The organism is Rubidibacter lacunae KORDI 51-2, assembly GCF_000473895.1.
Lineage (GTDB): Bacteria > Cyanobacteriota > Cyanobacteriia > Cyanobacteriales > Rubidibacteraceae > Rubidibacter > Rubidibacter lacunae.
The window spans coordinates 171,212-228,882 of the sequence record NZ_ASSJ01000049.1 but is presented as its reverse complement, the minus strand read 5'-3'; the positions used below and the strand labels follow the sequence as shown (position 1 = coordinate 228,882).

The 57,671-nt window shown below is 57.7% G+C and carries 21 protein-coding genes (2 of these 21 running past the window's edge); 11 read left to right on the top strand and 10 right to left on the bottom strand.

The features are described 5' to 3' along the window. From KR51_RS19620 to KR51_RS09300, 6 genes are all read left to right on the top strand, one after another. On the top strand, positions 1 to 39,317 hold the 3' portion of the coding sequence (locus tag KR51_RS19620; protein ID WP_022607089.1) for a CARDB domain-containing protein. It extends 871 nt beyond the left edge of the window; the window shows 39,317 of its 40,188 coding nt (coding positions 872-40,188); its start codon lies beyond the left edge, outside the window; its stop codon occupies positions 39,315 to 39,317. Positions 39,318 to 39,330: 13 nt separating this feature from the next. Beyond that, complete coding sequence (locus KR51_RS09320; protein WP_022607088.1) at positions 39,331 to 39,774, top strand: hypothetical protein; 444 nt, start codon at positions 39,331 to 39,333, stop codon at positions 39,772 to 39,774. Positions 39,775 to 39,791: 17 nt separating this feature from the next. Continuing rightward, positions 39,792 to 40,343: an RNA 2'-phosphotransferase gene (locus KR51_RS09315; protein WP_022607087.1), complete on the top strand. Its 552-nt coding sequence runs from the start codon at positions 39,792 to 39,794 to the stop codon at positions 40,341 to 40,343. 115 nt (positions 40,344 to 40,458) lie between these two features. Then, positions 40,459 to 41,361, top strand: coding sequence for an RHS repeat domain-containing protein (locus KR51_RS09310; RefSeq protein ID WP_040655713.1), 903 nt, complete (start codon positions 40,459 to 40,461; stop codon positions 41,359 to 41,361). 200 nt (positions 41,362 to 41,561) lie between these two features. Continuing rightward, the gene (locus KR51_RS09305; RefSeq protein WP_022607085.1) at positions 41,562 to 41,891 is read left to right on the top strand and encodes a DUF433 domain-containing protein; all 330 of its coding nucleotides are present in this window, start codon (positions 41,562 to 41,564) and stop codon (positions 41,889 to 41,891) included. Further along, a complete protein-coding gene (locus tag KR51_RS09300; protein WP_022607083.1) occupies positions 41,888 to 42,169 on the top strand; it encodes a DUF5615 family PIN-like protein in 282 nt (93 codons plus the stop codon). Before KR51_RS09305 ends, KR51_RS09300 begins: the two co-directional genes overlap by 4 nt. 206 nt (positions 42,170 to 42,375) lie before the next feature. Here the strand turns inward: KR51_RS09300 and KR51_RS19615 are convergent, their stop codons facing one another. Together KR51_RS19615 and KR51_RS09290 are read right to left on the bottom strand one after the other, a co-directional pair. After that, positions 42,376 to 42,606, bottom strand: coding sequence for a hypothetical protein (locus KR51_RS19615; RefSeq protein ID WP_156915056.1), 231 nt, complete (start codon positions 42,604 to 42,606; stop codon positions 42,376 to 42,378). A gap of 928 nt (positions 42,607 to 43,534) precedes the next feature. Continuing rightward, positions 43,535 to 44,059: a GNAT family N-acetyltransferase gene (locus tag KR51_RS09290; protein ID WP_022607079.1), complete on the bottom strand. Its 525-nt coding sequence runs from the start codon at positions 44,057 to 44,059 to the stop codon at positions 43,535 to 43,537. Between the two features lie 418 nt (positions 44,060 to 44,477). Between KR51_RS09290 and KR51_RS09285 the strand changes: the two genes are divergently transcribed. The 3 genes from KR51_RS09285 (at position 44,478) to KR51_RS09275 (ending at position 46,572) form a co-directional block, all read left to right on the top strand. Beyond that, a complete protein-coding gene (locus KR51_RS09285; protein WP_022607077.1) occupies positions 44,478 to 45,203 on the top strand; it encodes a hypothetical protein in 726 nt (241 codons plus the stop codon). Between the two features lie 36 nt (positions 45,204 to 45,239). Then, complete coding sequence (locus tag KR51_RS09280; RefSeq protein WP_022607075.1) at positions 45,240 to 46,100, top strand: alpha/beta fold hydrolase; 861 nt, start codon at positions 45,240 to 45,242, stop codon at positions 46,098 to 46,100. Positions 46,101 to 46,257: 157 nt separating this feature from the next. Further along, positions 46,258 to 46,572 (top strand): DUF6679 family protein, encoded by a 315-nt coding sequence (locus KR51_RS09275; protein WP_022607073.1) that lies wholly within the window; start codon positions 46,258 to 46,260, stop codon positions 46,570 to 46,572. A gap of 89 nt (positions 46,573 to 46,661) precedes the next feature. Here KR51_RS09275 and KR51_RS09270 read toward each other — a convergent pair whose 3' ends face one another. The 3 genes from KR51_RS09270 to KR51_RS09260 form a co-directional block, all read right to left on the bottom strand. Beyond that, a complete protein-coding gene (locus tag KR51_RS09270) occupies positions 46,662 to 48,278 on the bottom strand; it encodes an MBL fold metallo-hydrolase (RefSeq protein WP_022607072.1) in 1,617 nt (538 codons plus the stop codon). A 125-nt stretch (positions 48,279 to 48,403) separates the two neighbouring features. Beyond that, entirely contained in the window at positions 48,404 to 48,526 is a 123-nt protein-coding gene (locus tag KR51_RS20970) for a hypothetical protein (protein ID WP_022607070.1), read from the bottom strand. Between the two features lie 274 nt (positions 48,527 to 48,800). After that, positions 48,801 to 50,504 (bottom strand): protein kinase domain-containing protein, encoded by a 1,704-nt coding sequence (locus KR51_RS09260; RefSeq protein ID WP_022607068.1) that lies wholly within the window; start codon positions 50,502 to 50,504, stop codon positions 48,801 to 48,803. Between the two features lie 978 nt (positions 50,505 to 51,482). Here KR51_RS09260 and KR51_RS09250 point away from each other — a divergent pair. Together KR51_RS09250 and KR51_RS09245 are read left to right on the top strand one after the other, a co-directional pair. Next, entirely contained in the window at positions 51,483 to 52,334 is an 852-nt protein-coding gene (locus tag KR51_RS09250; RefSeq protein ID WP_084202429.1) for an alpha/beta fold hydrolase, read from the top strand. A gap of 403 nt (positions 52,335 to 52,737) precedes the next feature. After that, positions 52,738 to 53,676, top strand: coding sequence for an NAD-dependent epimerase/dehydratase family protein (locus tag KR51_RS09245; RefSeq protein ID WP_022607065.1), 939 nt, complete (start codon positions 52,738 to 52,740; stop codon positions 53,674 to 53,676). Between the two features lie 346 nt (positions 53,677 to 54,022). Here KR51_RS09245 and KR51_RS09240 read toward each other — a convergent pair whose 3' ends face one another. The 5 genes from KR51_RS09240 to KR51_RS20965 form a co-directional block, all read right to left on the bottom strand. Further along, on the bottom strand, positions 54,023 to 54,364 hold the full coding sequence (locus tag KR51_RS09240) for a hypothetical protein (RefSeq protein ID WP_040655709.1): 342 nt from the start codon (positions 54,362 to 54,364) through the stop codon (positions 54,023 to 54,025). Between the two features lie 194 nt (positions 54,365 to 54,558). Continuing rightward, positions 54,559 to 54,885 carry a hypothetical protein gene (locus KR51_RS09235; RefSeq protein ID WP_022607062.1) on the bottom strand — a complete coding sequence of 109 codons (327 nt, stop codon included), beginning with the start codon at positions 54,883 to 54,885 and terminating at the stop codon, positions 54,559 to 54,561. A gap of 366 nt (positions 54,886 to 55,251) precedes the next feature. Further along, a complete protein-coding gene (locus tag KR51_RS09230) occupies positions 55,252 to 56,214 on the bottom strand; it encodes an orange carotenoid-binding protein (RefSeq protein WP_022607061.1) in 963 nt (320 codons plus the stop codon). Between the two features lie 816 nt (positions 56,215 to 57,030). Further along, a complete protein-coding gene (locus KR51_RS09225) occupies positions 57,031 to 57,630 on the bottom strand; it encodes a hypothetical protein (protein WP_156915055.1) in 600 nt (199 codons plus the stop codon). Between the two features lie 27 nt (positions 57,631 to 57,657). Then, positions 57,658 to 57,671 carry the 3' portion of a hypothetical protein gene (locus KR51_RS20965; RefSeq protein WP_269634905.1) on the bottom strand. 109 nt of this gene lie beyond the right edge of the window, so 14 of the gene's 123 nt are visible here — the last part of the coding sequence; the start codon falls outside the window, past its right edge; its stop codon occupies positions 57,658 to 57,660.

Sequence of the window (57,671 nt, the reverse complement as noted above, 5' to 3'; positions counted from 1 at the left end):
CACAAGCCGGCATCAACTACTTAGTGCGGGCAACAAGCAACTTAAGCGGTTCCACCGGTGCGTATACCCTTCAGACTGGTGCAGGTAATGCCAACTTGCGGGTTGAGTCGGCAACAGTAGTTCCAGAAACGGTAGTCCGTGGCGAGAGATTTGAGCTCTCCTGGACGGTCGTGAATGACGGGACGGACCCGACCTTGTCAAGGGGCTTAGAGGGATGGGTTGTGCCGTGGAGGAGGGATAGCGTTTATCTCTCCGACGACAAATTCCTCGACACCTCTGTCGATACATACGTTGGCAATGACGGAGGTTGGTCTTACCTTCTGGCACCGGGGGAGAGTACCACCCTAAGCCAAACATTCGAGCTGCCTAACACTCCCACGGGCGATCGTTACCTGCTAGTCGTGGCAGATGCCGGCAACAGCGTTGTCGAGACCGACGAGACCGATAACGTTTTAGCGGTGCCCATATCGATTATCGCTCCAAACCTGACGGTGACTTCAGCAAACGCACCGACTCAGGCGGCTGTAAAAGAGCGCATCGAGGTGTCGTGGACTGTCGAGAACGCGACCGCGGTCGATACTTTTAGCGATTATTGGAGCGACTACCTTTACTTATCGGCAGACTCCACGTTCGATCGCTCCGATGTCTTTGTTGACCGTTTAGCCGGAAATTGGCTGGCAGCTGGTGAGAGCTACACCATTACCGAAAGAGTCAGGCTTCCGAATGTCACGGCTGGGAGCTACTTTTTGCTCTTCGTTGCCGATCCTAATAACAGCCTAGGCGAAACCGACGAGTCGGACAACGTTTTAGACCTGCCAATAGAGATTACCGTCCCCGATCTGACGTTTGTGTCGGCGACCGCGCCCGAGGGCGCTGCCTTGGGCGAATCGATTGAGGTATCGTGGACGGTCGAAAACCCGAGTGCGATCGATGCCTTCGGCTCTTGGGAAGACCGCGTCTTCCTATCGGACAATTCGGTATACGACAGTGCAGATGCCTCCGTCGCAACATTCAGAAAGAGTTCGCTGGTGGCTGGCGAGAGCTACACGCGAACTGAAACCGTCACGCTGCCGAGTTTCGACGGGCCCGGCGACTACTTCCTGCTGTTCGTCACGGATTCCTACGATTCCCAGGGCGAGACTGACGAGCGCAACAACGTCTTCGCCCGGCGCATCGAACTTACGGCTCCCGACCTAGTCGTAACGCAAGTCCAGACTTCTGCCTCGGTTACCGTGCGCGACAGAGTGTCGGTGAGTTGGACTGTGGAGAATCAAGCCGACGTGACGGCTAGTGGCAATTGGTACGACTCCCTCTATCTGTCCGACGACTCAGTCTACGACGACTCTGACACCCACCTTGCTGACGCCAAGACAAATCCGAGGTATTCGGAGTCACTGACGCCCCTGGCAGCTGGCGAGAGCTACACCAACACCCTAACCCTCGAAATCCCCAATCGTCGCCTCGGAGAACACTACCTGCTCGTCTACAGCGATCGCCGCAAAAACCTAGGTGAGATCGACGAGACAAACAACATTGCGGCCGTAGCTCTTTCGCTGACGGCTCCCGACTTAACGATTGCATCGGTCTCGTCACCAGCAACGGCTGCAGTGGGCGAATCACTTACCCTCTCTTGGAAAGTCGAGAACCAAGGCTACGCGATCGCCCCCGGCAACTGGTACGACCGCGTCTTCCTCTCCCACGACCCAGTCCCTGGCAACGATCGCTGGCTCGGCAGCTGGTACCCCTCCGATGGTGACTCGCCGCTCGCGGCAGGCGAGAGCTACGAGCGGACCGAAACCGTCACGCTCCCGGCTGACGAGGAGGGCGAACGGTACTTAATTTTCTACACCAATCACAACGGCTATCAAGGTGAAACGGACGCGACCAACAACACCGTCATCGTGCCGATTCGCATCGAGGGTCCCGACCTGACGGTGACCGACTTGACCGCCAGCGCTTCTGAGGTCAGCTCCAAGCAGGCGATCGACGTGAGCTGGACCGTCACCAATAACAGCACAGTTACGGCATCTGCTTACTGGTACGACCGCATCTATCTCTCGGGCGACGCGGTCTACGACACCTCCGACGTGCAGCTGGCTTATTCCGACATCAACACCGAAACGCCCCTGAACGGCGGCGATAGCTACACGCAGACCACAACCGTCAGGCTGCCTGATGCTGCTGGCTTGCGCTATTTACTGGTTTTCACAGACCGCTTCGTCGACCAAGTCGAAGCTGATGAAACTAACAATGTCGCCGCCATTCCGCTGAACTTCGACGGCACCGGTCCGGACCTAATTGTCACTGATGTTACGGGCGTGGGGTCAACGGTCGTCCCTGGCGAGTTCCTAAACTTGAGCTGGGCGGGGACTAACCAGGGCATTACCGCAGCCGCCAACTACGGAATTTACGACGACATTTACCTCTCAACGGATGCGGTCCTCGACAGCAGCGATCGGCGCTTGGGCAGGAAGTACATCGGTCAGGATTTGAACTCCACTCCGCTCGCTGTAGGCGCGACTTATAGCACCACCGAGGGCTTTACCCTGCCAATCGACATCGAGCCCGGAGACTACTACCTGCTGGTGGTGGCAGACGGGCGTGCTGATGAAGTGGAAACTGACGAAGCTAACAATGCTTTCTCCCTGCCGGTCCAAGTGCGCGTCCCCGATCTAGTCGTCACAGATGTTTCAGTAGCGCCCGCCGCCGCCACCCGCGAGCACATCTTGGTGTCCTGGACGGTCGAAAACCAGGGCGACATCGCTGCACCCTTCAACTGGAGCGACTCCCTCTATCTCTCCAGGGATGAGATCTACGACCCCACCGACACTTACATAACCGACTTCTCTGGGGGCTCACTGACATCGCTGGCTGCCGGAGCGAGCTACAGTCAGGTCCAAACCGTTGTCCTGCCGAATGTCGAGCCGGGGGCCTATTACCTGCTGGTCTACAGCGATCGCAACAATAAACTGGGCGAGCTAGACAAAACCAATAACACACTCGCGCGACCGATCGCGATATCGGTACCGGACCTGACGGCAACGGACCTTAAAGCACCTGCTACGGTTTCCCTGCACGAGCGCTTCGAGGTCACCTGGACGGTCTCCAACCCTAGCAACACGCTAGCAGCGAGTGGTTGGAGCGATTACTTCTACTTGTCCGAAGACGAGGTCTTCGACGCTTCCGACCTGTACATCACCTCCTTCACGACGACGGGTGAAGAGGTCCCACTGGCGGACGGCAGCAGCTACACGCGCACCGAGAGGTTAACGATTCCCAACGTCAAACTCGGCAATCGCTACCTGCTCTTGGTAACGGATGGAGCCGCAGAGCTGCTCGAACGCGACGAGACCAACAACAACCGCGCGATCGCGCTGACATTGACGGCTCCAAACGTCGCTCCCGACTTGACGATCGCGGCCGAGGTGACGGCAGGCGACTTGTTGACGGGCGGACCGCTGACGGTGAACTTGACGACGACGAATCAAGGGACGGTCTCCGCCAACTCAGATTGGTACGACCGGATTTACCTCTCGGACGACCCGATCTTCAACCAAAACATCGACCGGTATCTGTGGGAGGGATTCCGAGATACGCCCTTGGCAGCAGGGGACAGTTTCTCGCGCACGATCGACTTTCTGATCGACGGCTACGTTGACAGCACGGGGAACGACTCAGTCGAACTGCCGAGCCACCTCGTCGGGCAGCGCTACCTAGTATTTGTCACTGACGTCTATGACGATCGAGGCGAGATCCTAGAGACTAACAATACCTTTGCACTGTTGGTGGACTTCGGCGGGCAAGGTGCGGATGCGGTTATTACTGAGGTATCGGCACCAACCTCAGCCGCACTCGGCGAACGCATCTACGTTAGCTGGACGGGACAAAATCAAGGTTCCGCACCTACGAGCCGCTCTGGATTGAAGGACTACGTGTACCTGTCCGACGATGCGGTCCTCGATGACGGCGATCGCCTTCTAGACGACCCCTACACTTATTTCCCCGACAGCAGTCTGGCTGTTGGGGAAACCTATCGGGGCGAGCTGATTCTGAGGATCCCAAGCGATGCCGGGACGGGCGATCGCTACTTGCTGTTCCTAGCCGATGCTTTCGACAGTTTAACCGAGGTTGATGAGGGCAACAACGTCTTCGCGCATCCGATCGCGATCGCCGCGCCAGATCTGGTTGTGTCGGAGGTGACGGTCCCTAGTTCGGCCTTCAGAAAGCAGCAAATAGAGGTCTCTTGGACGACGAGAAATGTCGGTGAAGTTATAGCCATAGATACATGGTACGACCGGGTGTATCTCTCGACCAATGCAAGCTACGACAGCAGCGACACTCAACTTGCCTCGCTTTATACCAACTATTTATCGCCGCTCGCCACCGGCGAAAGCTACAGGGTCGATCAACTATTACGGGTTCCGGCGGTCGATTACGGCACCTATTACTTGTTGATCTTCACCGACCAAGGCAAGAACCAAGGCGAAAGCAACGAAACCAACAATCTCGTTGCCGTTCCGATCGCGATCGGCGCAGCCCAAGCCGACCTGACGGTGACAGCAGCAACGGCCCCCGCAGCAACCACGATCGGTGAGACGCTGGAGGTGTCTTGGACGGGAATCAATCAGGGCAACACGACCGCCGCCGCCACCTGGTTCGATGCCGTGTATCTGTCAGCAGACGCGACCTTCGATGCGGGGGACACGTCGCTGTTGAGCCAGTCGCTGGCCGGACTGACGCCGCTGGCAGCTGCTGCCGAGTACGACTTCACGCGCTCGCTGACCCTGCCGCAAAACCAGACTGGCGATCGCTACTTATTATTCGTCGCCGATGCGGGTGGCGATCTAGCTGAGGGCAGCGAAACCAACAACGTGCTGGCCCTGCCGATCGCAATTGACGCCCCAGACCTGACCCTCAGCGCTGCCAGCAGCTCCACCGCAAGTGCCGCCTGGGGCGAGACGATCCAGGTATCGTGGACGGTCGACAACCTCGGCACGCCGGGCGCATTCGCGAACTGGAACGACCAGATTTTCCTCTCCGACGACGCGGTATTGGACGACACGGACCGCTTCCTGCTGTCCCTGGCTGCCGGCCGCACGCCGCTGGCCGGCGGGACGAGCTACGCCCGCACCGATATCGACGTGGCGCTGCCGGAGTACCTCGGGGCGGGAGACAAGTACCTGCTGTTCGTCGCCGACGCCAACAACTTGCAGGGCGAAACCGATGAGAGCAACAACTGGTTCGCCGTACCGCTGGCGTTGAGGGCCCCGAACCTGCAGGTCGGCGCCCTCAACGCACCAGCTACTGCTGCCTGGCAGGAGGCGATCGTGGTGTCTTGGACGGTCGATAATGTCGGCGACGGGGACGCGGTTGCTAACTGGCAAGACTATTTCTATTTATCGACCGATACGACCTTCGACAGCGGCGATATCTACTTGGGCAGCACCTCGACCTCAGCGCAGACCCCGCTGGTAGCCAACACGAGCTACACGCGCGATCGCATGCTGACGATTCCGAGCTCGACTGCACCCGGCAACTACTATCTACTCGCGCGCACCGACGGCAACGCCCGCCAAGCCGAAACCGACGAATCCGATAATGTGAGAGCAACGCCGATCGCGATCGGCGCACCGGATTTAGTGGTGTCCGCGCTGAATGCTACGGCGACGGGCATCCTCGGCGAGACGATCGGCATCGAGTGGACCACAGACAACATTGGGTCGGGAGCGGCCGTCCGCAGCTGGACCGATACGCTTTACCTATCCTCCGACGAGATCTTCGACGACGACGATATTTTCCTAGCCAACACGTACGTCACCGACCCGACCCCGCTGGCGGCTGGCGATCGCTACACGCTGACGCGCGACGTTACTCTCCCCAACGTAGCGTCCGGCGACTGGTTCGTGTTGGTTGTCACCGATCGCCTTCAAAAACAAACCGAATTAGACTACGGCAACAACACGCGGGCGACCGCGATCGAGTTGGGCGCGCCGAACCTGACCGTCAGCGCGGCGACGGCACCCACCAACATCGCCAGCGGAGCGACGGTTGACGTCGCCTGGACCGTCACCAACCAAGGCACCGATCCCGCGCCCGCCAACTGGCAAGATGCGGTCTACTTCTCCAACGACCCGGTCCTCGACAGCAGCGATTTGCGCTTGGCAACCATCACCGTCGACGCGCAGACGCCGCTGGCGGCGGGAGCAACCTACGACCTCGAGGCGGCGGTGACTGTGCCAGCCTTGACGGAGGCAGGCACCTACTATTTCTTATTCCAGAGCGATCGCGCCAACGCTCAGGGCGAGAGCGACGAGAGCGATAACTTGCTAGCCATCGCCACCACCATCGTCGTGCCGCCTCACGCCGACCTGGTCGTCGAAGCCATTTCTGCCCCGAGCGTCGCCCTCAGCGGTGATGCCATCGACCTCAGCTGGCGAGTTCGCAACCAAGGTCCTGACGCAACCGATACGGCTAGCTGGCACGATCGCGTCTACCTCTCCACCGATCTGAGTCTCGATGACGGCGATACACTCCTCGACACGGAGGTGCATACTGGCGCGATCGCGCCCGACAGCACCTACACCGCCACGACGACCGCCACGCTGCCAAACGGTATCGAAGGCACCTACTACGTGCTGATCGCCGCCGATGATAGCACCCAAGTCTTCGAGTACCGCTTCGACAGCAACAACGTCGGTGTCTCCGAGGCGATCGCCGTCACGCGCAAGCCCGACCCCGACTTGCAGGTGACGATCGCGACCGCACCCGCGATCGCGCAGCCCGGGCAGAGCCGCGTTGTCGACTGGACCGTCAGAAACGTCGGGGTGGGCGTTGCTGTCTCTGACTGGGTCGATCGCGTCTACATTTCTGCCGACGGCACGCCGTCCAATGCCACGCTGCTGGCAACCTTCCCGCGCGTCCTCGACCTCGCCCCCGGCGAGAGCTACAACGGCACTGCCGATGTTGTTATCCCCGAGTACGCTGACGGCAGCTACACGATTTTCGTCGTTACCGACGCGGACGCAGAGGTGTTCGAAGGCGAGGATGAGGACAACAACCGCACCGCTGCCGCTCCGACGCAGCTGGTCCACGCCGACCTAACCCCGACGATTTCGATCGCTCCGAGTACCGCCATGTCCGGCACGACGATCGCGCTCGACGTCCTGGTGGCCAATCAAGGCACTGCCGAGGCGTTGGGCAACTGGAGCGATCGCGTCTACCTCTCCACCGACGAGCGCTTCGACAGCAGCGATCGCCTGCTGCTCGAAACCACTCACATCGGTCCGCTGGCTGCGGGCAGCAACTACACGCAATCGCTCGACGTGGACCTACCCATCCACGCGCGCGGTCCTCTGTACTTACTCGTCGTCACCGATGCTGCTGACGACGTGGTGGAAGTTGCCGATGAGAGCAACAACGTAGTAGCAACGGCGATCGCGATCGAACTCGCGCCTTTTGCCGACCTCGCCGTCGCAAACGTTACCGCTCCTGAGGTGACGATCGGCGATCCCGCTCGCGTCACCGTCACTTGGTCAGTTACGAATGAAGGAACGGGAACCAGCAATGTCGATACCTGGATCGACCGCATCATTGCCTCCCGCGACAGCATTTTTGGCAACAGCGACGATCGCGTCTTAGCAGAATTCGAGCGCGCTGGCCCGCTGGCACCTGATGAGAGCTATAGCCGCAGCGAAACCTTCTACCTGCCGCCCGCTTTCGAGGGACGCTACCAGCTGTTCGTCCAGACCAATGCCGATGGTGCGGTCTTCGAAGACGGGCTGCTCGACAACAACGCTGCTGCCGCACCCAATACCTTCGACGTCGCGCCGAGTCTTTACGCCGACCTCATCGTCCCCAACATCAGCATCGCGTCGGATGCACAAAGCGGCAACACCTTGGCCGTGTCCTGGACCGTTGCCAACCAAGGTATCGGGGTGACGAGCACGAACCTGTGGAACGATATTGTCCGACTGGCAACCGACCCGCTCGGCGAGAATGTCATCGCGACGCTGACGGCCAACGGCGACACCGCCTTCGAGCACTTTGGCGCCCTCGCCCCGGGCGCGAGCTACAGTCGCTCGGCGAACGTGACGCTGCCCTTCGGACTGAACGGGACCTACTACATCGTCGTCTCCACGGGCGGTGGTCCCTACGAGTTCATCTACACCGACAACAACAAAGCCGTCTCCGAGGCGGTGAACGTGGCCTTCACGCCCGCACCGGACTTGGTCGTTGCCGACATCGACGCACCATCACTGGCGATCGACTCCGGGCAGCGCATTGACGTGAGCTGGACCGTGGAAAACCAGGGCGGTGGCGACGCGATCGGCACCTGGCGCGACCAAATCTACCTGCAGCCAGCAGGAAACCCTAACGGCAGTCGCATTTATCTCGGCGGCTTCACCTACAGCAACGGGCTCGACGCCGGCACGTCTTACGATCGCTCCGAACAATTCCTGGTGCCCTCAACGGTGCAGGGGCTGTTCCAGGTGGTCGTCGAAACCAATACGACGCGATCGCTCTACGAAGGCGGAGCGACGGGCAACAACAGCGCGACCGACGACAGTGCGATTACGGTGACGCTGCCGCCGGCGCCCGACCTGCAAGTCCAATCGCTGAGCGTGTCGCCAGACGTTGATGCGGGCGGGACGGTTTACGTCGAATTCGTCATCATCAACCAAGGTATCGTCGGCACGGCAACACCACGCTGGAAAGATCGCGTCTACCTGTCGCTGGATAATGCCATCAGCGACGACGACTTACTGATCGGCAGCCTCAACAACCAAGCCGCGCTCGGTTCCGGGGAAAGCTACCGTGCAGAAGTAGAGGTGTCTCAGGTTCCACTTCGCTTCCGCGGACCGATCTTCGTTATCGTCCACACCGATGTCTACAACCAAGTAGACGAGAGCGATAACGAAGGCAATAACATCTTCGCTCAAGAGATCTTTGTCGATCCCCTGCCGCCGGCCGACTTGGTGGTGAGCGACGTGGTTGCCCCCGACCAAACCTTCGAAGGCAGCCGCATCGAAGTCCGCTACAAAGTCAGCAACCTCGGCATCGGCGAAACCGATCGCGACTCCTGGCAAGACGCCATTTGGCTGACGCGCGATCGCAACCGGCCCTCGGCCCTGACCCGAGACACGCCGCCCAAACCCAACGACATCCTGCTCGGCGTCTTCAGCCATAGCGGTTCGCTGCAGGTTGGCGAATTTTACGAGCGTACCGTCACCGTCACGATTCCGCGCCAGATTACCGGCGAATGGTACGTCATGCCCTGGACCGACTTCTACAACGTCGTCACCGAGGACACTCTCGACATCAACATCAACCCGGACGACCCCAACGAAGTCGATAACAACAACTACAAGGCGCGTGCGGGCTCGCTCGGTCCGACCACCGTGCTGCTGACACCGCCGCCGGATCTCGTCGTCACGGCGGTAGACCCGACAGCGATCGGCACGGCCGGCGACACCTACACGGCGAGTTGGACGGTTACCAACCTGGGTCGGAACGACGCCGAGGGCTCTTGGATCGACACGGTCTATCTCTCGGACGCGCCGGAGCTGGGCGTGCTGGGGGCGAAGGTCTGGGAACTCGGGCGCTTCGTTCGCGAGGGCGGGCTGGCCGCCGGTCAGAGCTACACCCAGACCGTCGATATCGCCCTGTCGCCGGCAACGGTCGGCACCCACCTGATCGTTGTGACCAACAGCGAGTTCCCGCCAGCCTGGGAAGGCCCGTATACCGACAACAACGAAAATTCGGCCCCGACGCTAGTAACCAACACCGTTGCCGATTTGCTCGTGACCGACGTGACGGTCTCTGCCCCTAACGATTCGGGCGAGTTTGCCACGGTTGCCTGGACGGTTGAAAACCGGGGGGCAGATGTCTGGAGCGGCACGCGCTACTGGCAAGACACGGTTTATTTCTCCGCCGACCCGACCTTCATTCCCAGCCCCGACCGCATCACAAAGCTCGGTAGTTACACTTATGCGCCGGAGACCATTTTCGCCGCGGGCGATCGCTACACGCGCGAGGAGGAGATCCGCTTGCCGAAGGGGATCGGCGGCGATTTCTTCATCTACGTCATCACCAACGAAGCAATCTTCAAACGCAGCAGCCTGCCGACCGGCGGCCCTAACACATACTTCTACGAATTATTCACCAGGAACGCCTACGAATACGGCTTCAACAACCTCAACTCCTCGCCGATTCCGGTCATCTACCGCGAGCCCGACTTACAGGTTGCCGACCTCGTCGTCCCCGCCAACTCGGTACTCTCCGGCAGCGAAATCGAAGTGACCTGGACGGTCAGCAACGAGGGCAACCGCGACACCCGCGAAGGTATTTGGTCCGATCGCGTTTACTTTTCGCGCGACCCGTCCTTGGACTTCCAGGACATCATCCTCGGCGAGTTCGAACGCAGCGGCGGGCCGCTAGCTGAGAGCGACTCATATACGCGCACCGCTAGGGTGCAACTGCCCGATGGCATCGAAGGTGACTTCTACCTCCTGGTCTTCACCGACGCCAACCTGGTCGACCGCAACGATCGCCGCGTCAGAAAACTCGGTTTGCCAGATGACGCCAGCATCTTCTACGAAAGCTCCCAAGACCCCAGCACCCCCGCGCGCGTGCCGGAATTCCGAGGCGAGGGCAATAACATCACCGCCGCACCGCTCGCGATCGAGTTGAAGCCGTCGCCGGACTTGCAAGTGACAGACATCGTCATTCCGGAGCGAGCGATCGTCGGTCAGGAATTCGAGGTTGCCTACACGGTCACCAACCGAGGAACGGGCGACACCTTCCCCGGCGAGAACACCTGGCAAGATCTGGTCTACCTCTCGCGCGACGAGTTCCTCGATCGCCAGAGCGACTACTTCATCGGCTTGTTCGATTACGACAGAAGCTTCGCTGGCTACCAGAACGGCTTGGCGGCCGGCGCGAGCTACACCGCCACCCAGCGCTTCCTCAGCCCGACTTATCTGGAAGGTCCGTTCTATGTCTTCGTGCTGACCGACCCGCCGTCGTTAGACCTCGATCGCGATCGCCTCACGGGTCTTGTCTTTGAGGGCGACTTTGAGTTCAACAACGCCACGCCCAGCCCACAGCCGCTGTTGCTGGAGCTGCCGCCGCCGGCCGACTTGCAGGTCGATACCATCGAACTCCCGGTTTCGGTGCAGGTTGGCAACTCACTCTCCGTTGAATGGACCGTTACCAACTACAGCGAGTTCGAGGCGCTCGGCAGTTGGGAAGATGCCGTCTACCTCTCTGAAGACAACGTTTGGGATATCGAAGACCGCTTACTAGGCCGCGCGACGCGAACGGGTTCGCCGCTGGGCACGAATGAGTCCTACACGCTGAGGCTAGAGGCAACGCTGCCGCCCGTCGCCCCCGGGACGTATCGCGCGATCGTGCGTCCGGACATCTTCAACCAGGTCCACGAAGCCGAAAACGAGGCCAACAACCGCACCGCCTCAGCCGATACCCTCAACGTCACCGTCGAGGAAATTCAGCTCGGCGTACCGGTGGACCTGGCACTGAGCACGGGCGACGTACGCTTGTTCCAAGTTGAGGTCGGGCTGGGCGAAACCTTAGAAGTGACCCTCGACTCGTCCGACGACGACGCTGCCAACGAGGTGTTCGTGCGCTTCGGACTGCCCCCGACCGGCACGGAATTCGACGCCAGCTACGATGGCAAGCTCGCCGCCGACCAAACGGCCGTGGTGCCGACGACCGAACCCGGCACCTACTACATTTTGGTGCGCGGCTTCGCGCAGCCCGCGCCCGACACGACGACGACGCTGCTGGTAGACGTGCTGCCCTTCGCGATTACCGACGTGCAAACCGATCGCGGCGGGGACAGCCGCTACGTCACGGTCGATATCTTCGGCGCACAGTTCCACCCCGATGCCGTGCCCAAACTGGTGCGTCCCGGCATCGCCGAATTCGAGCCGGTGGATTGGGCAGTCTTCGACAGCACCTGGATTCGCGGCATCTTCGATCTCACGGACGCAACCCACGGCTTATACGACGTGAAGGTGGTGAACCCAGACGCGGAAGCCGTTATTCCCTATCGCTATTTGGTGGAGCGCTGGATTCAGCCGGACGTCACCGTGGGCGTGGGCGGACCGCGGGTGTTGGATCTGGGCGAAGTGGGCACCTACGGCGTCTCGGTGCAAAGCTTGACCAACATCGACACGCCCTACGTCTTCTTCCAGTACGGCGCCCCGGAGCTGGATGTCAACGAGTTTCTCTACACCTTATTCGACGAGGAAACGCGCCAGCAAGCGTTTGAAGAAGATGGCATCGAGGAGTTGCCCTACGTTACCTTCACCTCCAACCTGCGCGGCGCGCCGGAAAACGCCCGCAACAACGTGTCCTGGGCGAGCTTGCGTTCGGACCTCAACACCACGGGTACGATCTTGGCACCGGGTTACATCGTCGACCTCCCCACGGGCGGATTCGTAGGGCGTAGCTTCAACCTCCAGACCTATCAGGGCTTCCCACAGCTGTTCGCGATCGAGCCCGATGTCTTTGACGAAAAGCTCGATAAACGCGGTCTGGACGATCCGAAAATTGCCTTCGCTTTCCACGTGCTCGCGACGGCAACGGCGCTGACCCGGGACGAGTTCGTCGCGCAGCAAACGGCCGAAGCCGAGCGCCTGCGCCAAGCCGTCCTCCTCGACGATACTGCCTCCACGAGCCTCGTCAACCTGGCCGCCGATGCCGACACCTGGACCGCTTCCTACCTCGCCGCGTTGGAAGACGCCGGTCTGCTGCGCCCCGAGAACGAAGCACCGCCCGTACGGGAAAATCCATTGGTGCTCAGCCTGATGGCGACCTTGGCGACCGGTCTGCTGGTGGGCGCTGGCGGCGAGCAGATCCTCACCGACGGCGACCTGCTGGGCTTCTTCGAGCAGCTGCGTCGCTGGTACGGAGACGACCCCAACCTCATCGACCCCAACGCCTTCCTCGGCGACCCGCGCATCTCGCCGGCCCCGGACCTCGCCCCCTACGACCTCGGGCTGACGGCACCCACCCACAGCCTCGCCTTCAACATATACGTGCCTTTCGGTAAGGCACAGGTGGACCTGCCACCGTACGTCGAGGTGCCGCCGCCCAACTTCGCCCAGTTCCTCAACCTCGCTGGCGGCGAGAGCGAGCGGGTCTTTTTAAGCGGTCCAGTGGGCAACGGCACCGACAATTTCGTGCCGGCAGAGACGCCCCTGCCCTATACGATCCGCTTCGAGAACGCGTCGACTGCCAGCACTGCCGTCAGCGAAATTCGCATCGTCAGCGAAATCGACCCCGACCTCGACCCGCGCACGTTCACCCTCGGCGACCTGCGCCTTGGGGACATTCAGGTCAGCATGCCACGCGATCGCGGCGTTCTCCAAAGCGACTTCGATTTCGTCGACGAACTCGGCTTCATCCTGCGGGTCAGCGCCGGGCTCGATCCACTCTCGAATACGGCGTCCTGGCTGCTGCAGGCGATCGATCCCGATACCGGCGAGGTGTTCCAAAACCCCGACTTTGGCTTGCTGCCGCCGAACGATGCTAATGGCGCGGGCATCGGTTTCGTGACCTACCACATCGAAGCGTCGTCCGCAGCCGAGACGGGTGCCGAACTCGACAGCACCGCGCGGGTCATCTTCAACACTGCCGCACCGAGCGACACGCGCGTCGTCACCAACGTGCTCGATGCCGTCGCGCCTACCACGACGCTGACTGTCACGCCGTTGGTGCCTGGCGGCAGCGACTTCGAGGTGGCGTGGACCGCCATCGACGATGAGGGCGGCTCGGGCGTACAGCACGTCACGGTGTACGTTGCCGAAGACGGCGGCGACTTCACCATCTGGCAGCAGCGCACGACCGAGACCGCCGCGATCTTCCCCGGAGAAGCCGGGCGCAGCTACGAGTTCCTGGCCGTTGCCACCGACGCGGCCGGCAACCAGGAGACGCCCGACGTCAGCCGCGCCGTGCCCGACGACGGTTCGGCCGTCAACTTAGGCAATCTACCGACCGTCGAACGCACCGGCGCTCCACAACTGCTGCCTCCGCCAGCGGTCGTCGCGCCGATCGTTAACCTGCTGTTCCCCGAATTGCTGGAGCAAATCCCCGGGACGCAGCCCGACGTCGCGCGCTCCGAGTTCGCCCAAGTTATCACACCCTTCACTGCCCAAGCCTTTGCCACCGGCATCCCCGGCAGCCATGCCGAGATCGCGCCCCTAGCGATCGCCGTCCTCGACGACGGCTCGGTTATTGCCAGCGGCGGGCAGAACCGCGGCGCGCTCTATCGCATCGACAAGCTGGGCGGCGAACTGGAAGCGCCCTTCGCGACGCTGCCCTATCCGGTATTCGATCTGGAATTCGACTCGGATGGCAGCCTCTGGGCGACCACGGGCGGCGGGCCGCTGCTGCAGCTCGACCCCGACACCGGCGCGATTCTCGGCGAGTTCGGCAACGGCATTACCCAATCCCTGGTGATCGCCGCCGATGGTCTCGTCTACGTCTCCTCGAGCGAGGGGGTGGAAGTCTTCGACCCCTCAACGGGCGCGTTCAGTCTCTTCAGCGACCTGCGAGTGGGGAATTTGACGTTTTCGCCTGACGGCGAGCTCTGGGCAGCGCTGTGGCCCGAGCGCGGGCAGGTGGTGCGCTTCGAGGAGGACGGCGACGCCCAGTTGATGCTGGACCTGGAGTCGCCAGTAGATTCGCTGGCCTTCGGCTTGCCCGAGACCGCGCTGGCGGGTTTGCTGTTCGTCTCCAACAACTGCGATGCCAAGGGTCACGGCGGCGACTTGCTCGCCGTAGAGCTGGCCTCCCTCCGCGTGGCACCCATCGCAAAGACCGGCAGCCGCGGCGACACCGTCAAGACGACGCCGGACGGGCGCATCTTGCTGAGCCAGTCAAACCAAATCGACGAGATCGCCCCGATTCGCCTCCCCGAGGTCGCCTTCACGACTCCGGCCCCAGATGCGGAAGTGGCGCTGCCGTTCGAACTCGTGACCGTCACCTTCGACCAAAGCATGTTCGCGGGCGACGCAAGCGATCCGGCGTCGGTGTTGAACCCCGACAACTATCAGCTCGCGGGCGAGGCGAGCGGCATCCTGCGCCCGCAGTCGGTGAACTACGAAGCGGACGCCAACAGGGTGTTGCTGGAGTTCGGAGCGCTGTCGCCGGACCGCTACGAGCTGCGGATCGAGTCGGACGTCCGGAGCAGCTCGGGCTTTACGCTGGCGGCAGATTACGGTGCCGCCTTTACGGCGCTATCGGATTTCTTGTCGCAGGTCGAGCTGGAGTTCAGCGACCCGCGTAGCGATCGCGCCACGCAAACGGTTTCCTACAACGTCTCGCTGACCAACATCGTCGAGTACGACATCCGCGTGCCGCTGCGGTTGCTGTTGGAGCCCAGCGGCTACACCGCGGGCGCACCGCAGGGGGCGGGCCGCGATCGCGAACTCTACCTACTCGATCTCAGTCAGGAGCTTCCCGACGGCATCCTGTCGCCGGGCGAGCGCGTCGGCGCTCGCACGCTCACCTTCGACAATCCCGAGGGACTCCGTCTGGACTTCGACCCAGGCATCTTCACACTGCCCTACCCCAATGCCGCGCCGATCTTTGAGTCGGAACCGACAACCGAGGCGACTGCAGGCGAGCACTACACATATCAAGCGGTGGCAAGCGACCCCGACGGTATCGGACTGAGTTACCTGCTTTACGACGGTCCCGAGGGCTTGAGCGTGGATGCAAGCACGGGACTCGTCACCTGGGAGCCAACGGCAGACAGCCCGGCAACGAGCGCGGTGACGATTTACACCTTCGATACGCGCGGCGGACGCGGCGAGCAAACTTACACGCTGGTGGTTGAGGGCGGGAACCGGGCACCAGCGATCGCGCCCCTGCCGGAGGAAATTCGCGGTCGCGAAGACGTGCTACTGGAATTACCCATTGCTGTCAGCGACCCCGATGGCGATCGGCTGAGTGTCTGGGTAGATGGACTGCCGCCGGGAGCAAGCTTCGACCCCGAGACGCGCGTGCTCGCCTGGGTGCCGGGCTTCACGGCAGCGGGGATCTACGACGTGACCTTCACGGTCGGCGACGGCTTGCAAACAACTAGTAATTCTACGAAGCTACGCATTGCACCGACGAATCAAGCTCCCGAGCTACTGCCGCTGCCCGCACGCACGGTCCGCGAGGGCGAGTTGGTGCGACTGCGCCTGCAAGCGTCCGACCCCGAGGGGGACGAGCTCACCTACTCCAGTCAGTTGCTGCCAGGCGGTCAGCTCGACCCGCGCACGGGTATCTTCGAGTGGACGCCCCAGTTCTTCGAAGCCGGCACTTACGAAATTCCCTTCAGCGTTACTGACGGTGCGTCCGCCACCGAACAAACGGTCGCGATCGAGGTGCTTAATGTCAACGCCGCGCCAGAGTTCGATGCGCTGACGACTTGGCAAATCCAGGAAGGTCAGACAGTCCGCTTCCGCGCGTTCGCCTTCGACCCAGACAACCCCGGTTTCGTCCCGCCCGATCGCGCCACGAACGACAACCTGGCGCTCTTGGAAGGCAGCGATCCGACCGTAACGGTTGCGACCGACAGCCTTCCAACCGGTGCGACGTTCGACCCCGAAACGCTTTACTTCAGTTGGACGCCGGACTTCGATGCGGCGGGCGAGTATGCCGTCACCTTCACGGCAACCGACGATGGTAACGGCACGGGCACGCCCCTCAGCGACGTTGGCACCGTTCAGATTCGCGTTGCCAACGTCAATCGCCCGCCCCAGATCGCTGAAGTTGGGAACCAAACCATTACTCGCGCCGACGCGCTGACCCTGACCGTCGAGGCCGTCGATCCCGACAACGACCCCGTGACCCTCAGTGCGGGCGGTCTCCCCGGCTTCCCGATTCCCGATTTCACGACGTTTACCGATAGCGGCGACGGTACCGCCACTTTCACCGTCGATCCGAGTCGGAGCGATCGCGGCGACTATACCATTACCGTCACGGCTGCCGATGACGGCAACGGCGACGGTCCCGGTGCGGTGCAAATCGCAGAATACTCCTTCGTCGTTTCAGTCGATGCCTCCAACGACCCGCCGCGACTGGATTACCTCGGCGATATCATAGCGGTCGTTGGCGAGCCGCTGCAGCTCGAAATCCGCGCCCGCGACAGCGACGAAGACGACCTCACCTTCAACGCTACTGGACTGCCGACCGGTGCCACACTAACCGAGAGCGGCATCTACGGTCGCGCGCTGCTGGACTGGACGCCCACTACTAGCGACATCGGCAGCTACCCGATTGCGATCGCCGTCACCGACAGCGGTAACGGCACCAGCGACGTTCTTCGCGACACGCAGAGCCTCACCCTCATCGTCCGCGCCAACAACACCGCGCCGCTGCTCGAGCCGATCGGGACGATCGCCGCCACCGAAGGCGAAACGTTGACCTACCAACTCCCCGCCAGCGATCCCGATGGCGACGCGCTGACCTATACCGCCACCAATCTGCCGGCCAATGCCCAGCTCGACGACCGGACCGGCGTGCTGACTTGGACGCCGAGCTTCCTGCAGGCCGGCAGCTACGACAGCGTTATCCTCGGCGTTACCGATGGCAATCGTGCCAGCAACGAGACGGTGACGATCGCAGTCACCAATGTCAATCAAGCCCCCGTCTTGGTTCCGCTGCCGCCGCAGTCCACACGCGAAGACACCCTGTTGCAATTTACCCTTGCAGGTGGCGATGTCGATGCCGATCCGCTGGTCTTTGAAGCTGTTTCCGAGATCCCAATTGGTGCGACCTTTAATACACGCACCGGGCAGTTCCTCTGGACCCCCGGCTACGAGCAAGCAGGCGACCATACACTGACTTTTGCCGTCCGCGATCCGGCCGGACTCAGCGAGCAGCGCGACGTCTTTATCAGCGTCGCTAACGTCAATCGCGAACCCGAGCTGAACGTCAGCTCGCGCTCCGTCGTCATCGGTGAGACCCTTGGTTTCGTCCTCGACGGCAGCGACCCCGACCTCAACACCACCCTGACCTACTCGTCGGTCGGGCTGCCGAGCGGCGCGACCCTCGACCCGGCAACAGGGGCAGTCGAGTGGGTGCCAAGTCCCGGACAGGTGGGCGACTTCACCGTCGCCTTTACCGTCTCCGACGGACTCGATCGCACCACGACGTCGGTCGTCTTCAGCGCCACACTGCAGCCGCTAGTGCCTGAGGTGGAAATCGTGCTGACTCCGAGTTTCCCCGTTCAACCGGAGCAGACCGTTAGCATCCGGGCGATCGCCGATAGCCTCGCCGATATCGATCGCATCGAGCTGATCGCGAACGGACAAAACCTGCCGCTAATCGACGGTCGCGCCACCTACACCCCAGACGCACCGGGCCAGTATCTTGTCGAAGCCGTTGCCACCGACCTCGACGGTCGCGTCGGTCGCGTCACGGAAGTGCTGCAGGTCATCGATCCCACTGATGATGCCGCACCGATCGTCGACTTCGCACCGGGCTTCGGGCTGGAGCCGATCGCCGCTGCTACGCCCATCGTCGGCACTGTCGCCGACAGCAACTTGGATACCTGGACGCTGGAGCTGGCGGACTTCGGCAGCCACGACTTCCGCCCGATCGCCAGCGATACCGTCCCGGTCGAGAACGGGGTCCTCACCGACTTCGACTTGGCTGCACTGCCCAATGGCTTTTATACTCTGCGCTTGCGTGCGGAGGATATCGGCGATCGCGCGGCCAGCACTACGGTGGATTTCGAGGTGAACAGCGGCAATAAGCCCGGTCAGTTCGAGCTCGCTGAGACCGACTTCCGCACGCAACTGGGCGGCGTTGAGGTTGACTTCACCCGTGTTTACGAGGCCGAACGCGCCGGACTCCCGGGCAGCTTCGGCCCGGGCTGGCGCTGGGCGGGCGTCGATACAGATATCGTCACGGATGTGGCATTGACGGGGAGCGAGGACATCGGAGTCTACGCCCCGCTCCGCTTCGGCAGCCGCCTGTATTTGACGCTGCCGGACGGCCGTCGGGCAGGTTTCACCTTCGCACCGGAACGGCAGCAACTGCCGGGGTTGACCTACTACACGCCGGGTTGGATTGCCGATGCAGGTGTGGAATACCGCTTGCGTTCGGCGTCGGCGCTACTGCAGCGAGCGGGCAGCCGCTTCTACGAGTTGGCAACGGCGCGTCCGTACAATCCGGCGAGCGGCCGATTCGGAGAGGCAGAGTATACCTTGCTCGCTCTGGACGGTACGGAATACCAGCTGAGCGTGGCCGACGGCCTGGAGGCGCAACTGTCCCCAGACGGCACGCGCTTGGTCTTTAGCGACAGCGGCATCGTCGATCTAGCCAGTGGGGAGTCTGTGCGCTTCGAACGCGATGCCGAGGGTCGCGTGACGGCGGCGATCGCCCCGGACGGCCGTACTTTCAGCTACACCTACGACCCAGCGGGTCGTCTGATTGCCGCGCGTAACTTAGCGGCGGGCGAATCGGATCGCTACGGGTACGATCGCAGCGGTCGCTTGAACTTAGCTGTAGCTTCGCCTGGAGCAGCCGGCGGCGAGGTCGTGACCTACCGCAGCCCATCGACCACAGGGGAGCCGCTGACGGCCAACCGCGGCAGTGCGGCGCGGTTCTCGGGACAGACAGCGAGCGATACACTCTCGGGAGAGGCAGACCGCTACACCTCCGGTTCCCTCCAGTCGGTGCCGGACAACACCGCCCAAGATTCCTCGTCGTTAAAGCCATCTGCAGTTCTCGACCTCAACGATGCAGCGATCGCGTTGTGGGAGTCGTTGCTCGAACCGAAGACGCCCTTTGATATCGAGTTGGTCGTCGAAGATCTGCCGACCGGTTACCTCGGTGAAGCGCGGGTTTCGAAGTTCGACGAACAAGGACGCCCCAACGGTGGCACTCTGGCGATCGACATCGACGCCAACGGTCTAGGCTGGTTCGTTGACGCCACGCCCTCCGACCATAGCGAATTCGTGCAATCCTCTGGTATGACTGCCTTCCGAGCCTCGGCTGGTTCGGACGCCTTCGGACGCTACGACCTCCTCACCGTGCTGCTGCACGAGCTGGGTCACCTGAGCGGGTTCATTGCGGGCTGGAGCGGTTACGACGCCAACGTCGAGTCAGTCGATGGCGTGCCGACCTTCACGACACCAGACGTCAGCGCCACCTTGAGCCCAGATGGCAACCACTTGAACCTCAACGAGTTCGCGCACGACCTGATGAGTCCGGCGCTGCTTCCGTCAGTGCGACGCTTACCTTCTGAGTTGGACGCACGGATCGTACGAGCCGCTCGTGCGGCAGCAGATCCCAACAGCCGGCTGTTCGATGCGTTTGCCGCGCCACTGACCGCAGGTCCGCTACTGGGTATTAACAACGGCGATTTCGGAAGCTTCGACGGCTGGGAAACGCGCGGCGACATCACGCTGCTCGAGGAAGAGGCTGTCCTGAGCGAGGAGTCGCCCTATATGGCGAGCCTGACGCATACCTTCCTCGTTCCCGAAAACGCGCGATCGCTGCAGTTCACTCTCGTCTCTGCCGACCTCAACACCAGCAACCTCGCCCCCCCGGACGCCTTTGAGGTAGCGCTGCTCAATACCCAAACCCTTGCGCCGCTGGTTGGTACGGTGAGCGAGCTGAACCAGACCGACGCCACGCTCAACCTGCAGCACGACGGGACGGCCTACTTCAGCAATGCCATCACGATCGCGGGAATCACCTCCGGTAACACGATCGCCCTCGACACGCCACGTACGGTGAAGATCGACCTGACGGGGGTGGCTGCGGGTACTCTGGCAACGCTCTACTTCGACTTACTGGGCTTCGGTGCGCGCGACGCACGTGCGGTCATCGACGATGTCTTGCTCATCAGCGATACTGACCCCAATGGACCTCTAACGGAATTGGGAGGGGGAGTATTTGCCGTTGCTGGGGAACCCGGCACTTCGGTACCGCTTGCCTTCGAGTTGGTGGTGGGAAAGAGCGCCAAAAGCGAATTTGGCGTCGTACTCGTCGATGACGACACCGGGCGGGTTGATGGTATTGCGCCAGGCGAGGACGGTTACGTCCAGGCAGCCCTGCGGAGCGATCGCCTCAGCATCTTCCGCGGTTTCCAACCGGATGGCAGTATCTTTGACGATTACGAGTTTGCGGCGGGCGATCGCCTGGTTTTCTTGACGACGCGGGAAGCAAGTGCGAACGCCGTTCTTGCTAAAAATCCCGATAATGTCTGGCAGCAACGGAGAGCTCACCCGATGGTGTTTTTCTCAACACCAGCTGCCAATCCGGATGGCACCGAGCATTTTCGCGTTGAGGTCGTGGACGGTCGCTTGCTGCTGAACGGGGAGACAGCCTATCCCAAGGACGATCGCGATTTTGGTGACTTTGTGGTCGCGGTCGTTACGAGTACGGAGGATGTGGCTCCCCCGGCTCCGAATTGGCTGCCGTTGCAGCAGCCGGTGTTCAAAACACCTGGTACTGAAAACGACCGCGTGACGCTGTCCCTGACCTTCCAGAGCCGTCGAGCAGCATACGATAACGAACTCGGTCTCATACCGGTCGATGATGCGCTCGGTCGCATCGATGGCATCGCTCCAGATGCGCCGGGCTATGCGGCGGCAGCGCTGCGGCGCGCGCAACCCGCCTTCACGTCCGATGTAGCCTCCGGTACGCAAGTTAACTTCGAAGTGGCGGGGAACAGCTACTACAACTTCTATCTCGGGCAAGACGCAACGGCAGCTGAGGTGTTGGCGAAGAACCCGAAAAATCGTAAGGGTAAAGGACCGCTGGTGTTTTTCAGTACGGTCGGGGCGAACCCCGACAGAGTCGATCATATTGCCCGACTGGGCGGGCAACTCTACATTGAAGACCTCTGGCGTCTGGGCGACCGAGACTTCAACGACGTAGTTGCCCGGTTTGACCTCGCCTGGACCACCCGTTTAACCTTTCCCGATGCCGCACTGGCTGAAGCCAGTGCCGATGCCGAACCCCGCTTCAATCCCGAACTGACCCATAAGTTCACCGTACCGATCGCGTCGTCGGTACTAAGCTTCGAGTTCGAGCCCGATTTCGACTTCACGGACGGTAAAAGTATCAACGATTCCTTTGAAGTGGCGTTGTTGGATGACGAAGGGAACTCGCTGGTTCACGTCTACGATCGCGAGCGTCAGAGTTTCTTCAATTGGAGTGAGGGGGTTCTGCCGGCTACAGCAGCGGGAGTAAGCTATTTCCCGCCTAGTAGCGCAGGCGATCGCAGCCGGGTTGAATTGAACCTGAGCGGTATCGCGCCCGGTACGCAGGCAACCTTACAGTTCCAGCTGGTCAACAATGATGATGACCTCGGCACAATCGTCCGCCGGATCGGCAACATCACCCTCACTGCCGATCCCGACAGCGTACCGCCGGTGGAAGTCGGCAGTCCGCCTGCATCGAATGCGGTAGACTCGACAATCGACTTTGGCGCTCTCGTCGATGTCAGCGACCGTCTATCCACCGAGTATGGGCGCACCAGCTTCAACGACGCTACGGATATTCTGACTGCTGAGTTCGCCGCGCGCAATGACGGCACCTCCGAGGTGGGCGATCGCCTGCTGGCGGTGGTGCAGAATCTCAGCGACCTGTCGGTGCAAGTGCGCGACTTCGACGGACTGACCTCAGAGGGACTGCCCTACCTGGATGTGGGGTTGGCGACGGGCGATCGCCTCGAGCCGGGCGCGATCTCAGAACAGCGGGTGCTTACGTTTGCCAACCCCGAGGGCGTGCAGTTCGACTACGAACTCGTCTTTCTGAGCGCGGTCACTGATGATACCGTAAATGACCCCAGTGCACCGCTATCGTCATTGGGAGGGGGCGTATTTGCCGTTGTCGGGGAACCCGGCACGTCGGCTACGCTTGCCTTTGAGTTGTTGGTGGCAGCGCGTGCCAAAAGCGAATTCGGCGTCGTACTCGTCGATGACGACACCGGGCGTGTTGATGGCATTGCGCCAGGCGAGGACGGTTACGTCCAGGCAGCCCTGCGGAGCGATCGCCTCAGCATCTTCCGCGGTTTCCAACCGGATGGCAGTATCTTTGACGATTACGAGTTTGCGGCGGGCGATCGCCTGGTTTTCTTGACGACGCGGGAAGCAAGTGCGAACGCCGTTCTTGCTAAAAATCCCGATAATGTCTGGCGGAAACGGAAAGCTCACCCGATGGTGTTTTTCTCGACACCGGCTGCCAACCCGGGTGGCACCGAGCATTTCCGCGTTGAGGTTGTGGACGGTCGCATAATTCTGAACGCGGAGACGGCCTATCCCAAGGACGATCGCGATTTTGATGACTTTGTGGTCGCGGTCGGGACGAGCACGACGGATGTGGCTCCCCCGGCTCCAAATTGGCTGCCATTGCAGCAGCCGGTGTTCAAAACGCCCGGCACGGAAAACGACCGCGTGACGCTGTCCCTGACCTTCCAGAGCCGTCGGGCAGCTTACGAAAACGAACTCGGTCTCATTCCGGTCGATGATGCGCTCGGTCGCATCGATGGCATCGCTCCAGACGCGCCGGGCTATGCAGCGGCGGCCCTGCGGCGCGCGCAACCCGCCTTCACGTCCGATGTAGCGTCCGGTACGCAAGTTGACTTCGAAGTGGCGGGGAACAGCTACTACAACTTCTATCTCGGGCAAGACGCAACGGCAGCTGAGGTGTTGGCGAAGAACCCGAAAAATCGTAAGGGTAAAGGACCGCTGGTGTTTTTCAGTACGGTCGGGGCGAACCCCGACAGAGTCGATCATATTGCACGACTGGGCGGGCAACTCTACATTGAAGACCTCTGGCGTCTGGGCGACCGAGACTTTAACGACGTGGTTGCCCGTTTTGACCTTGAAGTCGCCAGCCAATCTTCCGCATTCCCAGAAGGACCTACAGCTGCGCTCGTTAGCGATACCGCTTCTCCTTCGGAGCAAGAAACCGGTAACAGCATTGCTCGTGCGTCCTCGATGAATCTTACAGGCTCATCAGGGGCTCCGCCGAACCCTACATACGACATCGAGGCGATCGCGGCTGACTTGGGCAGCGCCCACCAGTTCGTCGCGCAACCCACGAGGGTCAACTTCTCCGACGGGGAAACGAAGCGTTACGCCCTCAGCCTGCATCAATCCGAGCTGAACGCTACGGCAACGGGTGTGGTCTGGCTGAGTGTGGAGCTAACAACCATTACGGCGAATGGTGATGTTCCAAGCATCATATTGCTTAACGACTCTGCGCCTTTGGCCATCGAGACCTCAGCCGAGCGAGTATTTGGCTTGTTTGCTCTCGATACTGCTGGCTTACACCTTCTTGAAGTCAGCGGTGTAAGCGAAGGTGCTTTCAGCCTGCAGCTCGGTATTGCTGGAGACATCAACCGCGACGGTGATGTCAATGGTGTAGATAGTGGGTTGTTGGCAACTGCTTTGAGCGGTGGCAATGCCAGTGAGCCCGATCGCCCCTTCAATTTTGACGTGGACCGCAACGGTAGTATCAACACTGCCGATGCCCGACTTCTACAGGGGAACTTTGGTTTTGCCACCAACCGCCCACCAGTTGGAAACGACTTAACAATTTCCACTTATGAAGAATTGGAAGTCGAACTGCCGCTGGGCGAGCTGTTGAGCGACCCCGAGGGCGATCGCCTCTTCTATCGCGTTCGCAATCCCGTCAACGGCAGCGTACGGCTATCCTCAGACGGACGGGCTGCACTCTTCCTCCCCGATCCGGACTATGCCGGCAATGCCAGCTTTGAGATTCTTGCCGACGACGGTTACTCCGTTTCCGAGCCAGTCCTGGTCGCGGTTGAGGTCAGTGACGAGCCGTTGATGAATCTGGAGTTCGTTGTCAATCAGAACCCTCAGCTGCAAGTGGGCGATCGCGTCACCTTGGAAGTGGTGGGAGACTTTGCGGATCGGCAGGACGTCCCGCTACCGGCCGGGTATTTAAGTTGGGAGTCCGACAACCCCGATGCTGCAGCAATGGTGTTGCCGGGTACGATCGCCGCGCTCGCTGACGGAACGTCGCTCCTGAGTGTAGCTCGCGATGGCGTAGAAGCAGTAACTGTAGTGCAAGTGGGGTCGCCCCTGCAGACGATCGATGCCGATTCTACGCAAGCAGATCTCGACATCGTCTTAGCGGGTATTCTGGGCTTCGATCTCTATCCCGATGCCATCACCTTGGTTGCCGGGGAAAGCCGACAACTCTATCTCGACATCGCCAATCCCGCCTTCGAGAACGAGGAGCTGATGCTGTTGCCCGAGACGGCACGCTTCTTCAGCACGAATGAGGCGATCGTCACAGTAGATGATGACGGGAAAGTTGCTGCTACAGCAGAGGGGACAGCTGCGGTGACGGTGGTTCTGGGGGCGGCTGAGGTCACAGTTCCCGTTACGGTTGAGACAGCTCAGACGAGTGGGGCAGAGCTCGGTGCTGAGGGCGGCGCGATTGCTGCTGATGATGGTTCTATCCTGTTGCTACCCCCAGGAGCATTGAACGAGACTGTGGATGTCAGTTTCGAGTCAATTGATGAAAGTGACTTTTTAGTCGATCTAGGTCTGGCGGAGAATGTAGGCTTCACATTCTATGGCGGCTTTGCTCTAGACTTTGGCGATCGCGTCCTGGAGGAGCGCGCGCAGTTTGTGTTCCCAGCTCCTGATGGACTCAGCCCCGGGGATCCCGTCGTCATCATGCGCGAAGCTATGCTTCCCGACCCGCAAAACCTCGGTGAAACGCAACTAGCTTGGCTGCAGGAGGAAGTCGCTGTGGTGGGAGAGGACAACAAGATCCGTACCCAATCGCCTCCTTATCCTGGGATCAAATATGCCGGACGCCATGCACTCTTCAGACCGCATCAGACGCTTGTTGAGGGCAAGCTTTCGGTGACTCGACCCATTACTGTCGATTACTCGTTGATGTTTATCGGCCATGGTTTGGCGATGTCGCTTTCGCCGTTTATTCCTCTGGGCTACTTCTGGACCCAAATCGCAGACCTACGAGAAGTGACGTTACTCGAGGTTTCGAGCGTAGGATTGCCCGTTACCACTAATCTGGGCGTACAGCTCGACCCTGCGGGCATTCCACAGGTGATAGTACCCGGTGGTAATTCTGTTGCACCGACTCAAGACGCCAATACAAAACCGGGAATCACCTCTGCAAGACTGGAGTTCCCCGAGAATGCGGATCCGTTCGTCTTACTCGAAGGCGGCAACTTCACGACCGGTACTTCGGAGCTCACAGCAGTTGATTTCTATCTGGGTGAAACAGCTTATCGCGTGGACGTCTCGAGTGCAGATGCCGAGCGAGTTGAGGTTGCTATCCCACCTGAGGTAACGCTAGGAACGGTCGACAAAATCGAGGTCGTGCGTTTCGAGCAGGTCAACGTAGCGCCGGGTTCTCCCGACGTCGACCCCATTGAGTTTCGCAGTAACGGGATCGCGATCGCTCCAGAAGGAAATTATATCCTCGGAGCCGTCCGCGAACCCGACTCCATTGAGGTCATCAACAGCAACACTTTCGAGCGCATAGCTGCCATCCCTGTTGGTGATGGTGATGACTACGACGACGGTCCGATGGGCGTTGCGGCTACTCATCGCGGCGATCGCGCTTATGTTTCGCTGTCGGGTTCCGGACGCATTGCCCTAGTTGACATGGTGGTGTTCCGCCAAGTCGATACCGTACCCGATACGGCTACTCTGGATTTTATCGACCTCCCGCCTGGTGCCCAACCGGCCGACATCGAGATCGATCCTTACGATCGCTACGCTTACGTTGCCGATAAGGCTCGGGGTGCGGTTTATGTCATCGACATCGACCCGTTCTCCGAACGATACAACCAACACGTTCAGACCATTGCCGTCGATCCGGCACCGCAGGGACTGAACAAAATTGACATCGACCCTCAAGGTCGGCGACTCTACCTTGCCGCACCCGAGCGAAGGCTGTTTGCTCGAAAGGACAATGGCGGTCAAAGCCACGTGCTTGTTGTCAACATCGACCCGCGCGATCGTCCGGTAGATGCAACGAGCCCCAATTCCAGACGCTGGCACGAGCAAATTGGCAGTATTCCCACTGGCAGCCCCATCGAGTCGGGGATTACCGGCGTGAGCGCAACGTCCGATCCCAGTCGAATTGTCTATACCCATCACCTCCACGACAAAGACGGCTTTGGAACGATCGCGATCGACAACGACGACCCCAATAACTTCTCTGCCAGCGTCAGCGTTACTGCCGACCTCATACTAGGAAGATCCATTGACTGGCTTGACGTCAACAATGCCTATGCTGTCGCCGTTACCAGCGACCTGAGCTATGCTTTCGTTGCTTCCTTTAATATTCCGCGACTAGGCCTACCCAGTCGCGATCCGAACGACCCTCGTTTTGGCAGTAATGTCGGCATCATTGAAGACCCACTGGGTCTAAACGACGGTCCGAAGCTAGTTGCCGCGACCCGCCCGGTTCCTGGGAGTTACATCCTCGATCTCCACCTCAGCCCCGACGATCGGTTCTTGTATGCATCCTCCACGTTCGGTGAAGGCGGTGGCACCCATATCTTTGATGTCAATCGCATTAAGGATGGGATCGAGGAGCTGAAAAACGAATCCGAATTCGGCACCTTCAGGCCGGAACTTGAAGAGTTTCCCATCAACGACTTGGTTTATCCCGAAATTGACGTTCGCGGTAGCTACCCGATTCTCGAGGGCGACCCCGTACGCGGACAGTATACGTATGGACTTCGAGTCACTCACTCAACCTATACCGCTACGGTACGAGTTGAAGATGGTGACGGGGGCGTTGCTCGCGGCAATCTGGTCATCACTGTCGACCATGATGATGGCGACAGCTTTGTCCTCGATACCTTACCCGAACCAACTTACCAATCTGGAGCAACAGCTAGCACTGCCCCTTCATATGGCAGCATCACTGCTGGGGAGCACGCCTCAATCGCAGAAGGTGGCACGGTCAAGTTTGAAGCCGGTCGCTATGAAGATACGACGGAATATCACTGGGATTTCGGTGATGGTAGCTCGGCATCGACGGAAGCAAATGGGGATGTCTCACACGAATACAAAGCTAATGGCAACTACACGGCCCGCTTGAGGGTAACCACCGCTGACGGCGAGATATTCACCGAAACCTTTACCGTCTCGGTCATCAATCTTGCCCCGACTCTAGAACTCTCGGTTGGTTCAGTACCCGTAGCCGGCCGGGCGATGAATCTGGTTATTAAAGCTACCGATCCGAACTCGGATAAGGAACTCAACTACACCATCGACTGGGGTGATGGCTCGACGATATCTCAAGGGACGATCGCGCCCGGTGCGTCATCGAAATCAGTCAAACACACTTACGGTGCTGACGGTCCTGGGAACGGTCCCATTCCAAATTTGGGCCAAGGTTTCCGCGACATGGACGCGATCGCTAACTGGCTGCAAATCGAGACATTGCCGACTGTTGAGGCGACAACACCCACCATTAACCTGTCCTACGGTCTTTCCACGGAACGCGTTGAGGAGGTCGACCTTTTTATCAGTGCCTTTGGTCCGGGCGAGGGATTGTTCCCGTGGGATCGCCCGAGCGTCAACCCCGAGTTTGGCTTGTCTCAACAGCAAGCTGCTGACTTGCTGAGTGAGGATTGGAAAGGCTTCCGCGACTTCAACCCCAACCGCATTCTGACTGCTAGTTGGACGCCTAATAATGGTTGGGACAGCAACGCGATCCTTAGCGGTTTCGACCGAGATATCCGCAATATCCCCCTCGACTCGGAACGCTTACATCTCACTCCCGGCCAGACATACTGGATCGGCGTTCGCGGCATCGACGATCGCGGGCAAACTACCTACGATGTCGGGTCGTTTGAAGTTGCATCGCCATCGCCTCAGATTGACAGCCAGTCCTCATCGCCTCAGATTGACAGCCAGTCTTCATCGCCTCAGATTGACTCGCAGTCTTTCCTCAGCGCTACGTTGATTCCCAACCGCCACGGCAGCGGGGAAAGCTCAGAGGCTATTTACACGATCGCCCATCAGGTCGCGCGAGCGGGCGGTGAGGGCATCGTCCTGCGCTACCGACCCGATGACGGTCGGTGGGAGGAACTAGCGGCAGACTCGGACGTGGCAATTGGGGAGATCGCGCCCAGTGCCCTCTTCGAGACCTATGCCGGTCGCCCCGTCGTGCTAGTGATGCCGTGGGGGGACGACCTCGAATCTCTGATTCCCGATGGAGGTTTCAGCGAGGCCGCGGCTGACGCATTCTTCGCAGCGTTGGTCGAACTCGATCTCGGTGCGGATGGTGAAGCTACCCAGCTGGGCGAGTTGGGGCCGCTGTTCAAGTCGCCGCTGCACTTCATTGGCGAGGGTCGCAGTACTGTCGTCAACAGCGAGTTGATCCAGCGGATCTTGACCTTCTATCCAGACGCAGGCGGTAGCGACCCGGCCCGTCGCGATATCCAGATGACGACGCTGCAGCTCGGACACACCGACAACCCTCGATCGCGCATTCAAAACCACCTTCAGGAACTGCTTTTCGCGCTAGGCGGCGCGTCTTCAGAAGTGACGAGTGGGGACGCTGCCGATTCTGTCATCGCGGCTGGAGAAACCGAACTCTACCTCGAGCCGCCGGTTCGAGTGTGGGATGGTGTCACCTTCGCCGATGCGTATTACGTCACGCATCCCAATTCCGACAGCGATGCGCCGGGGTGGTTCTCCTATATCGACCCCGATACAGGAGTCGGTCCGCACGACCTGGAAGTGAATCTCGGCTCGCGGGTGGGCTGGGGCGAGAACGCTCTCGAAGCTCAGCTGCTGGCTTGGTACGCCGGCACGCTAGATCTCAGCGCCGAGGAATTGGCCGGCAGTCCAATTTTCCGCCGCTTGGTCGATCGCGCGCGCACGGAGTTCTTCGGCTCGGAAACAACGACGCCTTGGTATTTGGCGGACTCGCTTGCGGATAGCGTCAGCCCCGGCGAGCTGCCGTGGGAAGGAATTGGCACGGGGTGGTCTTACTCGGTGCTAGGCGGCGGGGATCGCCCCACTAACCCCAACTCGGATGTTCCTGTCACCTTCGACAACACCTACGAAACGGTCCAACGCGGAGACGCTGCGATTCCAAGCTTGTTCAACGGCAACTTCGATGCCGGGTCCAACGTTTACGATCGCCTCAACGAGTTGCCCATCGATATTGAGGCACTCCGACGATTGGTGGCAAGCGATGCGTTGCCGGGATGGTCGTTCCACAACGGTCGCACGGATGAGGACGCGATCGCTGAAGGGTTGGCGGTCTATCCCTTTGGGGAGGGCAACTACGCGCTGCGTTTTGACTCCGATCTGACGGCGATTACGCACAATCGCTTTATCGTTCCCGATGAAGAGGTGCTGAGCTTCGACCTCGCGGTAAGCGATCGCTATGGCTTGCCGGAGTCGCCGGGCACGCTGACTGTCAGCTTGGAGGAAGCAGGCCCGGACGGCGAGCGCGACACCATTACGCTGTACAAGGCGGACCTGCCCACCTTCACCTTTGGAATGGAGCCGTTCCGTGCACTCGTTCCCGAGTCGTGGCGCGGACGGGTCGCAACGTTGACCTTTGAGGTGGAGTTGAGCGGGGATTCGCAGATCTTCTTGGATAACGTATCCTTCCTGGACGAGCAGTCCGGTCGGCTGCGGGTAACCGACGCGATCGTCGCGAATGCCCCCGTATTCTCGACGATCGCGAACCATCGCTACAACCAGCAACTAGAAGGCAACGAGCGTCCCACCACGATCGAGCTGGGTGCAGCAGAAGTGGAGCTGCATTCGGGCGCGATCGGGACCCGCCACGATTTGGTTACCTATCAATCTATGGGTGCCACGCGCGGACTGAGTTTGGTTTACGATTCGTTGCGCGCCGACCCGCGTCCGATCGTTCACGGCGGTTACGCGATCTCCCAAGGCGAGCTGGATGCTTACGGTAGCCATAAATTGCGGGCAGTTGCTTTCCTGGACTTGGTCTCTGGGGATGCAGCGTATCGGGTACCCGGGTCGAATGCTGAGGAATACGGACTCGATGCCGGAGCCAATGTCTGGACATTGCCGGAGATCGATCCCGAGGAGAGCGATCCTGGGTTGGTCGATGGACCGCTCGGAGTCAGTTTTGCGTTGCAGGCAGACCTGAGCGACTTGCCGAGCGGGCGGTATCAATATTTCCTCAAGGGCGGGATTTACAACTTCAATGAGAACCGGGAGCTGCAGGGGAATGCCTTGCTCGATCGCGGCGAGTTGCTGGTGGTCAATGGCTCAGACAGTCCTTTCGGCAGCGGCTGGGGCATCGCCGGTTTGCAAGAGCTAATCGTCAGTGGCGGCGCGGCGATGCTGGTGGATGGCGACGGGACGGAGATGCTGTTCCGAACGCTGGCAACGGATGACGATCCGGCTGAGGGGGCAAAATATGTCTCCCCTGCCGGCGACTTCTCGGAGTTGGTGCGCGTTAAGGATGAGGGCGACAGCTATCGGTATCTCCGTACGCTTAAGGATCGAACGGTTTACGAGTTTCAGGAGTTTGTTGACGAGGAGGAGGTCAAGCGCTACCTGCTGGTGGAAATTCGCGATCGCAATGGCAATGCAACCACCTACAGCTACGACAGCGAGGGTCGCATTGAGTCGATAACCGATCCAGTGGGACTGTCTACCAGCTTTATTTTCAGCGAAGCTGAAGTTGAGATAACCGATCCGGCCGGTCGCGTCACGAAACTGGTTTTGGACGAGGAGGGCAATCTCAAGAATGTCGTCGATCCCGGTTCAAGTAGCAGTTTCACGACCTCTGCTCAGAAAGAGTGGTCTTATGACGAAAACCACCTGATTATCAGCGAGACCGGCAAGCTCGGCAACAAGAGCACCTTCACTTACAACGAAGCCGGACGGCTCATCTCAGTGAAGCGAGGCGGCGGTGCTGCTGAGGATGAAGACTCGGGGACTTGGACGGTGGAGCTAACGCAGTTAGCAGGACTCATCAAGGACGAGGCAGGGACTGGGAATTCCGACGAAACGCCATCGGCAGCTCTTTACGCGCGACCCACCGCCAAGATCGTGGATCCCTCCGGCGACACCACGATCTATCAGCTCGATCGTGCCGGACAGCTCCAAGACGCACGGGATGATGCCGGTCTCCAGGAACAAATGCTGCGCGATGGGGACCACTTGCTATTGCAGTCAGTGGATGAAATAGGAAATCTCCGGACGATGGAGTACGACGATCGCGGCAATCTGGTTGCCGTCCACTTGACGAAGTGCGAGGAAGGGGAAATCGACTTTGAGATAGTTGCGGAGCCTACACCGGGGTCTGATGAGGGAACATACCGTCTCGATACGCTGATGGGTCTGCCTGCGGAGAGCGAGCCGCGCTTCGACAGCGAGGAAATCGCTGCCATCGACTTTAATGCCGACGGCGCGATCGATGTCGCGGCAATTATCTCGGCACGCGATTTGGTCGAGGAGGGAGTGCGCGATCGCGCGATCGTCGTGTTCTACGGCAGCGTTTCGGATGGAACGTGGTCCGTTGGGAACCAAGTCAAGCGGTTCGAGTTGCCGCGCGGACCGCTGCAGGGTGCCTTGCTTGGGGAAGACCTCGATGGCGATGGCGACGCTGATATCGTGGTTCTGAGCGATTCGCAGCCGGACTACGAGCCCCACCAAACCTTAACTTGGCTCTTCAATACGAGCTCTGGCTTCAATAAAACCTCGCAGGATATTTCAACCATCTACACCGATGAAAGTGGAGAAGAGATCGAACTCGGGGGCCCTGATGTCAGCCTGAGGCTGTTTGCAGCTGCCGACTTGGGTGGCGACGCATCTGACTCCAATCCCAGCCTTATCCTCGATATGGATTCGCGGCGGGAAGGCGTGCACGATCGCGTGGTGACGATCGACGGTCCGAATGCCAAGCCGGTCATTTCCATGTTGGGGACGGGTCAGCCCGAGGAACAGTCGATTCGCTTGGAGGCGTTGGCAGACTTCACGGGCGACGGCAATCTCGATCTAGTCGCTCTTTCAGATGTCGGGGAAGTTTGGATACTTTCTGGGAACGGCAGCGGCGGCTTTGATACAGATTCGCGTACACCTACGACAACGGGTGGGGGCCTTTTAAGCCCGGCAGCAACATTTGTCGCGACTTCCGTGCAACCAATCGACTTCGATGGCGATGAGAAACAAGATCTCGTGCTGACCCTGAATCGCTATGAAGAAGGGAGCGATGAAGGAGAGGTCGAGCGTCGAGGACATCTAGTGTTGCTGAGTGGTTACAGTACGGGAGGCTTCAGCGGGGCAACGTCTGAGGAGCTGGGCACCTACCTCGGCGACAGTCTCGCGATCGATCTTAGCGGCGACGACCTTGACGATCTTCTGATCCTCGGGCGGCAGGAAGCAACGCCGCGGACCGAACCGACGCCTCCCGATTCAGACGAAGAACCCGCCCCGATTTTGGGAGAACTGCTAAGCATCGCGCTGTTCAATCAGGGCGAAAACGCCTCCGGGGAAGAACCATTCGCGACGATCGCTCCCTTCCAGTTGCCGTCTGGGCTCGATTTGCAAAACATATCGGTTGCAGATATTAACGACGATGGTATCGACGATTTCGTCATCACCAACGACAACGGTATTTCGGTCGCTGTCGGTAATGGTGATGGCAGCTTCCGCACGTTGTTGGGAGCGGCGGCATCGACATCGAATTTTGCATGGGTGGCGGCGGACTTGGTTGGCGATCGCTTCCCGGACGCGATCGGTTTTGGGAACGCACTGGAGAGTGACGGTCGTATCGGTAGCCTGACGGTGCTGAGCAATAGCAGCAACTCGATCGAAGAGCTTGGGCTGCCTGTGTCGGGGCAAACGCTGGTACGGCTTACCTATGACGAGACGTTCAACCAGGTCATTCGCAGCGTTGATGAGTTGGGACGAGTTGTCGAGTACGACCTCGACGAGCGCGGCAATGTCATCACAGAAACGCGCTTGACAGATGATTACGGCGACATCGAAACGGCGTATACCTATGACTCGAAAGGGCTCTTGTTAAAGGTTACGGAGCCGGGAGGTTCGCAGACATACTCGTACAACGATCGCGGTTTGGTCAGCCAAATTGAATTTGCCGATGGCGCGAGTCAGACATTTGTCTACGATGACGCAGGCAACCGCATTTCGGCGGTAGACGAGCGGGGCAACACGACGAGTTACGACTATGACGAACTGAACCGGTTGGTCGGCGTGACGCTGCCGGGGTCGGCGAAGGTGACTTACCAGTACGATGCGGCGGGCAACCTTACACGGGTTACGGACCCGGAACGGCGAACAACCGAGCAAGTTTATGACTCGCTCAGTCGCTTGAAGAAGGTCATCAACGGCCCGCGTACATCTGAGTACCGATACGATGAGGAAGACAACCTCATCAGCATGACGGACGGCAACGGCAATACTACTACATACGCGTACGACGATCGCGATCGTCTCACCACGGTCACCGACGCCGAGGGCGGGGTCACGACCTACACCTACACCTCAGACGATCGCGTCGCGTCCGTCAACGATCGCCTCGGATACGTCACCGAGTACGAATACGACCACTGCCGAGGCTGGCTGACGGAAGAAACCGATGCTTTCGGCAATTCCACCACTTATAGCTACGACCTCGCGGGCAATTTAACTAGCGTTAAAGACCGCAACGGCACCGTCGCCAGATACGAGTACGACGACCTAGACCGCCTGCGCGTCGCGACCGAAGGTGGGGGCTCGAGCTCCACAACCTACGATTACGACTTTCCCGGCAACCTCATCCAAGTTACGGACCGCAATGGCGACATCACAACCTACACCTACGACCAGCGGAATCGCCTGGTGCAGGAGACGGTCAATGGTGGGGGGGGCGCGACCGTCCGTTACGAGTACGACCCGGCTGGCAACCTGACCGGGGTCACGGATCGCCGCAACAACACAACCAGCTACAGCTACGACGCGCGCAATCGTCTGATTCGAATCTCCGCTCCGCTGGGCTCCACCGCCACCCGGAGCTACGACACAGTGGGCAACCTCGTCAGCGCTACGGACGGTAACGGTAATAAGACGACTTACGAATACGATGCCCTCTACCAACTGGCTGCAGTAACCGAGGCGGATGGAAGCAACGTTAAATATCGCACGGAATACAATTACGACCCCGAAGGCAACTTGCTTGCCCTGACCGAACCGGGGGAGGATAGCGATCGCGTCACCACTTACACTTACGACGCCCTCAATCGTGTTGTCGGGATAACCGATCCGGCAGGTCGTTTGACCGAGATCGAGCATGACTTGAGCCACTCAGAGGGCCATTCCATGCGAGTCACGGGTCCGTTGGGCGCGCAAGTCGATACGGGTTACGACAAACTCTATCGCGAGGTCAGTCGCAGCGAGAAAGTCGGCGACAGCACTTACACCACTACCTTTCAATATGACAAGGAGGGGAACGTCACGTTGATGACGGACCCGAACGGCAACGATGTCACCTACCAATATGACCGCTTGTACCGCGTGACGTCGGCAACCGACGCGATCGGTCAGACCCAGTACGGCTACGACGGGGAAGGCAATCTTACGAGCGTTAAGGACCGCCTGGGTCGCACCACCACCTATACCTACGACCCGCTCGATCGCCTGACGAAGGTCACCGATCCCGCCGGGCAGACGCAATACAGTTACGACGCAGAAGGGAATCTGGTGACGGTTAGCGATCGCAACGGCATCGTCACCCGCTACGAATACGACGCGCTGAATCGCCAAACCGCCCGAATTAATGCCGACAATGAATTTACATACGGAAAATTCGTAACTGTTTACGACGCAGCGGGGAACGTCGCTTCCGAACGAGATGAGGAGGGACGAGAAACCCGCTACGACTACGACGCGCTGAACCGTTTGACGGGAGTTACGTATGCTGGGGGAGAGAGCGTCGGCTACACTTACGATGCTGCCGGGAACCTGGGGTCGTTCGCCGACGAGCTGAATCGTACGACTCGTTACGAGTACGACGAGCTGAATCGGCAGACGAAGATTACGCCGCCGCTGGGAGCGGGCTCCGCCACCGAGATCGCCTACGCCGACACCTCCGATCTGCTCAAAGTCACCACGACCGACCCGCGCTCGAACACCACAATCGAGTACTTCGATGCGCGCGATCGCCTGCTAGAGAGCGAAGATGCTGAGGGTGGTAAGCGCACCTACAGCTACGACGGTAACGACAATCTGCTGGGCGTCACCGACGAACTCAGCCGCATTACGAACTACCAATACGACGCCCTCGATCGTCTGACCGGCATTGTCGAAAAAGGCAGCATTTCCGAAAACGGCACTACCACGCTCACTCGCGTTTACGACGAGGTGGGGAACATAACGAAAGAAACCGATGCTCTCAACCGCGTCACGCGTTACGACTACGATCCAAACGGCGATTGGCTGACCGCAGTCACCGACCCGCTCGGTAAAATAACCAGCTACACCTACGATGCGGAAGGCACGCTGCTGACCGTTACCGACCCCCAAGCCAACACAACCACCTTCAAGTACGACGACCTCTATCGGTTAATCAGCGAGACCAATCAACTGGGACTTGCCCGAGAATACAAGTACGACAAGGTTGGCAATCGGATTGAGGCAACCGATCGCAACGGACGCGTCCGCACCTTCGAGTACGACCACCGCGATCGCCTCACCGCCGAGAAGTGGCGGACTGGCCGAGACGGTCTCCGGACCTTCAGCTACAACTACGATGCTGCCGGGCAATTGAAAACGGCGGGCGATCGCGACTCCAACTACGCCTACTCCTACGACAGCAACGGACGACTTACTAAGGTCGATAATTCCGGGACGCCCGACGTCCCCGATGTTGTCCTGACCTATGGCTACGACTCAGCAGGCAACCGCACCAGCGTCACCGACAATGTAGGAGGCGTCGAGACGTTCACCTTCGACGACCTCAACCGAGTCACGAGCATAGCTCAGAGCGGGCGTGGTGTTGTCGACAAGCGAGTCGAGTTCACTTATGACGCAGCGAGCCAGCTCGATACCATCAAACGCTACAACAGCTCGAGCGGCGGTGGGTCAATCCTCACCAGCGACTATGACTTCGACAACCGAGGACGCCTAACCGAGCTGACTCACGGCAGCATTGCCAGTTACAGCTTCGACTACGACGCCGGCGATCGCCTAACGAAACTGAGCACCCCAGACGGTACGGCAACCTACAACTACGACCAAACCGACCAACTGACCTCAGCAAACTACAACTACCAAGATGATGAGGCGTATCGCTACGATAGCAACGGCAACCGCACCAATACCGGTTACGAGACTGGTGGCGACAACCGCCTGCTCTCAGACGGGACCTACACCTACGAGTACGATGACGAGGGCAATCGCATTCGTCGCACGGCGATCGCCTCAGGAGAAATCACCGAATACGAATGGGACTTCCGCAATCGACTCGTTTCCGTAGAGACAAGTGTTCCCGTATTGACCACTCAAGGGAAAGAGATCGATCGCATCACCACCAGTCGAGCCGAGTACACCTACGACGTCTACAATCGCCGCATCGAGAAAGTCTACGACCTCGACGGTGACGGTTTGCTGTCAGCAGAAGTCGAGCGCTACGTTTACGACGGCGACGACCTCTACCTCGCGTTCGATGGTGCTGATGTTCTCGTCGAGCGGTATTTGCACGGACCGGCGATCGACCAGATTCTGGCGCAGGAAGAGGTCGGTGAAGCGGTCAAGTGGGCGCTGACCAACCACCTCAACTCTTTGGAATACGTCGTCAGCAACGATGGCACCATCCTCAACAAGCTCACTTACGACAGCTTCGGGAACGTCACTGCAGAGCTAGACCCCAGTGTCGATTTTCACTATGGGTTTACTGGGCGCGATCGCGATCGGGAAACTGGGCTGCAATACAATCGGGCGCGGTACTATGATGTGGCGATCGGGCGCTTCCTTTCCACCGATCCCATCAGCTTCGATGCTGGCGATACAAATCTCTATCGTTACGTCGGTAATAGCCCCACCAACTTCGTGGACCCGAGTGGCGAGTTTGCCATCATAGCTGGCCTCGCTGTTGTTGCTCTTGTTGGTGCACTGGCTGGTGTCGGCATCAGTGCCACCCAGCAAGTTCTGGCTTTAGCAGAGGGAAGTCAAGACGAGTTTCAACCTGGAGCATTACTTCAGTCTGGCCTCATAGGTGCTGGCGGAGCAGTTATCGGTGCGGCAGCCTTTGCTGCAGCGCCAGTGACCGTCTCGGTTGCAGGTGTGGGCCTGGGTGTTTTCACAACAACCAGTGCCGTCCTCAATAGCGATTTCGAGAATCGACCTCTCACAAGTTCATTTAACATTGGCATCTCTGCTATTGGCACGCTAGCACCCTTCGCCAAAGGTGGCACATTATCAACAGCGTTAAGCCCTGCAGGTAGAAACGTGTTGCCTGGCGGCAGTAGCTTTGGTGCGCGGGCTAGCAACGTTAAAGGACTCTTCCGCAATATCGGGAACAACACGATCGGCGGAATAAACAACCTCGCTCAGAGCTTCGGAGGAAGTTCGACCCGCTTTAACCAGACAGTGGGAGGGTCGGGGGGCTCAATCATCGATGTCGAGGTTGTATCGGCAGAGATAGTAGATGACATTCTCACTCCACTCCCAAGAGTATTGGCTATAGGTGATGATGGTCTTCTCCAAGTTAGCTCAGCCCGAGGTTTCGGTCTCTCCTTGGCAGGGACGAGGGAGAGTACTGCCCTTCTGTCAAAAGCTGCTCCAATTGCTGGCTTGTTAACCGATCTAAGCAGGGGAGCGTACGAGCCTAGAGGCGTAGTTTACGGACATTTTGAAGGAGATCTTAGTAAAAATGCTTTTGTAGATCCTGATAACAGGGTGTATGTAAGAAATCCAAGTGCTAGAGTATTACCTGACGTAGTAACTCCTGGTGGCAAGATCTTCAGTAAACAAACTACAGGAAGATTCACTTACGTAATTGACGAATCTGGCAACTTCATCATTGGTACTCGGGGACGGAGTAGTGATTTTCCAAAAGGACTTCCTCATCCAACTTTGATTGGTGGTAAAAACCCAAAAGTTTTAGGGGCTGGGGAGGTATACCTCAAGGGTGGAAAGATTGTCTGGGTCAATGATAAGTCTGGTCATTTTCGTCACCCTAATTCTCTAAATTCCGCTCAAATTGCTCTGGAAAGTTTGCCTCAAAATGTTTTTCATAAAAAATTCAAAGGCTTTCTATCGCACAAATTATTTCCCACAGATAAGATACCCGCACAATTCAAGTGATTTCAAAAGAGACATGAACAACTCAAAAGATGAATTACTACAAGCAATATGTTCTGAACTCTACAGTGCGCCAGAGGATGAAAGTTCCTTTGATACTTTTGAAGAAAATGTTCAAGATCTCATAGAGAAATATGGAACTCAAGGAGTATTATCTGATGCTATATCCATATTAATGAATCAGTCAAAAACTAAATGTTGGTACTTATCAGCAAGCATTATCAGTTGGCTTGTGGAAGAAGGAATAAACTTGCCTTATGATAGTTCCTACCTGGTTGCAGCCTTGTATGTTTGTCTAAAACGTTTTCCCAATCTTGGAGCAAATGGAATTGATGACGGTAATAATTTAGTTTGGACTATAGCACATTCTCTGAAGGGTGTGGATTATGATTCTGACTGGGAGCCTTTGGAAGATAACGAAGTGATTAAGCATATGCAATCGATTCAAAAACTTGATTAATTGTTAACTCCTTCTCCATGATGCTAGATTATTCAGACTTAAGTCGGACAGTATCCCATGCTCTTCGCCATGAGCCATGGGTTTATGAGCTTGAGATAGATAATGATGGATGGGTAGTAGTTGAATCTCTGTTGGACTCACTAAGATCATTAAAGCCTGAATGGTCTAGTTTAAGAGGTGAGGATGTAGAGAAGATGATTATTCAATCAAACAAGAAACGCCATGAGCTTTCTAACAATGGTGATAAGATTCGTGCACTATACGGCCATACTATTCCAGGAAAGTTGGAGAAGCAATCAGCGCAACCCCCAGAAATTCTTTATCATGGTACTTCACCGAAGTCGGCAGAGCTAATTTATCAAGAAGGGCTAAAATCAATGACACGGCAATATGTTCACCTGGCGGTCAATGTTCGGGATGCCGAGAGGGTAGGGAAAAGAAAGTCACATGAGCCCGTAATTCTAAAGATCAAAGCTGGCGATGCTTCTAGCGATGGAATTGACTTTTACATAGGAAATGAAAAAATATGGCTATCAGATTTTATCCCGCCTATCTACATTAAACCTTAGAGAACTAATCCGGAAGTTGTTAACTCATTTTGTACACGTGAATTTTAGTTAATGTAGTTTTGCCACCTCCTTAACTGCACTCAGAGTGGGGAAGTTGACTCCCGTTTCGGTCTCGATGCTAACGTCCTCTCGGCTAAATGTCACCGACCCCAAAGCAAACACAACCACCTTCACGTACGACGACTTCTATCGTTTAATCCGCGAGACCAATCAACTCGGACTCGCCCGAGAATACAAGTACGACAAGGTTGGCAATCGGACTCGGGCAACCGATCGCAACGGACGCGTCCGCACCTTCGAGTACGACCACCGCGATCGCCTCACCGCCGAGAAGTGGCGGACTGGCCGAGACGGTCTCCGGACCTTCAGCTACAACTACGATGCTGCCGGTCAATTGAAAACGGCGGGCGATCGCGACTCCAACTACGCCTACTCCTACGACAGCAACGGACGACTCACTAAGGTCGATAACTCCGGGACGCCAGACGTCCCCGAAGTTGTCCTGACCTATGGCTACGATTCAGCAGGCAATCGCACCAGCGTCAGTGACAATGTAGGAGGCGTCGAAACGTGGACCTTCGACGACCTCAACCGAGTCGCGAGCATTGCCCAGAGCGGGAGTGGTGTCATCGACAAGCGAGTCGAGTTCGCCTATGACGCAGCAAGCCAGCTCGATACCATCAAACGCTTCAACAGCTCGAGCGGCGGCTCGTCAATCGTCACCAGCGACTATGACTTCGACAACAGAGGACGCCTAACCGAGCTGACTCACGGCAGCATTGCCAGATATAGCTTCGACTACGACGCCGGCGATCGCCTAACGAGACTGAGCACCCCAGACGGTACGGCAACCTACAAATACGACCAAACCGACCAACTGACCTCAGCGAATTACAGCTACCAAGATGATGAGGGGTACAGCTACCATAGCAACGGCAACCGCACCAATACCGGTTACGAGACTGGTGGCGACAAGCGCCTGCTCTCCGATGGCACCTACACCTACGAGTACGATTAAGTCAGTGCCAGTCGGTGCAGGACCCACACCTAGCCATGTTCACAACCCAGCTCGAGCATCACACTTCAGGACTACTCAAAAATTGAGCCCAGATTTGTGTATGCGTTTGCCCTGCTTCATCCTGCAGTTATTCGGTATTGTCGAGACCAAGTATGGGAAATTATATATAGTGTGGTTCCTTCTCGAGCCTTAGCCCAACGATGGTTCTGACCCCTGCCACCGACCCAACTCCCCTCGCCCGTAATGCCGATGGTGTCGTACTGGTCCGCGGCACGCGCGTCACCCTCGATACAGTGGTGACTGCCTTCCAGCAGGGAGCAACGGCAGAAGAAATCGCGACGCGCTATCCAGCGTTGCGGCTAGCTGACGTGTACGGAACGATTCACTTTTACCTCAACCACCGCGAAGAGGTGGCCGCATATCTCCGGCAGCGTGACGACGTGGGTGCGGCGATTCGCCAGGAAAACGAGATGCGGTTCGGGCAAAGGGCGTGGCGCGATCGCTTGCCCCGCCGTGCTGGCCGACAGTGAAATTTCTCGCCGATGAGAACTTCGACAACGCGATCGCTAGAGGGCTCAGGCAACGCTTACCCGAGATTGATTTAGTGCGCGTCCAGGATGTCGGCCTATCCGGGCTTAATGACCAAACGATATTGGCGTGGGCGGCAGCAGAAAACCGCGTATTGCTGACCCACAATGTCCGAACCATCACGCGCTACGCCTACGAGCGCCTCTTAAAAGACTTGCCGATGGCAGGCGTCATTGAAGTCAGGCAGTCAGCTGCTATCGGGAAGGCGATCGCGGATTGACTGCTCGTGGTTGAGTGCAGTCATGAGAGTGAGTTAGCAGGTTGCATCTTCTACATACCGCTTTAACGTAGGTGTTAACGGCAGCGATCGCTCAGCGATCCTCTCTTCGTGAGCTAGCACATTTGGGGTCCTCTCAGTTCGGCCCGCAGACTATGCGAGACAACAAAGCCTCACGCAAGAGGATCGGCAGAGAAAGAAGCACTGGGTTACTGTCCGGCTTCCGGAAGCTGAGCGAGAGCAACGGCAACACCGGCAAGGTCTTCGTCAAGGGAAACGAAGCGAGCCCGCAGCAGGAATTCTCTCCACGATTCACGTCCAGCCACACAACCGAGTTGTTCGCCCAATTTCTCGCCTTTGCGATTGTCAGTCTCTCGTTGCGCCTTTTCCCATTTCAGAAAGGCTATCGATTCAAGATCGGTTACTTTTTTAGAAACCATTTGAAACGTTCAGGGTGGTATCAAATTACGCCAGCCGTCTGACCACCAGGCGGATCGTCGCGATTTGAATCATCGTCTCTGATGACTCCGACAGGTATTCGTAATCCACGTTCAACCCCCATACATCGCTTACACCTCCGATCGCAACGGACGGCTAACCAAGGTAGATAACTCCGGAGCGCCCGACGTTCCCGATGTTGTCCTGACCTATAGCTACAACTCAGCAGGCAACCGCACCAGCGTTACTGACAACGAAGGAGGTGTCGAGTCGTTAACCTACGACGATCTCAATCGAGTCGCGAGCATTGATCAGAGTGGGAGTAGTGTCATCAACAATCGAGTCGAGTTCACCTATGATGCGGCGAGCCAACTAGATGTCATCAAACGTGAAAACAGATCGAAACGGTCTTAGCAGTATCTATGAGGATGATGTATCAATTGGTTTGCAAAATACTGCCATCTTTTTGTACTTCAAATATTTGAGCAGGGATAATATATTGTAGGACAAGTAAAAGTTTGAGCCTCCACCACCTTCTACCATCAAGAAAGAGGGGAGTAAAAACAGCACATGGGCTTGACAATCGAGCGGAGAAACTCCACCGAGCAGCCCGAGCGAGGAAAAGTCCGCTGGGTTAGTTCAAAGCTTCTGGTCAAACCCAGGGATTCCGGTCAGCCTTCGAACCGATATGAGGACATTTCCACCCTCATCAGCATGAACTCTGAGCGCACAAGATTATCGAGAGGTTATGAGCCAACGATGTGAAAGTTGGTGGGATTTGACAGGAACGAATGCGGCAGCATAGCCACCGTTCCGAGGCATCCATCGGACTAAAGGCACCCATCCGAAATAGTGTTGATTTTCAGAAGCATACCGTTCAATTGACAATCTGCCGCCGCTCTAGCTAGGGAGAGAGCGCGTGCCGACCTTTCAATCGGGATACCAGAACATCCCTTTGATACCCTCTGGGTCGAGCACGAAACCGAGCCGGCGATAAAAATCAACCACTTGAGCATCGGCGAAAAGCGTAATGTTGCTGATGTCTTCGCGACGCAGTTTAGCGATCGCGTACCTCATCAGCGCTTTTCCAAATCCCTTGCTCTGCAGTTTTGGATGTACGACCACATCCCAAATTGTTGCATTAAATGCATGGTCCGACGTCGCTCGGGCAAAACCAACAAGCCGGCGCCGCGACCCCTGCAGCTCCCACATCGATACGACCAAAAAGCTGTACTGAATCGCTTTGCCTACTTTACGCATCGGGCGACGCGCCCAACCGACTGCGTCGCATAATTCCTCCAACTCGTATAGATCGATGTCGCGTGTCGTGCTAAAAACGATGCGACCGCCGTCCGGGAGTTCGCCTGCTGCTTCTAACATCTCGCCTTGCGGACTCGTTGCCTGCCCGGCCGTTGCCGTGTCGCCGTTGCCAAACAAATTTTTCCAGAACGTCATGCCCGCGTAAAGCTCGTGTACTCGATCCATCTTCCCGCCTGCGATGCTAACGCGCCAGGCATCAGTGCGGTTCATCGCGCGGTGTCGCTGTCCCGGCAGCGTTTTGCATCCGCTCGAGTTATGCTAAATATACGATTAGCATTATTGTCGCATTTCGCGAGCGTGCTCGGGCTGTCCGGCAACCCATAGGGAGTTTGGCTCGGCCGCGAGGTGGCGAACGATTCGGTTTCATTGGTACTGATATCCCGTACTTGAGTACACTGGCGAGCGTTGCCAAATGCGGCAAGTGCTGCATCTGTTCCCCGCCTTACGAAATATTGCTGTGGCTTGCGCCATCAATTGGGCAGAGCGTCTGAGTTAGCGTTCCGGAGCTGCTGCTATCAGCGTAGAGTCTAGACCCCTCGGAGCAACGACAGTAGTGGGCTTAGAAACACCAAATCCCAAGCTTGTCAAGCGGTTTAACCAGGGCTTCTCAGAAGGTTACGAGCAATTTGTTAGCAGCAGAGCCCAACGCACCAATTTCCAACTGGCGTATCAGCTTTACCAGGAAAAACGGGCCATCATTGAGCTGCAAATGGATGGTCCACATACCGTTCTGATTTTTGCCAATCGAAACCAGTCTTTCCTGCTCAACGATATCTTTGGCGTCCTGGCTGCCCACCGCATCGTCGTGCTCGGCCTTAGCCTCCACGGTCGAATCCGCGCTCCGATGTTGGTGTTTGCTCGATTGGTGCTTTCCCAGCGGGGGCAGCCTCTATCGCCCCAAACATCCGAGAGTCTCGACTACGCGCTCCGCGGTGCCCTTGACGCTCAATTTTCAGTCGAGGGGATGTTCAGCCCTGTGTTCTCCCTCGACGGCCAGCTCGATCGCGTTTCCACAACATTTGCAATTGACCCGCTCCTCCACCTACCCGCGTTGTCGATTGAAGCCCGCTTGCACGACCCCGAGCAGCAAACAGCGCTCTGCTACAAAATCGCGCACGCACTTTGGCAGGAAGACTTAATTGCCATTAACGCCGACCTTCAGGTTTGGCGCTCGCAATCGCGCATGATTTTACATCTACTCGGGCCGAACGCCACCCAGATCCCGGAGTACCTCGGACAAAAAATTGCCGAGAGCGTTCAGCAACGCTTGCTGGGTTGAGCAACCCATGCAGCCCACAGGGCTAGGATGGTAGGTATGGCAACTATCGAGATTGCAGGGGTCCCGCACGCCTACACCCTAACTCCGGCACGGCATCCAAATGCGCCCGTGTTGGTTTTCGTCCATGGATGGTTGCTCAGCCGTTCTTACTGGGAACCCGCGATCGCGCGTCTCTCGCCCGATTACCAGTGTCTTAGCTACGACCTTCGCGGATTCGGCGACTCGGCAGTAGGAGCGGGAAGTGGCTACGCGCTCGTCGACTATGCCCGCGACCTGAAGCAACTCCTCCAACAGTTGGCGATCGATCGCGCGTGGCTGATCGGCCACTCTCTAGGCGGCAGCATCGCCTTGTGGGGAGCCAAGACCTGCCCCGAGCGGGTAGCCGGGGTCATCTGCGTAAATGCAGGCGGCGGAATTTATCTTGAAGAAGAGTTCGATCGCTTTCGGTCGACTGGCGAGCAACTCGTCCGACGGCGGCCGCGTTGGCTTCCTTATGTGCCATTCCTCGACCGGGTATTTGCACGGGCGATGGTAGCGCGTCCGCTTGCACGGCGGTGGGGACGACAGCGTCTTCTGGACTTTGTGAAGGCAGATACTCAAGCGGCATTGGGCGCGCTGTTGGATTCAACAACCGAAAACGAAGTTCACTTGCTGCCACAGTTAGTTTCCCAGCTCGAGCAGCCGGCTTACTTCCTGGCTGGCGAGCGGGACGCAATCATGGAGCTGCAGTACGTCCGCCATCTGGCAAGTTTTCATTCATCCTTCGGATGCTGCGGAGATAATACGATTTCAATTCCCAACTGCGGTCACCTGGCTATGGTCGAACAACCCGATACGGTCGTTGCAATCGTGCGCCGCCTGCTCGACTGCCACCAGGCCGAACGAGATGGCAGGTAGAATCTTCAACCAAATCGGCTCAAGCGCGCGAGTTGCTTGTGTCAAAATAGTGGAGACAATCTAAGGTTGCCGATGCCTAACAGGGTCAGCCGTCAACGGGCCGGTCTTCCGCGGCAGCTTAGCGATTGCAAAACGGACCAGAACCCAGGAGAAACACATGCTTGACCGCAAGGTCTACCAACTGTACGCGGACGGTCGAGAAATCAGCATCTTCTTGCGGGACCAGCAGCGGTGGATCGAGTGCGCGCGCGTCGTCGATCTTGAAGGCGACTTGGTGACAGTGCGTTATGAAACGGAAGAAGACGACGAAATTTGTGCTTGGGAGGAGCTGATCCGCCTCGATAGCATTGGCTCGATTACCCAGAAGCTTTCTTCGGTGCTTCGCGGCGACTACGACCTTCCCGTGTCTGAAGACTGCCCCGAAGCCGAGCAGCTACCACCGCGTTACCCAGACGGCAATCTTCCCGAGTAAGGCCGAGATACGTTTGCTTAAAAGTTGCATCGTCCGATAGTGGGACCAGGACGCCCATGCTTCGGGTTTATGGGGCAGTGCCGGCTTGCTTACGCATCTACAGCGCGGGCAGGCGCGTAGGCAAGGCAGTAGCCCTCGGGTGGTACCTGTAGGGTATAGAGTGGCGAGCGCGGCTGGCGGCAGCGACGATTATTGAAATAGCGGCAAGTTTTACAGGAGCGCGTACTGGCGATATGCGGATACTCGGGCGTGTCTATATTGAGAACGTCTTGTTGAGATAACCCATGAAGGACGAGGGTATTCCCTTGCCAGCAGGCGCTAACGATTCCCGTTTCGGCAAAATTGTGCCAGCGCGGGTCGTCGGCGAGCGCAGCAGGAAGGACAATGCCGATGCGATTGTTCCCTTCGCGGACTTCACCCTCATAGCTGCGCTCGGGTGGGGCTGCTGGCTGTACGAAGGTTTTCCCCACGGGAAGCTCCACGCGCTGCCCGGCAGGCGGCAAGTGCACGTGGTAGCGAGTTTGGAGCTCTTCCGCTGCTGTCAGGTCGGCGAGGTTGGCCGCCGATCCGCCGATTAGGACGACGTGCTGGGGGCGCAAGTTGTGAATAAGCTGCATCGTCCCCAAGCCATCACTGTGTTGGGCGAGCAGGTAGGTTGCGGTTATCCAGGTAGGCGACACGGTACGGGCAATTGGATCTTGCTCTGGGAGCAACACAACCCATTCATCGGGAGAGTTGCGGCAATAGCGCTGCCAGTCACCAGCCCGATCGACGAGGACAATATCGGGACGGCGATCGCCTGCCACCGGCCGGTCGCGGAATCGCTGCAAGCGCGGGCCGACCCGCTCGTCCCAGAACAGCGGCTGATGGTGGGCGAAGTTCTGAACAGTCACCGGTAAGAAGGGCAGCACTTCTAAATAAGCGTCGCAAACCCGCGCGATCGCCTCTTCGGCATAGATATCGAGATCGCGACCCGTAAACTGATGGTGCGATCGCAGCAGGAACAGCAACTCTTGCGCACTTCCGAAGGTGTCCACGGGCAATAGCACGCGCCGGCCGCTCTCCAGCCAAGTGGCGATTTGTTCGACGAGGCGGTTTTCCTGCTTGCGGCGGTGGGGATGGCGTGCGGTTCCGTAATACCCTTCGACAACCAAGACATCTGGCGTTAAACCGCGTACGGATTCGATTGAAAGCCCGTCAGCCAAGCGCGAATTCGATAAAAAGAAGTCGCTTGTATAGAAAAAGCGGTACGGGCGGTCCGGTGCAGTATAGGTAAGGGAAATGGCAGCGGCACCGGGGAGAAAACCAGCAGGAAATAATTCAATGCTGAGATCGTCGCTGCAGACGATCGGCACCTGCCAAGGCAGCGACCGGCAAAATCCTGATATTGCATCGCGCTCGGGCCAGTTTAGCGGTAAGAGACTGGCAGTCGCTTCACTAGCAGCAATCGGGAGAGAAGGAAAGGCTTCGTGAAGCGCCAACATACCGCGCGCGCGTTCTGGTCGGGCATGGGTGCAGAGAACCCAATCGGCTGGCGGTCCGTTGAAATAACGTAGTGGGTCGGACAGGCCGCAGTCAAGCAAAATTCGATGCGGACCCATTTTCACTAACAGACAAAACCCAACCTCTTCGTCTCGCCCAACTGCATAGGGCAAGCAGGCCAGAGGCGTCGGTAGGGTACCTGCGTTATGGAAGCGTCGAGTCATGCGTTATCGCCGTGCAAATGGGACCCGCGAGGGGAGTCCGTTAGGAATACACCTGACACGCAGCCGCCATCAAATCTCGGCGCTTGGCACTGAATGGAACCGTTTTGCCCGGGTCGGACGACTGACTAGTGCGCCGAGCCGTTGCCGTGGTAGTTATCCGAGTCGTAGAATCCGTTCTTGGTTCCAAAGAACAGGCATGCAAGCACAAAAACCGGCGAAAGTGCCAGCAAAATCACCTTAACGTCCACGTTTTATCCCTCTGCCCGTCCATTCACAGGGCATTATAGCTGGATGTCTTTCCCGCCTGCAGGAGCTCGTTCCCTTGGCGGGTACCCCGTCGCCAGTTGGTTCGGACCCGGTCTGCTCGCATTCGACCCATTACGCCTGCAGGGCTGGCGCGAGCTTTCCAGACATGACCGGTTGATGGCAAGGTCTTCTCAAGACACCGCGTTTGCAACCCTTGCGCCGAAAACTCCCAGGGCTTGGGGAAGAGCTAGCGGCATTCAGATGTCAGGGCGATCGCTATTGGCCGAGTTGTTCGAGGACTTCCTCTCGGCGCACAATGGCAGCTCGATAGTCGGGCTTGACCGCAATTGCTGTGTCGAGGGCATCGAGGGCCCCTTCCAACCGTTCGAGCGCGAGTAGCGCTAGCCCTTGGTTGTACCAAGCCTCGTAGAAGCCTCGGTCGAGTCGAGTCGCTTCTGTAAAATCCTCGAGCGCCCTTTCGTAGCGCTGCTGTTCGCGCTTAGCAACGCCACGGCCGTTCCAGGCATAAGGATATGACGCATCGATTTTGATGGCAGCACTGTAGGATGCGACCGCCTCGGCGTAGCGTTCGAGCTGCACCAGGGCATTTCCGCGGTTGTTCCAAGCAAATAGGTAGTCGGGATTGTACTGCTTCGCGCGATCGAATGCGTCGAGAGCTTCTTGTGGCCGGCCCAGGGTCATGAGCGCCTCGCCCTTATTGTTCCAGGCTTGATAGAACTGGGAGTCGAGTTCGACAGTGCGAACGAACATAGCGACGGCTTCTTCACTTTTCCCCAGACGCTGCAGGGCAAGCCCCTTACAGTTAAATGCCTCGACCATCTCCGGATCGCTTTCCAGCGCGTGCTCGCACGCGTCGAGCTGCTCTTCAAAAAGCTTCAGCTGCGAGTACATAAAGCCTTTATTGAGCCATGCCCGCGCGGCATTCGGGAAGGTCTCTAACACGCGGTCGTAAACGTCAAGCGCTTCTCGGTATTTCCCGTCCAGTGCCAGCGCATTGGCTTGGTTGTAACGCACGATCGCCTGACCGAATGGGAAAAGACCAATGCCAGCTGCTACAACTGCACCGGCGGCAATCGTCGGCCACCACCGCCGCCGGCGCTTCTTACCAACGACAGAGCGCTTGAGCTTGCGGAGGACGCGAGTTTGAATATTCGCTTCTAGTTCGTCGAGCACCTCCCGGGCACATTGAAAACGCTCGGTGAAGTCGGAGCGAATCATGCGATCGAGGACGTCACTCAAGCCAGCCGACACCTGAGGGGCGTAATGCCGCCAGACAATATCACCCGTGTGCAAGTCCTCCTCAAGCTGCATCGGCGACTTGCCCGTGAGAGCTTGAATTGCAATTAACCCGAGTGCATATAAATCGCTGTTCGGACGGGGACGACCGCGCAGCTGCTCGGGCGGCATGTATCCCTGGGTACCGGCAACAATACTGGGTTTGGGTTGGCCAGTCGCGCTCAAGACGATAGTCTTAATTTCTTTGACCGCACCAAAGTCGATCAAGACGACTTGACCGTCCTTACGGCGGCGGATATTCGAGGGTTTGAGGTCGCGATGGATTACGTTTTTGTCGTGGATAAATTCGAGGACGGGCAAAATGTCGCGTAAGAGCTTGACGACATTTTCCTCAGACATCGACTGCCCGGACTCAATCTCCTTGCTGAGATCGTGGCCGTCGATATACTCCTGAACGAGGTAGAACTCGTCTTGGTAGAACGCCAGTAGCTCGGGAACCTGCGGGTGGTCGCCCAGCTTCGCCAGAACCTGTGCTTCGATCGCGAACAAGCGCTTGGCTTCGCGCAACGTCAGCTCGTCGTCAGCTAAGGGTTTGAGCTCTTTGACAACGCAGCGCGGATAGGTGGGGTTTTCTAAATCCTGTGCCAAAAACGTCTGCCCAAATGCCCCGCGCCCGAGTTCTTGTACGATTTTGTAGTGTCCGCCGACAACTCGCTCGACCATGACTATGGGATAGACGCTGCATGCTGAGTCTGCACGATCGCGGAGAAGATAGCAAGGTGTTCCAACGGAGCACCTTGCAGGGCGAGTTCCACTTGTGCCGGGGCAACCCGACGACGAGGAAGCGATCGCTGTCTGGAAGTGCCAGCCCGTGTGAGCTTGACAGCTCTAATACAGAAATGATAATTGATTCGCGCGAGTGTCGGGGGAGACTAAGCGTAATTACTGAATCTTCCTTATTTTTCCACTAATCCGAACAACTACATCCGAGAAAGCGCGCAAGCCTGCGAGCGACAGTTAAGAGCACGGGATTTACGCCATCAGTCTGGTGACGCAGCAAGCGAGCAATCTTCAGAGCCTGATTGCTATTGTGTTTACCCCGCTCGTCTAATGACAATTCCCTATCAATGTTGCTGGTAATTCTGACTCGACTCCTGGCTTAATCCTTCGTTTACAGATACTCTCTAGCAACGATTCCAAACAGGTGCTCAAGCGACCTATTTTCAGCGGTTCTCAATGCACCTGCCCGAGCCAAACAGTAGTAGATCGTCTCTATTGGACAGCCAAAGCGCGGCCGAATCGATTGACCGAAAACCTCGAACGCGCGACCGTATTGCCCGGATTCGCGATGGCAAGGAGCATGAAGGTGTGGCATGGAGTGCTGGACCGAACAGATCTTTCTCGTCATTGCAGTCGCAAGCTGCTCGGATAGCGAGCAAATACAGCGGGAGTTGCAATCTGCAACCTCCTGCAAAAGATCGAGGCGGCGGCGTTTGGCTCGGCAGCTTGTGAAAGCATGCGGGCAGTTCAACTCGTTTGTTTTGGCGCTCTCAGAGCTCCATTTCGACACCAGAGTCGATCGGGGACGTTAATGTAAAGAAGTGTAAAATCCGCACGCAGGCAATCACCGTGAATGCAAATTTAGCAAGGGCATCGGATGCCACGGAGTCGATAGAAAGAGCTATCTGGACCTGGCGCGGGATGAAAATTGGCTATCGGGTTTGCGGCGATCGCGGTCCAGCAGTAGTGTGCGTTCACGGATTTGGTGCGTCGTCGGGGCACTGGCGTAAAAACCTGCCCGTGTTGGGAGTCACTTGCCGCTGCTACGCAATCGACTTGCTCGGCTTTGGCGCGTCGGATAAACCGCAGCCCGGTGGCGATGTTGCCTACACATTTGAGACCTGGGGGCAGCAAATCGTCGATTTTTGTCGCGACGTTGTCGGCGAACCGGCCTTTCTGATTGGCAATTCGATTGGTTGCATTGCTGCGATGCAAGCGGCTGTAGATGCACCGGACCTTGCGCGCGGGGTTGCAATGCTGAACGTCTCGCTGCGCTTATTGCACGATCGCAAACGCGCGACATTGCCGTGGTATCGCAGCTTCGGCGCACCAATCGTCCAAAAGCTCTTGGCTAGTAAACCGATCGGGCATTTCTTTTTTCAGCGCATCGCACGTCCTGCCGTCGTCCGGCGTTTGCTGCTCGAAGCCTACGGGCGTCCGGACGCAGTCACAGACGAGTTGGTTGAATTGATTCTCGAACCCGCTCGAACCCCCGGCGCAGCAGACGTTTTCCTCTCGTTTGTTCGTTATTCCCAGGGACCGTTGCCCGAGGATTTATTACCCGAGTTATCCTGTCCGACAATCGTGTTGTGGGGCGAAAACGATCCATGGGAACCGATTGCCCTCGGACGCGCGGTGGTTGAGGGCTCGCCGACAGTCGAGCGCTTTGTTTCCCTTGCAGGACTCGGTCACTGTCCGCAGGATGAAGCCCCAGACATCGTCAATCCAATTCTGCAAACATGGATTGACGAGCGGACAGCTGCGATCGCTTGAGACCTTCACCTCGATAATGATTCTGTCGCAGGGAGTACTAGTGACAATTGTGGCAGTAGAGTTATCAGACAGTTTATCGCTCTAGATTTGGCATTTGCATTTCTGTCAAGGATAGCTACATGTTGGCACGCTTGACGTTTACGGTCGCGCGCTCGTCATAACGTCAACCAGGTAGTTCCATACCACGCCTTGAAGCTGACTTGGATAGTGCCAGCAAACTGACTCTGCCTTACCCGGTCTCTTGGGCATTTGTTTGCATCATGGCGCGACACCAGTTCTTTCGGTTATCTTCTCGGTCCCACGTGCAATTGTTTGCAGAATCAGACGTGCTTGCTCTTAATGCTGCTCTTCTGCGAGGATAGCCTGTACGCAAGAGTAGGGATCGGACCACTAGGGAGGGATCATGCGCGTTCTAGTTATGGGTGGAACTCGGTTTATTGGCGTTTATCTCACAAAGTTGCTCGTCGAGCGCGGCGATGACGTAACGCTGTTTAACCGCGGGAACAAGCCCACTCCTGTGGCCGGTGTCGAAACGGTACGCGGCGATCGCAAAGACGTTCGGCAACTCAAAGAAGCGTTAGCTGGCAAAGAATTTGACGCGGTTTTTGACAACAACGGTCGAGAAGCAGTCGATACGCAACCGCTTGTGGAGCTGTTTGGCGATCGCCTCCGTCACTTCATTTATGTCAGTTCTGCGGGAGTCTACCTACCGTCGGACACAATGCCCCATATTGAAGGCGATGCAGTCGATCCCAAAAGCCGCCACCGCGGCAAGTACGAAACTGAGTCACTCCTTGCAGAATCGGATCTTCCCTGGTCCTCCGTGCGCCCGGTTTATATCTACGGACCCCAGAACTATAACGATCTGGAAGCTTGGTTCTTCGACCGCATTGTCCGTGATCGCCCGCTGCCCATTCCCGGCAATGGATTGCATTTGACGCAGTTCGGTCATGTTTCCGATTTGGTCCAGGCAATGGTTGCCATACTCGACAACCCGCGAGCGGTTGGCGACATTTTTAATATCTCTGGCGAACGTACGGTTACATTTGACGGACTGGCGCGTGCATGTGCCGTTGCAGCCGGCAAGGATCCTGAGGAACTCGAACTCGTGCATTACGATCCCAAACGGTTTGATTTTGGCAAGCGCAAAGCCTTTCCACTGCGCGTTCGCCATTTCTTCACCAGCATCTCTAAAGCAAAAACACTCCTCGATTGGCAACCGGAGTATGATTTATTTTCTGGTTTAAGAGATTCATTCCAAAATGACTATCTTGCTAGCGGTCGTGACGCTGAAGACATCGACTTCTCTCTCGATGACGAAATTCTTGAGATGATGAACTAAGCCGCGCTCTTGCAGGGTACTTTGGCTCAATAACATGGTGTTCGTTACCGAAAAAATACCTAGAACCGCGTGCCAAATCGGACGCATCAGCATGCATCATGTCTGCTTAATTCTATAGATAGAGCGCGTTGACCCAGATCGAGCGAGGCGATCGCACTGGCATCGGGGTGGCATTAAGGGCCGTCAGATGCAGGTTGCGAATGTTAAGGGTTTTGGTGAAGATATCCCATCAAGAACGTCCTGAGACATGGCGGGTAAGCGGCGATCGCACTACTAGATCGCGGCGGCGGCATCCTTTCTAGCGAGCTAACTCGACCCAAGCAAGCAAACTCGACGGTTGTTTCCTTCACGAGCGCTCCTGACACTTGGATTTTGGGCGCGCTGCTTGAGCAAAGACCAGTCGCATGCGATCGCCTTGCGGCTCCTTCAACCGGAGCCGCCCGTCCCGCTCCTCCAGTGATGCGTCGGGCAGCCGTTCGTCCGGTCCCACCCGAAGCCTGACGTCCCCGCCTGCATAGCGCTCTCGCTCCTCAACACCATCATCCCCGTTCCAATGGGCCGCCTGCGCCGCCAACGCGACGACCGAAACTACGATCTTGACACCGATAACCAACACGTCAGGAACCACCCCGACGCGCGGACTGCGGACTCTGATAAGGCTGAAGGCATTCTTTGAAAAGGATAGCAACCACCCGTGCAGATATCTGGGGTTCGAGCTGCATTGGAGCCCGCAAACGCCGCACCACAGTTTCACGCTCAAAAAGGTAATGACGGAGTATACCGAAATGGTGGAGCTCGCTCGAGGTTTAGGGCAAACTACTCACATGAGATTGCTCAAAGCGCCGCGGTCTCTATCGACAGGGTTTTTTTCAGACTGCTTGCCTACATATTGGCCAGGGCAGACACTTTGGCACGCTTATTCGGATCCAGCTCCTGTAAGTCGTCTAGCTGCAACCATCCCTCCTTCACAAGCTGAGCGAGAGAAAAGAGCAATCCCGGCTGCTCGCGATCGTATTTGCCATCGATGTCAAATCTTCTGGCACTGAGGAAATCGTGAAGAGCCCAGATGTCATCTAACTCGGCGATCGCACCAGCCCGCTCGCGCACGACCTCGATCAAGGATTTAGTTTCGCGCTGGTAGGCCTGGTCGAATGCCGTCCGTGCTACCTGCTCTTCTGCGTGAGTCCACCGCGAACAACTATCTAGCATTCTGTAAATGAGAGATTTGGAATGTTTTTATTAAAATAGCTTAACAATATGATGGCGGAGTGGCAAATCCAGCTGCCTGTCCTGCAAGGCGGTACTGTATCTTTGGGGCCGAGTGTCATTTGCTCAACTCCGAGGTGAGTTCGGCGTTAGCGTCACTGGTTGTGACAAGAACCTACTCCAGCAGTGCTTGCTAAGTTATTTGCTCGAGTTGCTGGGAGCACAATGGAAAGCTCGAAACCTGAATTGTCTGAGTTTTCCCAGACTTAAAAGCGCTCTGAGGATACAGCCTCAGAGCGCAGAGCAAATCCAGTCGCCTCGACCGTGCTCGGACAGTTGCTCCGGTTTTTAGAGAATCGAACGGCGGGCTTAGCGCGCTAGATTCATCAACTCTCGGGGAGAGGCTAACAGGTCGATCGCCACGAAGAAGATCTTATTGTTGGGATCCAACAAAAAGCGCCACGCAATGTTCATGCCCACGCTGGCACCGAACCAAGGTGTTTGCACTTTACCTGTCACCTTGACTTGGGTAAACCCGGATTCTTCTGCGGATTCGGTTACGCCCCGCTCGGGTGTAAGTCTGAGGTTTTGACACTCTTCTCGGAAGAACTTCAAGACCGCCGCTTTACCCACAATCGGTCTGTTGAAAGGAGCTTGCAGTCCGCCATCATCCGCGAATAACTCGATCAACGCGTCAAAGTCATTTGCATTCATGTTGTTCATGTAGTTAAGGACGGTTGCATTCGCGACTCCCTCAATTGCAACCTTCGTGCGTTGAGCAATGCTTGTCGGAGGAACAACCGGCTCCGACACGGTTTTGTAGCTACCGAGTTTACTCGGATCGTATCCCATGTCCACCACAATGTTGCGCAACACCGTGATTTGCTGACCGGATTCGAGGGTTCGTATCGCAGCAAGTACCGCTGATGCATTAGCCGAAAGCTTGTAGCCTTCAGGAATTGGAGCAACGATTCCGTTCTCCATCCACTCGCCAAGTTGAAACCAAAATCCAAGTTTGATATTGGGCGACCACACGGCGTAGGTCCGACAAATCGGCGTGTCGGAACGGTTGGCTAGATCGCACATCATTTGGGACTGGTCTTGGAAAGACATCTCCCGAATTTCGTTCAGCGTACGTTCGGCAAACTGCATGCTCGCCGCTCCCGGGGCAGCGATTGTAATCGATTTGCCCATTTCGAGGTAGGCAAACCAGATGAGAGCGAGCTGATCTTCTGCACTCAGCTGATTAAAGCGCGCGATCGTTGCTGGAACTGCATCGGCAGATAGAGTGTTTGGGAAGATAGAACGGGCCGTCTCGATCGTAAATGGCATATCTACCTCTTTGCGGAGTGCAATGATGTTTTACAGGCAGTTATCAAACCTGTATCTTGCATTCTCGCAGCGGAAGCTGATTGGAAAGTCTACCCGATGGTAGAAAAGCTTGCGAAGTTTAAAGAAGTTGAGTCACTAGTTCGAACACTTCAAGCCTGAAATGGACGTTTAGTGGATATCCCACTCTGGAAGTTGTCCGGACGCTCCCTTTCTTTGCTAGATGCTAGATGTGTTTATTCTTGATACGTTATGGATGTTTGTAGCCAAGTTGTGCGAGGTTCGCAGCGTTGTAAGTAAAACCTAGTTTAATAACTGAATTCTCAATAAATATGCCTTTGGGATGATTTCAAGTCACTGGAACGCTAAATTTAGGTTTAGGATTCATTGACTCTGGGTCTGCGATGCCGGAACAGAATCCACAGCAGTACGAGCCGAGTTCAAAACCCCTAGTAGTAACGTTTTTGATACAGCCCTTAACGTTACAAAGAACCGCTTATTGAGGCACCGCGAACTAGCAAGTATCTTTATACGGCAAAGGAAAGGTTGGTCAGGACAACCCCCGAGGATGGAAGTCCCGATCCACCCTCGGTGTAGACTTGAACTGTCCGTAGCAGCTCCTTGAATGCCATACAATCTGTCGAGATTTGAAATGTACCGTCCGATGTTGAGCTTTCGGACGCCGCTCGTCCGTTTGAGATGGAATTCTCCTAGCCCGTCAGCAAGTTATCGATGCCAATTGCTTCAGTCTCCTAGCCCGATACATAGGTCGCTATTTATAGGTCGCGAATGTGCAAGGAACATTGCCTCCCAACTCTGCTAAAAAGCGCTAACGTCTTCCAGTAGTTCCTTCCAGCCGCGAGTGAGATCGCGCGTCGGGCTCCGACCGGCACCAGGTTGATATATCCATCCGTCGTAAGGAATTGCCAGGCGATCGCAGACATCGGCGACGGTTTTACCGATAATCCAAACTTTCTGGGGACCGAGATTGCTAAGCTGCTGCGCTCCGTAGCCTTCCCACCAAGATTGATGCAGCGCCTGGCACAAGCGACTGCCCACCCGTTTCCCACCCGGAGCGTACATGGCATGTAGTGATGCATCAGTAACCCAAACTCCCAAGTTCCTCAAGATCTCTAGGGTTCGGATCTTCCACTGCAACCGCGCTTCCAGAATGGGGTGCTCTCGTCGGCGCGGCGATCGCCCGGTACCAGCTAACCGTCCGAACAGGTCCCAGAATTGCCGGGTTCCTGAATTGCGCTGGTGCGGTAAACCGTCAAGCAAAGCTGTTTCGCCGTAACCAAGGCAATAAACGAGACGTGCAAAGACTGGTGGAGTACCTTGTGCTCCCAGCGGCAGGCGATCGCGTCGCACGTGCCAGCGCAAGTCGTCAGCGGAGGTGTAGATGTGCGACTCGCCCAAGAGCAACACTTTGACGCGTTCTGGCCGCTATGCCTGACGAT

What these genes read in the sequence shown, in the direction of transcription:
- KR51_RS09320 (WP_022607088.1), top strand. Translation starts at nt 39,331, where the DNA reads ATGAACAACTCAAAAGATGAATTACTACAAGCAATATGTTCTGAACTC.
- KR51_RS09315 (WP_022607087.1), top strand. Translation starts at nt 39,792, where the DNA reads ATGATGCTAGATTATTCAGACTTAAGTCGGACAGTATCCCATGCTCTT.
- KR51_RS09310 (WP_040655713.1), top strand. Translation starts at nt 40,459, where the DNA reads ATGCTAACGTCCTCTCGGCTAAATGTCACCGACCCCAAAGCAAACACA.
- KR51_RS09305 (WP_022607085.1), top strand. Translation starts at nt 41,562, where the DNA reads ATGGTTCTGACCCCTGCCACCGACCCAACTCCCCTCGCCCGTAATGCC.
- KR51_RS19615 (WP_156915056.1), bottom strand. Translation starts at nt 42,606, where the DNA reads ATGGTTTCTAAAAAAGTAACCGATCTTGAATCGATAGCCTTTCTGAAA.
- KR51_RS09290 (WP_022607079.1), bottom strand. Translation starts at nt 44,059, where the DNA reads ATGACGTTCTGGAAAAATTTGTTTGGCAACGGCGACACGGCAACGGCC.
- KR51_RS09280 (WP_022607075.1), top strand. Translation starts at nt 45,240, where the DNA reads ATGGCAACTATCGAGATTGCAGGGGTCCCGCACGCCTACACCCTAACT.
- KR51_RS09275 (WP_022607073.1), top strand. Translation starts at nt 46,258, where the DNA reads ATGCTTGACCGCAAGGTCTACCAACTGTACGCGGACGGTCGAGAAATC.
- KR51_RS09270 (WP_022607072.1), bottom strand. Translation starts at nt 48,278, where the DNA reads ATGACTCGACGCTTCCATAACGCAGGTACCCTACCGACGCCTCTGGCC.
- KR51_RS09260 (WP_022607068.1), bottom strand. Translation starts at nt 50,504, where the DNA reads ATGGTCGAGCGAGTTGTCGGCGGACACTACAAAATCGTACAAGAACTC.
- KR51_RS09250 (WP_084202429.1), top strand. Translation starts at nt 51,483, where the DNA reads ATGAAAATTGGCTATCGGGTTTGCGGCGATCGCGGTCCAGCAGTAGTG.
- KR51_RS09245 (WP_022607065.1), top strand. Translation starts at nt 52,738, where the DNA reads ATGCGCGTTCTAGTTATGGGTGGAACTCGGTTTATTGGCGTTTATCTC.
- KR51_RS09235 (WP_022607062.1), bottom strand. Translation starts at nt 54,885, where the DNA reads ATGCTAGATAGTTGTTCGCGGTGGACTCACGCAGAAGAGCAGGTAGCA.
- KR51_RS09230 (WP_022607061.1), bottom strand. Translation starts at nt 56,214, where the DNA reads ATGCCATTTACGATCGAGACGGCCCGTTCTATCTTCCCAAACACTCTA.